This is a genomic window from Arthrobacter sp. NPDC093128 (assembly GCF_040683875.1).
In the GTDB taxonomy this organism is placed as follows: Bacteria; Actinomycetota; Actinomycetes; order Actinomycetales; family Micrococcaceae; genus Arthrobacter.
The window spans coordinates 173,015-230,213 of sequence record NZ_JBFBEY010000006.1 but is presented as its reverse complement, the minus strand read 5'-3'; the positions used below and the strand labels follow the sequence as shown (position 1 = coordinate 230,213).

The 57,199-nt window shown below is 66.0% G+C and carries 51 protein-coding genes, 1 tRNA gene, 1 other RNA gene and 1 riboswitch (1 of these 54 only partly in view); of the genes, 26 read left to right on the top strand and 27 right to left on the bottom strand.

What is annotated here, in order from left to right:
- The first annotated feature begins 181 nt into the window (after positions 1-181).
- The 5 genes from ftsE (at position 182) to ssrA (ending at position 4,446) form a co-directional block, all read left to right on the top strand.
- Positions 182-979: a cell division ATP-binding protein FtsE gene (gene ftsE / locus AB0N24_RS09615; RefSeq protein ID WP_364123180.1), complete on the top strand. Its 798-nt coding sequence runs from the start codon at positions 182-184 to the stop codon at positions 977-979.
- The gene (ftsX, locus tag AB0N24_RS09610) at positions 976-1,890 is read left to right on the top strand and encodes a permease-like cell division protein FtsX (protein WP_104172294.1); all 915 of its coding nucleotides are present in this window, start codon (positions 976-978) and stop codon (positions 1,888-1,890) included. The genes ftsE and ftsX overlap by 4 nt, the downstream gene beginning before the upstream one ends.
- Before the next feature lie 27 nt (positions 1,891-1,917).
- Positions 1,918-3,306: a peptidoglycan DD-metalloendopeptidase family protein gene (locus AB0N24_RS09605; RefSeq protein ID WP_364123177.1), complete on the top strand. Its 1,389-nt coding sequence runs from the start codon at positions 1,918-1,920 to the stop codon at positions 3,304-3,306.
- Positions 3,307-3,444: 138 nt separating this feature from the next.
- Complete coding sequence (gene smpB / locus AB0N24_RS09600) at positions 3,445-3,915, top strand: SsrA-binding protein SmpB (RefSeq protein WP_214842159.1); 471 nt, start codon at positions 3,445-3,447, stop codon at positions 3,913-3,915.
- A 162-nt stretch (positions 3,916-4,077) separates the two neighbouring features.
- Positions 4,078-4,446: a transfer-messenger RNA gene (gene ssrA, locus AB0N24_RS09595) on the top strand.
- Between the two features lie 119 nt (positions 4,447-4,565).
- Here ssrA and AB0N24_RS09590 read toward each other — a convergent pair.
- The 11 genes from AB0N24_RS09590 to AB0N24_RS09540 form a co-directional block, all read right to left on the bottom strand.
- Positions 4,566-4,700, bottom strand: a complete 135-nt coding sequence (locus AB0N24_RS09590) for a hypothetical protein (RefSeq protein ID WP_258073794.1) — start codon at positions 4,698-4,700, stop codon at positions 4,566-4,568.
- A 145-nt stretch (positions 4,701-4,845) separates the two neighbouring features.
- On the bottom strand, positions 4,846-5,217 hold the full coding sequence (locus AB0N24_RS09585) for a hypothetical protein (protein ID WP_364123175.1): 372 nt from the start codon (positions 5,215-5,217) through the stop codon (positions 4,846-4,848).
- 91 nt (positions 5,218-5,308) lie between these two features.
- The gene (locus tag AB0N24_RS09580) at positions 5,309-5,677 is read right to left on the bottom strand and encodes a CrcB family protein (protein ID WP_364123173.1); all 369 of its coding nucleotides are present in this window, start codon (positions 5,675-5,677) and stop codon (positions 5,309-5,311) included.
- Positions 5,674-6,093: a CrcB family protein gene (locus tag AB0N24_RS09575; RefSeq protein ID WP_364123171.1), complete on the bottom strand. Its 420-nt coding sequence runs from the start codon at positions 6,091-6,093 to the stop codon at positions 5,674-5,676. The genes AB0N24_RS09580 and AB0N24_RS09575 overlap by 4 nt, the downstream gene beginning before the upstream one ends.
- Before the next feature lie 45 nt (positions 6,094-6,138).
- Positions 6,139-6,852, bottom strand: a complete 714-nt coding sequence (locus tag AB0N24_RS09570) for a metal-dependent transcriptional regulator (protein WP_364123169.1) — start codon at positions 6,850-6,852, stop codon at positions 6,139-6,141.
- Positions 6,853-6,883: 31 nt separating this feature from the next.
- Positions 6,884-7,657 (bottom strand): methyltransferase domain-containing protein, encoded by a 774-nt coding sequence (locus tag AB0N24_RS09565; protein ID WP_364123167.1) that lies wholly within the window; start codon positions 7,655-7,657, stop codon positions 6,884-6,886.
- A 63-nt stretch (positions 7,658-7,720) separates the two neighbouring features.
- Positions 7,721-9,148, bottom strand: a complete 1,428-nt coding sequence (locus tag AB0N24_RS09560; RefSeq protein ID WP_364123165.1) for an aminotransferase class V-fold PLP-dependent enzyme — start codon at positions 9,146-9,148, stop codon at positions 7,721-7,723.
- A gap of 34 nt (positions 9,149-9,182) precedes the next feature.
- Positions 9,183-9,296: riboswitch (SAM riboswitch) on the bottom strand.
- Positions 9,297-9,489: 193 nt separating this feature from the next.
- Positions 9,490-10,302 carry a histidinol-phosphatase gene (gene hisN, locus AB0N24_RS09555; protein ID WP_104172301.1) on the bottom strand — a complete coding sequence of 271 codons (813 nt, stop codon included), beginning with the start codon at positions 10,300-10,302 and terminating at the stop codon, positions 9,490-9,492.
- 111 nt (positions 10,303-10,413) lie between these two features.
- Positions 10,414-11,529 carry a ribosome small subunit-dependent GTPase A gene (locus AB0N24_RS09550; RefSeq protein ID WP_364123163.1) on the bottom strand — a complete coding sequence of 372 codons (1,116 nt, stop codon included), beginning with the start codon at positions 11,527-11,529 and terminating at the stop codon, positions 10,414-10,416.
- Positions 11,519-12,895 carry a 3-phosphoshikimate 1-carboxyvinyltransferase gene (aroA, locus tag AB0N24_RS09545; protein ID WP_364123161.1) on the bottom strand — a complete coding sequence of 459 codons (1,377 nt, stop codon included), beginning with the start codon at positions 12,893-12,895 and terminating at the stop codon, positions 11,519-11,521. The genes AB0N24_RS09550 and aroA overlap by 11 nt, the downstream gene beginning before the upstream one ends.
- A 6-nt stretch (positions 12,896-12,901) precedes the next feature.
- A complete protein-coding gene (locus AB0N24_RS09540; RefSeq protein WP_104172304.1) occupies positions 12,902-13,450 on the bottom strand; it encodes a DoxX family protein in 549 nt (182 codons plus the stop codon).
- A 319-nt stretch (positions 13,451-13,769) separates the two neighbouring features.
- Here AB0N24_RS09540 and AB0N24_RS09535 point away from each other — a divergent pair, with 319 nt between their 5' ends.
- A complete protein-coding gene (locus AB0N24_RS09535; protein ID WP_364123235.1) occupies positions 13,770-14,603 on the top strand; it encodes a sigma-70 family RNA polymerase sigma factor in 834 nt (277 codons plus the stop codon).
- Positions 14,600-14,860, top strand: coding sequence for a mycothiol system anti-sigma-R factor (rsrA, locus tag AB0N24_RS09530; protein ID WP_028270137.1), 261 nt, complete (start codon positions 14,600-14,602; stop codon positions 14,858-14,860). The genes AB0N24_RS09535 and rsrA overlap by 4 nt, the downstream gene beginning before the upstream one ends.
- 259 nt (positions 14,861-15,119) lie before the next feature.
- Here rsrA and AB0N24_RS09525 read toward each other — a convergent pair whose 3' ends face one another.
- The 5 genes from AB0N24_RS09525 to AB0N24_RS09505 all read right to left on the bottom strand — a co-directional run bounded on the left by AB0N24_RS09525 (position 15,120) and on the right by AB0N24_RS09505 (position 22,633).
- Complete coding sequence (locus tag AB0N24_RS09525) at positions 15,120-15,743, bottom strand: PadR family transcriptional regulator (RefSeq protein WP_364123158.1); 624 nt, start codon at positions 15,741-15,743, stop codon at positions 15,120-15,122.
- Positions 15,744-16,571 (bottom strand): DUF4097 family beta strand repeat-containing protein, encoded by an 828-nt coding sequence (locus AB0N24_RS09520; protein ID WP_364123156.1) that lies wholly within the window; start codon positions 16,569-16,571, stop codon positions 15,744-15,746.
- 80 nt (positions 16,572-16,651) lie between these two features.
- Entirely contained in the window at positions 16,652-17,938 is a 1,287-nt protein-coding gene (locus AB0N24_RS09515; RefSeq protein WP_364123154.1) for a serine hydrolase domain-containing protein, read from the bottom strand.
- Positions 17,939-18,060: 122 nt separating this feature from the next.
- Complete coding sequence (locus AB0N24_RS09510; protein ID WP_364123152.1) at positions 18,061-18,660, bottom strand: GDSL-type esterase/lipase family protein; 600 nt, start codon at positions 18,658-18,660, stop codon at positions 18,061-18,063.
- Between the two features lie 163 nt (positions 18,661-18,823).
- Positions 18,824-22,633 (bottom strand): multifunctional oxoglutarate decarboxylase/oxoglutarate dehydrogenase thiamine pyrophosphate-binding subunit/dihydrolipoyllysine-residue succinyltransferase subunit, encoded by a 3,810-nt coding sequence (locus AB0N24_RS09505; RefSeq protein ID WP_364123150.1) that lies wholly within the window; start codon positions 22,631-22,633, stop codon positions 18,824-18,826.
- A 283-nt stretch (positions 22,634-22,916) separates the two neighbouring features.
- On the opposite strand from AB0N24_RS09505, the gene AB0N24_RS09500 reads away from it, so the two are divergent.
- The 6 genes from AB0N24_RS09500 to AB0N24_RS09475 all read left to right on the top strand — a co-directional run bounded on the left by AB0N24_RS09500 (position 22,917) and on the right by AB0N24_RS09475 (position 30,135).
- Positions 22,917-24,410, top strand: coding sequence for a GuaB1 family IMP dehydrogenase-related protein (locus AB0N24_RS09500; RefSeq protein ID WP_364123148.1), 1,494 nt, complete (start codon positions 22,917-22,919; stop codon positions 24,408-24,410).
- A gap of 361 nt (positions 24,411-24,771) precedes the next feature.
- Positions 24,772-26,109, top strand: coding sequence for a hemolysin family protein (locus AB0N24_RS09495; protein ID WP_364123146.1), 1,338 nt, complete (start codon positions 24,772-24,774; stop codon positions 26,107-26,109).
- Positions 26,106-27,176, top strand: a complete 1,071-nt coding sequence (locus AB0N24_RS09490; RefSeq protein ID WP_364123144.1) for a hemolysin family protein — start codon at positions 26,106-26,108, stop codon at positions 27,174-27,176. Before AB0N24_RS09495 ends, AB0N24_RS09490 begins: the two co-directional genes overlap by 4 nt.
- Before the next feature lie 135 nt (positions 27,177-27,311).
- A complete protein-coding gene (locus AB0N24_RS09485; RefSeq protein WP_364123142.1) occupies positions 27,312-28,277 on the top strand; it encodes a zinc ABC transporter substrate-binding protein in 966 nt (321 codons plus the stop codon).
- A 163-nt stretch (positions 28,278-28,440) separates the two neighbouring features.
- Positions 28,441-29,256, top strand: coding sequence for a metal ABC transporter ATP-binding protein (locus tag AB0N24_RS09480; protein WP_364123140.1), 816 nt, complete (start codon positions 28,441-28,443; stop codon positions 29,254-29,256).
- On the top strand, positions 29,257-30,135 hold the full coding sequence (locus tag AB0N24_RS09475; RefSeq protein ID WP_364123138.1) for a metal ABC transporter permease: 879 nt from the start codon (positions 29,257-29,259) through the stop codon (positions 30,133-30,135).
- Positions 30,136-30,152: 17 nt separating this feature from the next.
- On the opposite strand, the gene AB0N24_RS09470 is transcribed toward AB0N24_RS09475, so the two are convergent.
- Positions 30,153-30,617: a Fur family transcriptional regulator gene (locus tag AB0N24_RS09470; protein WP_364123233.1), complete on the bottom strand. Its 465-nt coding sequence runs from the start codon at positions 30,615-30,617 to the stop codon at positions 30,153-30,155.
- Between the two features lie 125 nt (positions 30,618-30,742).
- Between AB0N24_RS09470 and AB0N24_RS09465 the strand changes: the two genes are divergently transcribed.
- Both AB0N24_RS09465 and AB0N24_RS09460 read left to right on the top strand, forming a co-directional pair.
- Positions 30,743-31,399, top strand: a complete 657-nt coding sequence (locus tag AB0N24_RS09465) for an MBL fold metallo-hydrolase (protein WP_364123136.1) — start codon at positions 30,743-30,745, stop codon at positions 31,397-31,399.
- 100 nt (positions 31,400-31,499) lie between these two features.
- A complete protein-coding gene (locus AB0N24_RS09460; RefSeq protein ID WP_364123134.1) occupies positions 31,500-32,459 on the top strand; it encodes an IS481 family transposase in 960 nt (319 codons plus the stop codon).
- A gap of 13 nt (positions 32,460-32,472) precedes the next feature.
- Here AB0N24_RS09460 and AB0N24_RS09455 read toward each other — a convergent pair whose 3' ends face one another.
- Complete coding sequence (locus AB0N24_RS09455; protein ID WP_364123132.1) at positions 32,473-33,573, bottom strand: PLP-dependent cysteine synthase family protein; 1,101 nt, start codon at positions 33,571-33,573, stop codon at positions 32,473-32,475.
- 136 nt (positions 33,574-33,709) lie between these two features.
- Between AB0N24_RS09455 and AB0N24_RS09450 the strand changes: the two genes are divergently transcribed.
- The 3 genes from AB0N24_RS09450 to AB0N24_RS09440 all read left to right on the top strand — a co-directional run bounded on the left by AB0N24_RS09450 (position 33,710) and on the right by AB0N24_RS09440 (position 36,215).
- Positions 33,710-34,546, top strand: coding sequence for a sulfurtransferase (locus tag AB0N24_RS09450; protein ID WP_364123130.1), 837 nt, complete (start codon positions 33,710-33,712; stop codon positions 34,544-34,546).
- 62 nt (positions 34,547-34,608) lie between these two features.
- The gene (locus AB0N24_RS09445; protein ID WP_364123128.1) at positions 34,609-35,790 is read left to right on the top strand and encodes an NAD(P)-dependent alcohol dehydrogenase; all 1,182 of its coding nucleotides are present in this window, start codon (positions 34,609-34,611) and stop codon (positions 35,788-35,790) included.
- The gene (locus AB0N24_RS09440) at positions 35,787-36,215 is read left to right on the top strand and encodes an HIT family protein (RefSeq protein WP_214953002.1); all 429 of its coding nucleotides are present in this window, start codon (positions 35,787-35,789) and stop codon (positions 36,213-36,215) included. Before AB0N24_RS09445 ends, AB0N24_RS09440 begins: the two co-directional genes overlap by 4 nt.
- A gap of 83 nt (positions 36,216-36,298) precedes the next feature.
- Here AB0N24_RS09440 and hrpA read toward each other — a convergent pair whose 3' ends face one another.
- From hrpA to AB0N24_RS09425, 3 genes are all read right to left on the bottom strand, one after another.
- Positions 36,299-40,324, bottom strand: a complete 4,026-nt coding sequence (gene hrpA, locus AB0N24_RS09435) for an ATP-dependent RNA helicase HrpA (RefSeq protein ID WP_364123126.1) — start codon at positions 40,322-40,324, stop codon at positions 36,299-36,301.
- Between the two features lie 13 nt (positions 40,325-40,337).
- Positions 40,338-41,354: a YafY family protein gene (locus AB0N24_RS09430; protein ID WP_364123124.1), complete on the bottom strand. Its 1,017-nt coding sequence runs from the start codon at positions 41,352-41,354 to the stop codon at positions 40,338-40,340.
- Between the two features lie 126 nt (positions 41,355-41,480).
- Positions 41,481-41,648 (bottom strand): hypothetical protein, encoded by a 168-nt coding sequence (locus tag AB0N24_RS09425; protein WP_214952996.1) that lies wholly within the window; start codon positions 41,646-41,648, stop codon positions 41,481-41,483.
- An 81-nt stretch (positions 41,649-41,729) separates the two neighbouring features.
- Between AB0N24_RS09425 and AB0N24_RS09420 the strand changes: the two genes are divergently transcribed.
- Positions 41,730-42,698, top strand: coding sequence for a helix-turn-helix domain-containing protein (locus AB0N24_RS09420; RefSeq protein ID WP_214952994.1), 969 nt, complete (start codon positions 41,730-41,732; stop codon positions 42,696-42,698).
- Here AB0N24_RS09420 and AB0N24_RS09415 read toward each other — a convergent pair.
- From AB0N24_RS09415 to AB0N24_RS09390, 6 genes are all read right to left on the bottom strand, one after another.
- The gene (locus AB0N24_RS09415; protein ID WP_214952992.1) at positions 42,695-42,997 is read right to left on the bottom strand and encodes a protealysin inhibitor emfourin; all 303 of its coding nucleotides are present in this window, start codon (positions 42,995-42,997) and stop codon (positions 42,695-42,697) included. The genes AB0N24_RS09420 and AB0N24_RS09415 overlap by 4 nt on opposite strands.
- Before the next feature lie 62 nt (positions 42,998-43,059).
- Positions 43,060-44,103: a M4 family metallopeptidase gene (locus AB0N24_RS09410; protein WP_364123122.1), complete on the bottom strand. Its 1,044-nt coding sequence runs from the start codon at positions 44,101-44,103 to the stop codon at positions 43,060-43,062.
- Between the two features lie 136 nt (positions 44,104-44,239).
- Positions 44,240-44,312 (bottom strand) — tRNA-Arg (locus AB0N24_RS09405).
- 76 nt (positions 44,313-44,388) lie between these two features.
- Positions 44,389-45,900 (bottom strand): oxidoreductase, encoded by a 1,512-nt coding sequence (locus AB0N24_RS09400; RefSeq protein WP_364123231.1) that lies wholly within the window; start codon positions 45,898-45,900, stop codon positions 44,389-44,391.
- A 5-nt stretch (positions 45,901-45,905) separates the two neighbouring features.
- Positions 45,906-46,778 (bottom strand): FAD:protein FMN transferase, encoded by an 873-nt coding sequence (locus AB0N24_RS09395; protein WP_364123120.1) that lies wholly within the window; start codon positions 46,776-46,778, stop codon positions 45,906-45,908.
- Positions 46,779-46,819: 41 nt separating this feature from the next.
- A complete protein-coding gene (locus AB0N24_RS09390; protein WP_364123118.1) occupies positions 46,820-47,296 on the bottom strand; it encodes an FMN-binding protein in 477 nt (158 codons plus the stop codon).
- A gap of 233 nt (positions 47,297-47,529) precedes the next feature.
- On the opposite strand from AB0N24_RS09390, the gene argS reads away from it, so the two are divergent.
- From argS to prfA, 7 genes are all read left to right on the top strand, one after another.
- Positions 47,530-49,194, top strand: coding sequence for an arginine--tRNA ligase (gene argS, locus AB0N24_RS09385; protein WP_364123116.1), 1,665 nt, complete (start codon positions 47,530-47,532; stop codon positions 49,192-49,194).
- Between the two features lie 4 nt (positions 49,195-49,198).
- Positions 49,199-50,692, top strand: a complete 1,494-nt coding sequence (gene lysA, locus AB0N24_RS09380) for a diaminopimelate decarboxylase (RefSeq protein ID WP_364123114.1) — start codon at positions 49,199-49,201, stop codon at positions 50,690-50,692.
- The gene (locus AB0N24_RS09375) at positions 50,693-52,009 is read left to right on the top strand and encodes a homoserine dehydrogenase (protein WP_214952981.1); all 1,317 of its coding nucleotides are present in this window, start codon (positions 50,693-50,695) and stop codon (positions 52,007-52,009) included.
- Entirely contained in the window at positions 52,010-53,116 is a 1,107-nt protein-coding gene (thrC, locus tag AB0N24_RS09370) for a threonine synthase (RefSeq protein WP_364123111.1), read from the top strand.
- Between the two features lie 2 nt (positions 53,117-53,118).
- Positions 53,119-54,105 carry a homoserine kinase gene (thrB, locus tag AB0N24_RS09365; RefSeq protein WP_214952977.1) on the top strand — a complete coding sequence of 329 codons (987 nt, stop codon included), beginning with the start codon at positions 53,119-53,121 and terminating at the stop codon, positions 54,103-54,105.
- Positions 54,106-54,452: 347 nt separating this feature from the next.
- Positions 54,453-56,609, top strand: coding sequence for a transcription termination factor Rho (gene rho / locus AB0N24_RS09360; protein ID WP_364123109.1), 2,157 nt, complete (start codon positions 54,453-54,455; stop codon positions 56,607-56,609).
- A 107-nt stretch (positions 56,610-56,716) separates the two neighbouring features.
- Positions 56,717-57,199: the 5' end (the start) of a peptide chain release factor 1 gene (gene prfA, locus AB0N24_RS09355; protein WP_364123107.1), read on the top strand. It continues 591 nt past the right edge of the window; 483 of the gene's 1,074 nt are visible here — the first part of the coding sequence; it begins with the start codon at positions 56,717-56,719; its stop codon lies off the right edge, out of view.

Sequence of the window (57,199 nt, the reverse complement as noted above, 5' to 3'; positions counted from 1 at the left end):
CAGTGACGGGGCATTCCATTCGGTGGCTGAAAACCTGCGACACGCGCAGGAACTCAAGCTTTTCTGCAGGTACCCGTGCGTATAGTCGAGGGGCCGGAGCTCTACTTCCCCCAAAAGAAAGCCCGTGCGCCGGCTGCAGTACGGGGCTCCATCAGCCGTGTCCTGCAGGGTACTTAGGGCAATGATCCGTTTCGAAAATGTCACCAAGGTCTACGACCAGACGGCCCGGCCGGCGCTGGACTCTGTCAACCTTGAAATTGACCGTGGCGAGTTCGCGTTCCTCGTGGGCGCTTCCGGTTCCGGCAAATCCACCTTCCTCCGCCTGGTGCTCAAGGAAGACCGGGCCACTTCCGGCGCCGTCTACGTGGCCGGCCAGAACGTAGCGAACATTTCAAGCTGGCGCGTGCCGCGGCTGCGCCGGGGGATCGGCGTCGTATTCCAGGACTTCCGGCTCCTCCCGCAGAAGAATGTCTTCGCGAACGTCGCCTTCGCCATGCAGGTCATTGGCAAGAGCCGCAGCATCATCCGGGACACGGTCCCCGAGGTCCTCAAAACGGTGGGCCTGGAGGGCAAGGAACACCGGATGCCGCACGAGCTCTCCGGCGGCGAGCAGCAGCGCGTGGCGATCGCCCGCGCCGTGGTCAACCGTCCGGGGATCCTCCTGGCCGACGAACCCACCGGAAACCTCGATCCCACCACTTCCATGGGCATCATGGGCGTCCTGGACAAGATTAACCAGAACGGCACCACTGTAGTGATGGCAACGCACGACGACGACATTGTCAACGAGATGCGTAAACGCGTGGTTGAGCTCCGGAACGGCGTTGTCATCCGTGACGAGGCCCGTGCCCTCTACACCTCGATGATCCCGGTCGTAGGGCAGTCCCGGCGCCTCAAGGATGCCAGCGGACGCCCGGATGAGTCCGCAACCGAACCCGGTGACGGGTCCGTCCCCTCGTCCGCAGGGGAGGCCAAATGAGGCTCGCATTCATCCTCGGCGAAATTGGCAGCGGGCTGAGGCGCAACCTGTCCATGGTGGTGTCGGTGATCCTGGTGACTTTTGTGTCGCTGACGTTCGTTGGCGCGGCGGGTATGCTCCAGCTGCAGATCAACCAGATGAAGGGCTACTGGTACGACAAGGTCCAGGTGGCAATCTTCCTTTGCGGGGACGGCTCGACGGCGGCCGGCTGCGCCACCGGGACGGCCACCCCGGAACAGCAGGAGAACCTGCGCACGCTCCTGGAATCGCCTGCCGTGTCCCAGTACATCAACGACTTCCAGTTCGAATCCAAGGACGACGCGTACAAGCACTTCAAGGAGCAGTTCTCCAATTCACCGATCGTTGACTCGGTGACCCCGGACCAGCTGCCCGCCTCCTTCCGGATCAACATGAAGGATCCGGAAAAATACCAGATCATCAGCGAGACGTTTGCGTCACAGCCCGGCGTTGAAACCGTGATCGACCAGCGCCAGGTCCTGGAACGGCTCTTTTCGGTGATGAACGCCGCCTCGCTGGTGGCTGTCATCATCGCCGGCGTGATGATCGTCTGCGCAATCCTGCTGATTGCCACCACCATCCGGTTGTCCGCGTTCAGCAGGCGGCGGGAAACCGGAATCATGAGGCTGGTCGGCGCCTCCAAGATCGTCATCCAGCTGCCGTTCATTCTCGAAGGCGTCATCGCCGCCGTGATTGGAGCGGCGCTGGCTTCCGGCACCCTCTGGGCCGTGGCCCACTTCTTCCTTGGGGAGTACATGTCCAAGCAGTATCCGGACACGGCATTTATCTCTCCGGCGCAGACGCTGCTCCTGGCCCCGGCGCTGCTCGCCCTTGGCGCAACCTTGGCTGGAATTTCGTCTCTCTTGACCTTACGTAGATATTTGCGGGTCTAGGCTGTGGCTACCAACGAAGGAATGATGATGACAGCTATGGACCGCAAGGCCCGCCGGTTCCGGACCGCGGGACGGGGCAGCCGCATGATCAGTGCCGTCCTGGCGCTAATTCTGGCCGCGAGCCTGGGTGCCTCGACACCCGTGGCCTTCGCAGACGAGCTTGAGGACAAGCAGGCCGCCCTCGAAGCCGAGGCCGCCCGAGTGCAGCAGTCCCTTGAGTTCGTGGACGCCAAGATTGCCAAGGCTGCCGGCGACCTGGTGATCTACCAAGGCCAGCTCCCGGCCGCGCAGCAGGCGCTGCTCGAGGCGCAGGGCCGGGTTGCGAGTGCAGTCAAGGAAGTCGAGGCCCTCGCCGCCCGTGTTGATCTTGCACAGCAGAACAAAGCCAAGATCACCCAGCAGCTTGAAACCGACAAGCAGAAGATCGCCGACACCAAGAAACTCATCGGGCAGATTGCCACCCAGGCCTACAAATCCGGCGGCGTTCCTTCGAACCTCACGCTCTTCTTTGGATCCAAGAGCGGCGGTAGCCTGACGGACACCATCGACCTCGCGGACCAGGCCATGCGCAGCCAGAACTCCGCCATGGACAAGCTGTCCCAGCAGAACGCCACCAACGTCAATTCGCAGGCCCGCCTGCAAGCGGTTGAGGCGGAGATCAAGGACCTCAAGGCCAAGGCGGACGCCGCCCTGGCCCGGGAGAAGGCAGCCCGCGACGAGGCTGCCGCCAAGAAGGAACAGGTGGACAAGCTCATCGCGGATACCACCCGCCTCAACAACGAGCTCCAGGCAGCCAAGCCCGGCATCCAGAGCCAGCTCTCCAAGGTCCAGGCGGCGCAGGATGCAGTAGCCTCCGAGATCGTCGAGCGCGACCGGAAACTCCGGGAAGCATGGGAAGCGGAACAGCGCCGCATTGCCGAGGCCGCCGCCGCCGCGGCAAGGGCAGCCGGCCAGGCAGCCCAGCCGTATGTCCCGCAGATCGGACCGCCCTCAGCCTTCGGGCTGCGGCACCCCTTCTCGTCCGACGTCCCCATCACCTCGGGATTCGGCTGGCGCGCGACGCCCCCAGGTACCGTGGACTTCTACGGCTCCGGCGGATACATGCACACCGGCATCGACTTCGGCGCCAGCTGCGGCACCCCTGTCTACGCCCCGGCGGCCGGCACCATCGTCTCAGCGGGGTGGAGCAACGACGGCGGCGGCAACAACGTCAAGATTTCGCACGGCGTTGTCCAGGGCAACTCGTTGACCACCATCTACTACCACAACAGCAGCGTGGTGGTCTCGATAGGCCAGCAGGTCAGCCAGGGACAGCTCATCGCCTATTCCGGAACGACCGGCAACTCAACGGGCTGCCATTCGCACTTCGAGACCTGGCTCAACGGCAAGGCCGTAGATCCCATGATCCTGCTCTGACAGACCCTCAGCGCCGGCCGCTGATTGCAGCGCGGTGACCGGTACAAACGGCTTGCCCCGCGCCTGCCGTAGACTTAAGTAGCTTCGAGCCGCCGCGGCCGGGGCATCCATCAAGACCAAGAGCTGAGGAGTTCCACCGTGCCGAAAGAAAGTGGCCGTAAGGTAGTGGCCACCAACCGGAAGGCCCGGCATGACTACCATGTCCTCGACACCTACGAGGCCGGCATCGCGCTGATGGGGACGGAAGTCAAGTCCCTCCGCGAGGGCCACGCCTCCATGGTTGACGGGTTTTGCACGTTCTACAATGACGAGCTTTGGATGGAGGGCATCCACATCCCCGAATACAACCAGGGAAGCTGGACGAACCACTCCGCCCGCAGGCGGCGCAAACTGCTGCTCCACCGCGAGGAGCTGACCAAGATCTCGCACAAGATCCGTGAATCCGGCTTCACCATCGTCCCCCTCCAGCTGTATTTCCTGGACGGGCGGGCGAAGGTGGAGATCGGCGTCGCACGCGGTAAAAAGGAATACGACAAGCGGCAGACGCTCCGCGAACAGCAGGACAAGCGCGAGGCGCTGCGGGTCATGCGCGAACGCAACCGCGGCTGACCTTCCGGCCAGCGGCGCGAAAGCAGCCGCCGTCCGCAACACGCGGGTTGCTGCCGGGAATGATTCCGCCCGGCAGTGCGTTATGATTGGTAGTCCGGGAAGGAACGGCGCGGAACCATGAAGGGTTCTGCAAGGGTCCTGACCGGTTTGATAACAAAATACGGGGATGATCGGTTTCGACGATGTTAGTCGCGACAGGTGAAGCGGGCCGAGGATGCAGAATTATCTCGTAAACGCTGTCTGCAAAACAATAAGTGCCAAACAAACGCGCACTGACTTCGCTCTCGCTGCCTAAGCAGTAAGACAGTCCGTCAGCCCGGGAACGCTATCGTCCCGGATCCTGGCGTCATTAAGATAGCCACTGCTGTTTACCTTCGTCATTGGGGTGAACGGGACTCTTAAATGACTGGGCCCGGATCAGCTACCTGTTTGCAGGATAGCTGGGGCCGAGAAAATCCGACGCGAACTGCGCCCGGAGAAGCCCTGACAACACGACATCGGACGGGGGTTCAATTCCCCCCATCTCCACCATCGGGACAGCGGCAACGCCGTTCCACCCCGTGCAAAAGGCCGGAAGCGAAAGCTTCCGGCCTTTTGTGTTTTCAGCACCGTTCCTGCATCCGCCAGCGGCCAGCCATGGCCGCGGCGCGTCAGCGCTTCTTGATGTGCGCTACAGGGTCCACGTGGGCGTCCACCTCATGCTTGGACTTCTTTTCGGCCCTTTTTTGCTTGATGGTCTTGTCCGACTTCTTGGTGACCTGCCGGTGCGGCGATTTGTCAGGCATGTCGCCCTCCCTAACGTCGGGGCCCTGAATAGGCCCCGTGTTTGTAAGGTACGCCTGTTTTCTCGTGAATGAAACTGGCACCAACGCCGGCTTCCGGCACCGCCCGATTCACGCGTCGAACCGGACCCCGCCCGGGCGCCGGCCGTCAGGAAGCGGGTACTTCAACGTCAACAATGCCGACGAACCGGCTGCCGATCCCCTCATACTCGCTGCGAACCAGGCCCGGCAGGACCGGCGGGAGGTCATCGAGGGCGTGATGGGCGCAGCACACGTACGTGAACGGCGGCCACCATTTCTTGGGCCGGGCGGCTTCCGAGAAGCCGCAGACGGCACAGGTCAGCTGGACCCAGACAGGGCGCTTGCCGGTCCGGTTGGCCTTGGACTGGACGAGCCAGGCCGGGGGATTGTCCAGGAGCTCGGACAGCTCGGCATCCGACAGCCTGGCAGGGATACCGTGACGGTGTGCCATTTCCAGTGGAATATCAAGGATCTGAGCTGCTTCACGTCGCGTAACCATCGTTTAACTTTACGGGATGCAGGACCCCTCGGGATTCACACATTCAGACCGCGGGGCGCTGGCCTGCGTCGGTTGGAAAGCCGCGGGCCTGTCAGCCGGCAAGGGCTATGCCTGCCGCCGCCGCCGAGAGCCCTGCGACGAGATTGACAGCCACGTTCAGCGCCGCCGCCGGGTACCGCCCTTCACTGACAAGCCGGATGGTTGCAGTGGTCCAGGAACTGAACGTCGTCAGGCCGCCCGCGAGGCCCGTGGCGACCGAGGCATGCCATTCCTCGCCGAGCCCCAGCCGTCCGCTGACGCCCACTGAAAGGCCGATGATGAGTGACCCGGTGACGTTTACCAGCAGCGTTGCCCAGGGCCAGTGCCGGCGCGTGCCGGTGCGGTGCGCGAACCAGGTGTCGATGGAAAACCTGAGCAAGCCCCCGGCAACGCCAAAAATACCGACCAACACAGCTGTCATGAGGCTCCTCCGGTCCGGTCACTCAAGGCCTTGCCGGCCTTCCAGCCCGCGGCGGCCGCACCAAGCCCCAGGACCAGAGAGAGTCCGAGATAGATCAGCCATGTCGCGTGTAGGCCGGAACGTGCCTGTTGGTCAACTGAGAACACCACTGCCGAGAAGGTGGTGAAGGATCCCAGGAGCCCCGGCCCGATTCCTGCCCTCAGCCAGAACGCCGTCGTCGGCCGGGCCATCCAGACCGTGGTGAGGGCCGCCAGGACGAAGCTGCCGCTGACGTTGATGGCCAGGGTGGTCCAGGGGATCGTTCCGGCGGCTTCCGGGAAGACCAAGCCCAGGCCGTAGCGGAGCTCCGTCCCAACGAGTGCCCCGACGGCCACCGCCGTCCAGGCGCGCCAGCCCGGGCCCGCGACACCCTTCATTCAGGCAGCACCGTTACAGGCGTCACCGATACGGTGGGCACGGGTTCAGGCGTCCGCAAGCCGGCATCCGGCATGGCCCGTGTCGCTGTGCACCCACAGCGCTGACGAAACCTCATCGGCAAGGTCGAATTCGCGGTCGGCGCCCGCCGGGCCGATCCGGACCACGAGGGCACCGCCGAAGGGTTTCCGGCCGAGTACTTCAATGTCTGCATCGAGGTCGATCTTCTCGGCGGACAGATAGCGCAGGAGGTCGGGGTTTTCGTCGCTGATCCTGGTGATCCGGCCCGTGTGGCCCTCGTCGAGTTCGCTCATACGGTGGGCGCGGGGCATGCGGACGGTGCCGTCCGCTGCGGGGATGGGATCGCCGTGCGGGTCGCGGAGCGGATTGCCGAGCTTGCGGGCCATCCGCTCGATGAAGGTGTCGGAGACGGCGTGTTCCAGGAGCTCGGCTTCGTCGTGGACCTCGTCCCAGCTGTAGCCGAGTTCCTGGACAAGGTAGGTCTCGATGAGCCGGTGACGCCGGACCATGGACAGCGCCAGCCGGATGCCGTCGGCCGTGAGCGTGATGGCGCTGTAGGGCTTGTGGTCAACCAGGCCCTGGTCTTTCAGCTTTCGGACCATTTCCGAGACCGAGGAGTTCGCGACCCCGAGCCGTTGTGCCAGCTGCGAGGAGGTGATGGGTTTGTCCTGCCACTCCGTGAAGGAGTAGATGACCTTGACGTAGTCCTCGATGGAGGAGGAGGGCGCGCTGGTCTTCACGGGTCCAAGCCTACCGCTTTGTCTGCACGACTCATGCTTTGAACGCCCGCCAGGTCTGGGTCAGGTAGGGGAGTCCGACGACGTCCCCGCGCGAGTGGGTCAGATGCTCGTGGAGGTACCAGTCCAGGTTGTCCCGGACTTTGGCCCGGGTGCCCTCACCGGCGGCAAGGTAATAGCTGCGGGACTTCGCCAATTCCACAATGTCCTCGGTGGTCACCGGATCTTCCCAGCGTGTCAGGTGGCTCTCAAGCCCGGTGAACTCCGGCCCGATCGCGGGACGGAAGTCCGGCTTGTGCACATCGCCGGCATGCATGATCCGGGAGAGCCGGTGAACCCACGGGACCGACGTGTCCAACTGGTTCCAGACCAGCCCCAGCACGCCGCCGGGGCGGAGGATGCGGGAAATTTCCGTGCTCGCAAGGAGCGGATCGCACCAGTGCCACGCCTGGGCAACGCTGACGACGTCGAACGCGCTGTCCGCGAGTCCGGTCGCCTCTGCGGTGCCCTCTGCCGCGGGAACTCCCGGCAGGGCAAGCCGCAGCTGGGCGAGCATGTCCGGCGAGGGGTCCACTGCGGAGACCGTGAGACCACGCTGCACCAGCAAGACAGTGAATTTGCCCGTCCCGGCTCCGATGTCAGCGGCATTGGCGGCCCCGGCTGTCCCGCCGGCGCTTCGGATCAGCCAGTCCGCCGAATCGGCAGGATAGCCCGGGCGGACACGGTCATAATGCTCACCGCCGTCCTGGAAGCTCTGTCCGAGTTCATACCGGCGCTGGTGGTGCAGTTTGGGGCCTCCCCGTGCCACGTGCAGTCTCCTTCGGGCAGGCTGGATTACTTACCCCTCGAATTTACCGCAAACGCCGGGCCCTTAGTCTTCGGTGCAGGGCGCTGCTCCCGCGGTGCCGGGGGTGTTGGGTGCCCAGTCCGGGTAGCTGCGGGTGTCGTTGGCCGGTACCCAGCGGCCGGAGTCCACCACGTAGTCCCAGCCGAGACCGGTCCTGCGGAGTTCCTCGATGCCGGCCAGCAGGCGCTGGGCGTCCTCCAGCCTGGACCCGACGCCGAAGCTTGCACGCAGCGAACCGGACGGAAGGCCCAAGCGCTTGAGCAGCGGGTGGGCGCAGAAGCGGCCGTCGCGGAGGCCAACACCGTGTTCCGCGGAAAGGTAGGCGGCCACGAGGCCTGCGTCGTAGCCCTCGACCGAGAAGTTGACCACGCCAATGGTGTCCGCTGCCTGGTCGGTGTCGCTGAAGATCTGGTGGACCGTAACGCCGTCGATCTTCCGCAGGCCTTCAACGAGGAAGGATCTGATGGCTGTCTCGTGGGCGTGCCACAGCTCCTGGTCCAGCGCACCGATAACCTGCGTGGCGCGGGCCAGCGTGGCTGCACCAAGAACGTTGGGCGACCCGCCCTCATGCCGCGCCGGTCCGGTAGCCCAGCTGACGGAGTCCAGCCGGGCCTCACGGACGGCTCCGCCGCCTGCCAGGTGGGGTGTGCCGGCGTCGAGCCAGTCCGGCCGGCCCACGAGGACACCCGAGCCGAACGGCGCGTACAGCTTGTGGCCCGAGAAGGCGAGGTAGTCGACGTCGTCCGCCGCGATATCGATGCGGCGGTGCGGGGCCAGCTGTGCCGCGTCCACAACGATCCTTGCGCCGTGTTCGTGGGCCAGTGCGGCCAGCTCGCGGATGGGGAGGATTTCACCGGTGACGTTGGAGGCTCCCGTTACGGCCAGCAGGCTGATGTCGCCCTGGCTGAGCTCGGAGCGCAGGTTCTCGAGCGTGGCGCTCAGCGTGGGAGCGGCAACAACGCTGCGGTGCGGCACACCCTGCCAGGGAAGCAGGTTGGCGTGGTGCTCGATGTCGAGATACAGCACCTCACCGGTGTGGCGGCCGTCCGCCACGGGCAGGCAGCCCGCCAGCAGGTTCAGGGAGTCCGTGGTGTTCCTGGTGAAGATCACGGAATCGTCGGTCCTGCCGCCGACGAATGCGCGGACGATGCTCCGGGAGTTTTCGTACACCGAGGTGCTGATCTGCGAGGCGTAGCCGGCGCCGCGGTGGACACTGGCGTAGTACGGCAGGATTTCGTTCAGGTAGGCCGACACGACGGAAAGGGCCGGAGCGGACGCTCCATAGTCCAGGTTTGCGTAGCGGACGTGGCCACCCTGGATCAGCGGAGCCTGGATCTCGGCGCCGGTGACGGCCGAGAGCGGCCGCTTGGCAATGGTGAAGCGTTCGTCCAGGAGGCCTGCGGCCGTCGAGGACGCGGTTCCGGGGTTTGCGGGGAAAGTGGCAGTAGTCATGGGGACCTCACTGTAAAGGACCCCTCACTCCGGGGATCCGCGCTTGCCGGGTCCGTTCCGGACCGGCCTGGTCGTCACCCGGGGCACCCCACCGCGAATGGAGGGTTGCCGGCCAGCAAACCGGGGTTTCGCGCTGGCACTCGTGACCTGTTTCGAGATTAGGACATTCGCGGCGCCGCGGGAAAGCCACGCCAATTATTAAGCCGTTTGTTACGCATGCCCGGAGAAGCGGGTTCCGTCCGAATAAACGACGGCGGACACCCCCTTGGGAGGGGCATCCGCCGTCGTTTATTCTGCAGTCCGTCCATGCGTCCGCACCGGGTTCCGGTGCGGGCCACCCCTCAGAGGAGGTCGTCGAGGTCCGGGTTCAGCCGCTTGAGGACTTCGGAGTGGAGGATCGAGTTGGTGGCCAGGGCGTTTCCGCCGAAGGGGCCGTCCACTCCCTCCAAGGATGTGAAGCGGCCGCCCGCTTCAGTGACAATCGGCACCAGCGCGGCCATGTCGTAGAGGTTCAGCTCCGGCTCGCAGGCGATGTCCACGCATCCCTCGGCCACCATGCAATAGGACCAGAAGTCGCCGTAGGCGCGGGTCCGCCAAACCTCCTCGGTGAGGCCGAGGAACTCGTCCAGGTTGCCGCGTTCCTTCCAGCCGCCCAGGCTCGAGTAGGAGAGTGAAGCGTCCGAAAGCTCGGACACGTTCGAGACCTTCAGCCGCGTGGCCGCAGCAAGGGACCGCCCCATGTAGGCGCCGGCGCCCTTCGCGGCCCACCAGCGCTTGCCCAGTGCCGGCGCGCTGACCAGGCCAACCACGGGTTCGCCCTCATCCACGAGGGCAATCAGGGTGGCCCAGACAGGCACACCACGGACGAAGTTTTTGGTGCCGTCGATCGGATCGATGATCCAGCGGCGGGAACCATGCCCGGAACTGCCGAACTCTTCGCCGAGGACGGCGTCGCGCGGGCGGGAGCGCGAGAGCTGTCCGCGGATGGATTCTTCAGCTGCCTTGTCAGCATCCGTGACCGGGGTAAGGTCCGGTTTGGTTTCAATCTGAAGGTCCAGCGCCTTGAAACGGCTCATGGTCTGGGAGTCAACAGAGTCGGCCAGGACATGGGCGAGGCGCAGGTCATCGTTGTAGCTCGAAGCGGGTTGGGTCATGCTTCCAAACTACCGTCTCTGCGGCCGGCCGGCTGGGAGGCCACGTCCTGCACCGTGCTGCCCGTGAATCCGCCCCGTGGCAGGGCCCCGGGCACAGGCGGCGAAACGGCGCTACGAAACAATGCCGAGTTCCTTGGCTTCCTGCGCTTCCATCCGGGGATCGGTGCCGAGCAGACGGCGCAGTGACGCCAGCCGCGCTGCGCCGGACGGCCCTGCGTGCCCTTCGGACACCCAGGCGTCCACTCCGCAGTTGACGGCGGAGGAATCATGCTTGCAGCCGCGTTCGCAGGCATCCGTGCCGGGTTCGAGATCGGGAAAGGACCGGAGGATCCGGTCCGGGTCCACGTGCGCGAGGCCGAATGACCGGATGCCCGGGGTGTCGATAATCCAGCTCCCGGCGGGCGCGTCACTGATCCGCAGGGCCAGCGCCGACGACGACGTGTGCCGTCCCCGCCCGGTGACGGCGTTGACGCCTCCGGTAGCGCGCTCTGCGCCGGTCAGGGCGTTGACCATGGTGGACTTGCCCACCCCGGAATGGCCAAGCATGACCGTCACCTTGCCGTCGAGGTGGGCACGCAGCTGCGACACGGCGTCGCCGTCGAGCCGGGCGGACAGCCCGTCATCGGAGCGCGCATCGATTCCCGAGGCGGCCGCATCGGCGGTCCTGCTGATGATCACGGGGAAGTCCAGGTGCCGGTAGTTGGACAGGAGTTCGGTGGGGTCCTTGACGTCCGCCTTGGTGACGAGGAGCAGCGGCTCGATCCCGGCGTCGTAGGCCGCCACCAGGGCGCGGTCAATAAAACCGGTGCGCGGTTCGGGATTGGCGGCGGCCACGACCACCACGAGCTGGTCGGCATTCGCGACCACCGCCCGTTCGATCGGGTCGGTGTCGTCGGCGCTGCGCCGCAGGAGCGTGCGGCGGTCCTGGATCTTCACGAGCCTGGCTAGGGTGTCCGGCTCGCCGGAGACATCGCCGACGAGGGACACGAAGTCACCGGCCACCACCGGCGAACGGCGCAGTTCGCGCGCCCGCGCCGCGATGACAATGCGTTCGTTGCCGGTATCCTCGCCCACCACAGCCGTGTAGCGGCCGCGGTCCACGGTGATGATGCGCCCGGTTACGGCGTCGTCATAGCTGGGCCGGTCCTTGGTCCGGGGACGGGTCCCTTTCTTGTTGGGGCGGATCCGGATATCGGACTCGTCCCAGGAGCCGGTGCTACGCCCCACTGGCCTGTTCCGTCTGCCGGCCAAGCTGCGTCAGCATGGCTTCCCACAATTGCGGGAAGTCCGGCATGGTCTTGGATGTGGTGCCGATGTCGTCGACTTCGACTCCGTGGACGGCGAGGCCCAGGATTGCCCCCGCCGTGGCCATGCGGTGGTCAGCGTAGCTGTGGACGACGCCGCCGTGGAGCTTCGCGGGCCGGATCACCAGGCCATCGGCTGTTTCTTCGGCATCCCCGCCCAGGCGGTTGATTTCAGTGACGAGGGCGGCAAGCCTGTCCGTCTCATGGCCTCGGAGGTGCGCAATGCCGCTGAGCCGTGAGGGGCCGGTGGCCAGCGCGCACAAGGCGGCCACAGTGGGCGCCAGTTCACTGGTGTCGGCGAAGTCTGCGCCCTTGATTTCGGGGCCGCCTGTGACGGTGAGTGTCCCGTTCTCCAGCGTGACAGTGGCACCCATCTCTGCCAGGATGCTGCGCCAAAGATCGCCCACCTGTGTGGTGGGCGCCGGCCAGTTGGGAATGCGGACCGTGCCGCCGGTTGCCAGCGCCGCGGCGAGGAAGGGACCGGCGTTGGACAGGTCTTGCTCAATCCGGCGGTCGAACGCCCGGATGGAGCCGGGTGCCACGATCCAGTGGTTCGGGACGGAATCGTCGACGGACACGCCGACTTCGCGCAGAACGGCCACGGTCATGTTGATGTGGTCCAGGCTCGGCACGGGCTTGCCGACGTGCTCCAGGTGCAGGCCCTCGCTGAAACGCGCGCCCACGAGGAGCAGTGCCGACACGAACTGCGATGATGCGCTCGCGTCAATCACAAGGTGGCCGCCGCGGACTTCGCCCGTGCCTTCCACTACGAAGGGAAGCGATGTCGGGCTCGTCCCGTCGGCGGCACTGACCTCAACGCCGAGGGCAGCCAGTGCCTCGATGATGGTGTTCATGGGCCGCTTGCGGGCGTGCGGATCGCCGTCGAAAACGGTGGCGCCGTTGCGGAGCGCAGCCACCGGGGGGACAAAGCGCATCACGGTTCCGGCGAGGCCACAGTCGATCGCGGTACCGGCCGCCGCCGGGTCCGGGCTGAGCGGCGTGATCTCGAGGTCGGGCCCGAACGAGCCGTCTCCCGGGACCTCACGGATACCGGCTCCCAGCTGGCGCAGGGCCCGGATCATCAGCGCGGAGTCGCGCGAATGCAGGGGTGCACGGAGGCGGGACGGGCCGTCGGCCAGGGCGGCAAGGACCAGGTACCTGTTGGTCAGCGACTTGGAGCCCGGGACGGTGACCGTCGCGTTGACCGGTGTCTCAGCGAACGGTGCGGGCCAGTGGGTTCCATCCGCGGGTGTTGAGGGAGCCGGGGTGGTGGGGGCGGTGCCTGTCATTCGTGCCTATGCTTTCACTGCGTGGTCCACGGCTTTGCGGACGGCCTTGTCGGCCTTCTTAAGCTGCTTGCCGGTGGTCTTGCGAACGTCCGACGTCAGGTGGCTGGCACCCTTGCGGGCATCAGCGGCCAGGTGCTCGGCCCGCCAGGCCAGGCTCGGCTTGCCGGCGGTGTCCACGGAGGCCAGCAGCACGCCGCCAGTGAGCGTGACGTTCTTGAGAAGCTGGGTGCGGCGGGCGTCCCGTGCTTCCTTGGACGTGATATCCGCGCTGCGCCACTCGACGTAGGCATTCAGAACTGAAATAACCGCGAGCACGGAGGCGGCGAGCCGGGCTGACTTGCCCAGGGCGAACAGCACGCCGGCGCCCACCTGGGTGCCACCGATGACCCGGGCCAGCACCTTTTCGTTCGTGGCGAACGGGAGGGAGTCCGCCGCACGCCGCAGCAGGGGGGACAACTGCGTCGCAGTGTCATCCGCGTTCTTTAGCTTGTCCAGGCCGGCGAGGACGAAACTGGAAGCCAGCATGGGCCGGGCGAGAAAACGGACTAAGGACATGAATTTCCTCCTGGGTGGACGAGCCGCGGAACTTCTGCGGGGGAACCGGTTCTAGTCTTGCACTTTTGCGGAATATTTGCCCGCCGGACGTGGTTGTGAAAAGCAGGTCCCAATGAGTCAGGGGCCGTGCATGGGCACGGCCTTGGGACGTTTGCGGACACCGGGCGGTTGCACGCTCAGGGCGTCAGCGCGGGGCGTTAACAGCAAGGGCCCCAACAGTAAGGACACAGAGCGGAGATGAAGCTTGACATTGGTTAGGGACAGCGTGGAACTCCTCGCTCCGTTGGAGTTCCCCGGACGCGATGGCGAAGCCGGCGGACTGCCGCCGGGCGTTGGCGGGCGCGTCACAGTAGACTTGAAGGCAATGAGCACCATTGACCCGGCCGTTGCGGCCATATATGAGGCTGCCGGAAACGACGCCAAGACCATCAGTGAGTCCCCGAAGGACGCTGCGGCCCGCCCTGGCGGCGCGCCGCAAGCTGTGGAGACGGACTCTGGGGAGACGGACGCTGCGGAGGCGGAAGTCGACGTGGTGTCCGAGACCACGGAGCAGCGCAGGCAGCGGTTTGAACGCGACGCCATGCAGTACGTCGACCAGCTCTATTCCGCTGCCATGAGGATGGCGCGGAACCCCGCTGACGCAGAAGACCTGGTCCAGGAGGCGTACACCAAAGCTTTCTCCGCATTCCACCAGTACAAGCCCGGCACGAACCTCAAGGCATGGCTCTACCGGATCCTCACGAACACGTACATCAACCTGTACCGCAAGAGGCAGCGCGAGCCGCTGCAGTCGAACTCGGACACGATTGAGGACTGGCAGTTGGCACGGGCAGAGTCGCACACCTCAACGGGTCTGCGCTCCGCGGAAGCCGAAGCGCTGGACCACCTTCCCGATTCCGATGTGAAGCGCGCCCTGCAGGCGATCCCGGAAGAATTCCGGCTCGCGGTGTACTTTGCTGACGTGGAGGGGTTCGCCTACAAGGAAATCTCGGACATCATGAACACCCCGATCGGCACCGTGATGTCCCGGCTCCACCGCGGCCGGAAAATGCTGCGGGACATGCTCGCGGACTATGCCGCAGAGCGGGGTTTCAAAGCCGCAACCGATTCAGGCGCAGCGGCCGAAAGCACAAAACAGGAGAACAGGAAATGAGCGACTGCCAGGGACTGGGCGATTGCGACGACGCCCGGATGCAACGTATTTATGAATACCTGGACGGTGCGCTGACACACAGCGACATCGCCGAGATCAAGGATCACCTGGACGGTTGCCCGGAGTGCCTTGAGGAGTACGATCTCGAGTGCGTCATCCGCAAGGTGGTCAAGCGGTCCTGTACGGAAGCCGCTCCGGAGAACCTGAAAAACGCGATCCTGGACCGGATCCACTCGATTCGTCCCGTGGAGGCCTAGCCCCCCGTCGGCAGCCCGCCCCGGATGTTAAAGCGAAGGGCCCCGGAAACCATGTGGTTTCCGGGGCCCTTCGCTTTAAAGCTCATGTTCCAAACCGTAGTTTAGGCGTTGGGGCGCTTCCCGTGGTTCGCGCCGCCACGCTTACGGTCACGACGTTTACGTGCTCGCTTGCTCATAGCTGGCCTCCTTAATCTTGGTACTCAAAAGAGCTGCCCTCAAGTCTCCCACATCACGCGACGGCCCGCGAACCGAGTCAGGCTCAGTGACTGTCTGCCTTCAGCGAGTTGCGGATGGATATCCGGGCCTGATCCAGTACCGTCCGGATCGTTTCCAGCGTGACGCCGCTGATGGGGGCGGAGCCGGCCCGAACCCGAAGCTCAACCCGGAGGCTGTCCCTGAATGCCTGGAGCAGCATTTCCGCTTCCTTCAGCGTTCGGTCGCTTTCGGGGCCATGCCGGGTGCCGCGGTCGGGAAATGCCGCGGAACGTGCTGATGACCTCGCAGCTTCCGCGGTGGCGGCAAGGTCGGCCCGGAGTCCGCGCATATTGGCGCGGATGTCCTCGCGCAGGTTGTCGGCAAGCCTGCGGACGGAGTCCGAAATATCATTTTCGACTCCGGCGAGTTCGTCCCTGCGCCGGTTGAGCTCCACCAGCCCGGCCGGGGTGATGCGGTAGTTGGTGCGGCGCCCCTCGGACTCCGTGGCCACGAGCCCCTCTTCCTCCAGCTTGCCGAGCCGCGGGTAGATGGTGCCGGCGCTGGGGGAGTAGGTTCCCCCGAACCGCTCGCTGAGGGCCTTGATGAGTTCGTAGCCGTGTTTGGGGCCGGACTCCAGCAGGGAGAGGAGATAGAGGCGCAGCGCGCCGTGGGCGAAGACCGGAGGCATCTAGGCCCCCGGTTCGGCTTCTGCGGGCGACCCGCTGTGGATGATGGACGTCTTTCCGGAGATGGAGTTGGTCCGGACCAACATAAGCTGCGTATCCGGGCCGGCGATGGTTTGGACCTTGCCGCCGGGCTGGACGTACTTATGGTCGTCAATGACCACAGCGCCGCTGGCGGACTGTGCCACGATGTCCACGCCCACGTCCTGGGGCACCCGGACCGTGAGGTCACCTGACACTGAATTCGCCCCGAAGTCGTGGGTGAAGCCGTGCAGGTCAAAGCTCATGTCGCCGCTCACGGTGTGGGCGCGGATGTTGCTGAACCGGCCGGAGGCGGTGACTTCGCCGGAGACGCTCTTGGCGGTGAGGACGCCGTCGTGGTTCCGGGCGATGACTTCGCCGCTGACCGTGTTGACGTGGAGCTCGCCGGCCGTGCCGTCCGCCATGACTGATCCTGAGACGGTATTCAGCCTTGTGTGCCCGCTGATCCCGGAGACGAGGCCGTCTCCGCTGACGGTTCCTGCTTCGACTTCGACTCCGGCCGGGAGCGCAATGCTGATCACGATGGAGTTGGTGCTGTTGTTGTGGACTGTTCCCATCAGGTTCTTGAACCAGCCCTGGGCGCCCTGAAGTTGGTGGCGCACCTCGAGCCTTCCGTTGGCCAGGGTCACGGTCAGCGGGTCGCCGTGGATTTCGGAGACTTCGATCCGCGTGACATCCTCGGCGTGGGTGACCACATCGAACCGGCCCCGGATAATTCCGAGTTTCAGTGACCTGACGCCGTCGACGTCGATGGTCTGCGGACCGGTGACGGTCCAGGTGTTGTCGTCCACAGTTCCTCCAAGTTGCGATATATCGTGAATATGAATTGACGATATATCGCGTCTTGGCGAAAAGCAAGAGTCGACAGCCGTTAGCGGTAGATCTTCCCGATGACGGTGCGGGCGATGGCCGTCGCCGGGTCCCGGCCGTCCGGCGTCGGGGCCAGGTTGGTCCAGACAACGAGGGTGACCTTGTTCCCGGGGTCATAGCCGGCAAAGCTGTTGAACCCGGGCAGTTCGCCGGTGTGCCCGAAGAGGTTGCCGAATTTTGCGATGCCCAGCCCGTAGAGGGCGCCGCCCGGATCGTCGGCCTTAACCGGCTGGAGGCTGTCCAAACGCAATTTCTGCAAATCCGGCCCCAGCACCTTCCCGCCGCCGAGCGCCTCGGCCCAGGTGGCCAGGTCCTCCGCCGTCGAGATTCCCGCACCGGCCGCCCAGCCCCATGACGGGTTCATGGCTGTCTGGTCCGTAGGCTGGAGCGTCCCGTCCGCGGCAGCCTTTTGCATGTCCTCGGGGAGGGCCGGATCGTCGAGGGTCAACACATTGTTCCCGAACATGTACCCGTGCGGATGCGGTGCGGGAATGGCGTTGGACGTCACTTCGGGAAACACGGATTGGGTCAGGCCAAGCGGCGTGAACAGCCTGTCGCGGAAGGACTCGGCGAGCGGTTTGCCGTCCAGGGCTTCCGCGATCAGGCCCAGCAGCACCGTATTCGTATTGGAATAGTGGAAGCCCTCGCCGGGAGCGAAGTAGGGCGGATTACGGAAGGCGACGGCGAGGAGTTCTTCGGGGGTCCACGCCTTTCCGGGATCGGCGTCGAGGACCTGGTTTACTTCGAGGGCCTCGGTGTAGTTGTAGAGCCCGCTGCGCATCGTCAGCAGCTGCTCGATGGTGATGTTGGCGCCGTTCGGTACATCCGGGCGGTAGTCCGCCACCGGGTCGTCGAGCTTGATCCTGCCTTCCTGGACCAACTGCAGGATGACCGTGCCGGTCCACGTCTTGGTGATGGAGCCGATCCGGACGTGGTCTTCCGGCGTCACCGGATCGGATCCGCCTATGCTTCGCACGCCGTAGGTGCGCGTGAGGTTGCCGCCAGGGGTCCGCAGCAACATCACTGCCCCGGGGACGCGCAGTTCGCGGGCAGCTTCGCTGAAGGTCTGCTCAAGCGCGGCCTGGTCAAATGGGTGCAGCGCGCTGTCTCCCGACGAAGGTGTCGGTGTACCGCTGGTGGCGTTGGACGGCGACGTTGAGGCTGAGTTCGACCCCGGGCTGGACGGAGCGGGAGACTGGCCCGGACTGCACCCTGCCAGGGCAAGCATCAGTGCCGCGGCCAGGGCTGCCGGGGCAAAGGAGGCCTTGGAATTTCCCGGAGCGGTCATGACCCACAACCTTCTGTCGACGGCGCTATGGGGCCATTGGGTCACGGGCACGACTCAGGTGTCAAGCCTTACCGGGTACGGTGCAGCAAATTGCCCACGGTGCCGCGGCGGGGATTTGGTTCTTACTCCGGAGCGGCGATGCCGAGCCACTGGAACCAGCCGCGGTGCAGCACCAGCCAGGCCATCAGTCCGTAGCCGGCCTGTCCCGGTGTGCCGCTGTTGGCGGCGAGGTCCTGACGCCACTGCTCGTGGTTGAGCAACGGCGAAAACGTGTCAACGTAGAGGTGCTTGCGCCGCGTGGTGACGTCCGCGAACGCCGTGTTCAGTTCACCCAACCGCCGGTTTTGCGCCGGATCGAGCGACGGCGGCGGGCCCACCACAAAGACCTCGATTTTGTTCTGCGATGCGGAGTCCAGGATGTTGGCGAGGTTCAGCCGGCTGCGGGCCGTGGACAGCCCGAACTCGACGTCGCGCCCGCTGAGTCCGATCACGAGCCGGTTTTCGTGGTTGTTGCCGAAGCGGCGCCCCGCCTCGTCAAGCCACCGGGAGGCCAGGCCTTCGGTGCCTTCCTGCGGACAGGGGAGGGCATAGCACTCGACGGTGATGCCGTCCTGCGGAGTGCGGGCCAGCACGCGGCCCAGCCAGCCCAGCGCCCGGGGATCGCCCAAGCCGGCCAACAGTTCATCTCCAACAGCCGCAATCCGCAGCTTCCTGTCTTCCACGACTACCTCTTTACCTCAATATGCAACTAAATTCAGCGTTCCATGGAAGCGGGCTCCCGGCCAACTCCGGCGGCGGACGGTCTGTTGGCGGCAGCCCCTTCCATTAAGCAGCGCTGCCCGGCCGGAGTCGTGAATTTCGAGCTCCGACCGGGCAGCGTTCAAGCTACTTCCGTGCGAACGCCTGCTTAAGGAGGGCATCCTGCTCCGCGGCGTGCCGCTTCATGGAACCGGCGGCCGTGGAGGCCGAGGCCGGACGGGAAACCAGCCTGACCCTGCGGTCCAGTGCCTCGGGCAGGTTCAGGCCCATGAACGGCCACGGACCCTGGTTGGCGGGTTCGTCCTGTGCCCACACCACTTCGGCGTTCGGGTACTTGGCGAGCTCGGCAGCGATTTCAGCGGCGGGCAGCGGGTAGAGCTGCTCGACGCGGACGATCGCGGTGGTCTTGTCGCCGGTCTTCTGCCGGGTGGACAGGAGATCGTAGTACAGCCGGCCGGAGACCAGCAGCACACGCTCGACAGCATCTGCCTGCAGGTGCTCGTGCTCACCGATGACGGGCTGGAAGGCGCCCGTGGTGAAGTCTTCCACCGACGAGGCTGCGGCCTTCAGGCGGAGCAGCTGCTTGGGTGTGAAGATGATGAGCGGCTTCCGCGGCCGGCTGTACGCCTGGCGGCGCAGCAGGTGGAAGTGGGAGGCCGACGTCGTGGGGTTGGCCACGATCATGTTCTCTTCGGCGCACATCTGCAGGAAGCGCTCGATCCGTGCGGACGAGTGGTCCGGACCCTGGCCTTCGTAGCCGTGGGGCAGCATGAGCACCAGCGAGGAGCGTTGTCCCCACTTCTGCTCGGCCGAGGAGATGAACTCATCGATGATGGTCTGGGCACCATTGACGAAGTCACCGAACTGCGCTTCCCACAGGACCAGCGCGTCAGGGCGCTCAACCGAGTAGCCGTACTCGAAGCCCATGGCGGCGTATTCGGACAGCAGGGAGTCGTAGATCCAGAGCTTGGCCTGGTCATCGGAGAGGTTGCCGAGAGGCAGCCACTCGTTGCCGTTGGCGCGGTCGTGGAAAACAGCGTGGCGCTGCACGAAGGTGCCGCGGCGTGAGTCCTGGCCGGCGAGCCGGACAGGGACGCCTTCCATGATGAGCGAGCCGAAGGCGGCGATCTCGCCGAAGCCCCAGTCGATGCCGCCTTCGCGTGACATCTGCTCACGCTTCTCCAGCAGTTGCTTGAGCTTGGCGTGGACAGTGAAGCCCTCGGGGATTTCAACGTGGGCCTTGCCGATGCGCGCCAGGGTTTCGGCGGAAATCGCGGTGGACGCCGGTGCGTTGACGCCGAAGTCGGCCTGCTGGGCGATGGGCCGTTCGATGTCCGACACGGCGGCGGAATCCGCAGTGATGATCGGGATCGGCGAGGTCTGGGCCGCGTGGGTCTCAGCGAAAACGCGTTCCAGCCGCTCCTGGTAGTCGCGGAGCAGCTGCTCGGCTTCTTCCTCGGTGATGTCGCCTCGGCCGATCAGCGATTCGGTGTACAGCTTGCGCACCGAACGCTTGGCTTCGATCAGGTTGTACATCAGCGGCTGGGTCATCGAGGGGTCATCGCCCTCGTTGTGCCCGCGGCGCCGGTAGCAGACCATGTCGATGACGACATCCTTGTGGAAACGCTGGCGGAACTCGTAGGCGAGCTGGCCGATGCGGACCACTGCCTCCGGGTCGTCGCCGTTCACGTGGAACACCGGCGCCTGGATCATCTTGGCGACGTCCGTGGAGTAGGTGGAGGAACGTGACGAGGACGGCGCGGTGGTGAAGCCGACCTGGTTGTTGACGACCACGTGGATGGTACCGCCGGTGCGGTAGCCGCGCAGCTGGGAGAGGTTGAGCGTTTCCGCCACCACACCCTGGCCTGCGAAGGCGGCGTCACCGTGCACCATGATGGGCAGCACAGGGAAGGCCTCGCCCTGGTCCAGGCGGTCCTGCTTGGCGCGGACGATGCCTTCGAGGACCGAGTCCACGGCCTCGAGGTGCGAGGGGTTGGCGGCGAGGTAGACCTTGGTTTCCTTGCCGTTATCCGACGTGAACGTGCCCTCGGTGCCGAGGTGGTACTTGACGTCGCCGGAACCCTGCACGGAGCGCGGGTCCTGGGTGCCTTCGAATTCGCGGAAGACCTGTGCGTAGGTCTTGCCGGCGATGTTGGTGAGCACGTTCAGGCGGCCGCGGTGGGCCATGCCGATGGCGACTTCGTCGAGGTTGTCGTCAGCCGCATCGGAGATGATGGCGTCCAGCAGCGGGATCAGCGATTCGCCGCCTTCCAGCGAGAACCGCTTCTGGCCCACGAACTTGGTCTGCAGGAAGGTTTCGAAGGCTTCCGCGGCATTGAGCTTGGATACGATGCGCAGCTGCTCTTCGCGGCTCGGCTTGGAGTACGGGTGCTCCAGCTGGTCCTGGAACCACTTGCGTTCGGCCGGGTCCTGGATGTGCATGTATTCGATGCCGGTGGTGCGGCAGTAGGCGTCGCGGAGCACGCCCAGGATGTCGCGGAACGCGAGCATGGGCTTGCCGCCGAAGCCGCCGGTGGGCCACTCGCGGTCAAGGTCCCACAGGGTCAGTCCGTAGGTGAGGACGTCCAGGTCAGGGTGCTTGCGCTGGACATACTCCAGGGGATCCGTGTCCGCCATGAGGTGGCCGCGGACACGGTAGGAGTGGATGAGCTGCTGGATCCGGGCGACCTTGTTGATCTGGTCGGCGGGGTCAACCTGCAGGTCCGGGCTCCAGCGCACGGGTTCGTACGGGATGCGCAGGGACTCGAAGATCTCGTCATAGAAGTTCTGTGCGCCCAGCAGGAGCTGGTGCACCAGCTTCAGGAATTCGCCGCTGCCGGCACCCTGGATGACGCGGTGGTCGTAGGTGGAGGTCAGCGTGAGGACCTTGCTGATGGCGTTGTGCGCGATGATCTTCTCGCTGGCGCCCTGGAACTCGGCCGGGTAATCGAGTGCGCCGACGCCGATGATGGCCGCCTGGCCCTTGGAGAGGCGCGGCACGGAGTGCACAGTGCCGATGCCGCCCGGGTTGGTCAGGGACACGGTGGTGCCCGAGTGGTCATCCGCCGTCAGCTTGCCGTTGCGGGCGCGCTTGATCAGGTCCTCGTAGGTGTGCCAGAACTCGGAGAAGTTGAGGGTCTCCGCCTTCTTGATGTTCGGCACCATCAGCAGGCGGGTGCCGTCCGGCTTGGGCATGTCGATGGCGATGCCGAAGTTCACGTGTGCCGGCTGGACCGCTACGGGCTTGCCGTCCACTTCGTCGTAGTAGACGTTCATGGAGGGGAACTGGGACAGCGCGCGGATGACGGCATAGCCGATCAGGTGCGTGAAGGAGACCTTGCCGCCGCGGGCGCGGGCCAGGTTGGAGTTGATGACCACGCGGTTGTCGATCAGCAGCTTGGCAGGGATGGCCCGGACGCTGGTGGCGGTGGGAACTTCCAGGCTGGTGACCATGTTTGAGGCGATGGCCTTCGCCGGTCCGCGAAGGACGGAGACGACGTCCTCTTCGGGTGCCGTGGGGGCCTTGATGTTCTTGGGCAGCTGCGCCGGGATCGGCGGGGTGCCGGCGGACTCGGGCTTCTTTGCGCCGTCGCGGGCAATAGTGGCAGGAGCTTTCTTTGCCGGGGCTGCCTGCGGCTGGGCAGCGGCGGGCTGGGCGGGAGCAGCCGGCTTGGCAGGGGCTGCCGGCGACGCTGCCGGTGCTGCCGCAGCGGGAGCTACAACTGGAAGTTCGCGAGTTGCGGGGTTGGCGGGCGCCGGTGCCCCCGAGGTCCCGTTGGAAGACGAGCTGTCACCGGCGTCGAAAGATTCGAACAGCGGCCACCACTTGGCATCAACCGTGTTCTTGTCCTGCTGGTAACGCTCGTACAGTTCGTCAACGAGCCACTCGTTTCCGCCAAATTCCTCTGGTAGACGGTGGCTAGGCTGCTCTGGCACTTGAAATACGCCTCTTCCATGAGTTTGATTTCCCTCTGGTCGCCTTCGGTGCCTCAGCACAACAATCGAACCAGTTTCTGCGTCCTGTGAACCCAGACCTTTGCCAGTCTAGTGACGATTCTTGGTTAACTGCCAATAAGGGTGACCCAAATCATGTAGCGGCGAAACTATTGCGGGAATAAGCCTCCGGAGCCGTCCCCGGAGCCGTCCCCGTCGTCATCCCTCTGGGGGCGCGCCCTCGCCTAGACTCGCAGTGAGAACCCCTTTTCGACGAGGAGCAGCCGTGCGTTTTCTGAGTGAACCGTCCACCGACCTGACTTATTCGGATGCCTTCCTGGTGCCCTCGCGTTCAGACGTGACGTCACGGCTGGATGTGGACCTTGCAGCCGATGACGGCACGGGCTCGTCCATCCCTCTGGTGGTGGCCAACATGACGGCCGTGACCGGAAAGCGGATGGCCGAGACGATGGCCCGCCGCGGCGGGCTGGCGGTCCTGCCGCAGGACGTTCCGCTGGAGGTGCTCCGGGACGTCACAGCCTGGATCAAGTCCCGCCACATGGTATTCGAAACTCCGGTGAGCCTGCTGGCCTCGGAAACTGTCATCGACGCCCTCCACCTGATGGGCAAGCGGCCGCACGGGGCAGTAGTGGTGGTGGACGACGCCGGCAAGGTTGCCGGAGTGGTCCGGGCGGCGGACTGCGAGGGGCAGGACCGTTTTGCCTCCCTCGCGTCCGTGATGCGGCAGGCCCTGGTGCTCGACGCCGCCGATTTCGGCGCCGGTTTCGGCGCCGGTGCCGCGGACGGGGCAGGAACAGGCCCGGCCGCCCGTGATGCCTCGCTCCGGGCTGCTTTTACGGCTATGGACTCCGCGGGTACGGACTTCGCGCCCGTTCAGCTGGGCGGTTCCCTCGCCGGCGTCCTCACCCGCAAGGGCGCCCTTCGTTCCACCATCTACCGGCCGCTGCTGGATGCGGAGGGGAAGCTCAAGGTGGCTGCCGCCGTCGGAATCAACGGTGACGTGGCGGGCCGGGCCGCGGAACTCCTGGCCGCCGGAGTGGACGTACTCGTCATCGATACGGCCCACGGGCACCAGCAGAAGATGTTCGACGCCCTGGCGGCCGTCCGCAGCCTGGACCCCTCCGTTCCCCTCGTGGCCGGCAACGTCGTGACCGCGGATGCCACGCGCGAACTGATCCACGCCGGCGCGAACATCGTCAAGGTGGGCGTTGGACCGGGCGCCATGTGCACCACCCGCATGATGACCGCGGTGGGCCGCCCCCAACTGTCCGCCGTGCTTGAGTGCGCGGCTGCGGCGCGCGCCGCGGGAGGGCGGATCTGGGCTGACGGCGGCGTGCGGTACCCGCGTGATGTTGCCCTGGCGCTGGCGGCCGGGGCAAGCCAGGTGATGATCGGCTCGTGGTTCGCAGGTACACACGAAAGCCCGGGGGATCTGCAGCCGGATGTGAACGGCCGCCTATATAAGGAGAGCTTCGGCATGGCGTCGGCCAGGGCGGTGCAGAACCGCAACCAGCGTGAAGGCGCCTTCGAAAAGGATCGGAAGGCGCTATTCGAAGAAGGCATATCCACGTCGCGCATGTATCTGGACCCCGCCCGGCCGGGTGTGGAGGACCTCGTGGACATGATCACCGCCGGACTTCGCAGTTCCATGAGCTATGCCGGCGCCGCCGACCTCGCCGGTTTCCGCGAGCGTGCCGTTGCCGGAATCCAGTCTGCGGCCGGTTACGAGGAAGGCCGGCCCGTTCCGCAAAGCTGGTGAGGGACGCGGGCATCGGAGCGGCTGCCGCCGCCCGCCGCTCCGGTACGCCGTGGCTGCTCCTGTAGACTGAAACTCTTATGGACAGTAAATCTAGGTGCCGGCCTGGGGGCTGTCAGCGGAGCAGGAACACCAGCTCCCCGCAGCACACCCACAGAGCCGGCAAACCCCGTTCACGCGCCCATCACTCTGCAGCAGTTCACTCTGCCGCAGCCTTTCAGGAAACAGGGTCGGCACCGGCCGACCATCCTCCGCCGGCCAGTTTCCCCGGCAACACCTTCCACTCTTTGCCCTGTGGATCCCCGGCGCCCAGTGATCCCGGTGAGGGACATCTGCTCGCCGGATATCCGGAGGCCAGCCGCTGATGGAATGGTTATTGCTTGGAGCAGGCCTCCTGCTCATCCTTGGCACGGGCTTCTTCGTCGCCGTCGAGTTTTCCCTCGTCGCCCTTGACCAGGCCACGGTCCAGCGGGCCGTGGACAACGGCGACGCCGCGGCCGTGCCGCTGCTCAAGTGCCTCAAATCGCTATCTACCCAGCTTTCCAGCTGCCAACTGGGCATTACCCTGACCACCCTGCTGACCGGCTACGTCATGGAGCCATCCGTCGGACAGCTGCTGGAAGGTCCGCTGGCCGCGGCCGGCGTTCCCGAGGCCGCAGCGGCGTCAGTATCCCTGGTGCTCGCCATGACCATCGCCACCCTGCTGTCGATGCTGATCGGCGAACTGGTCCCCAAGAACATGGCCATTGCGCTCTCGCTGCCCATCGGCAAGGCAGTGGCCCGCCCGCAGCTGGTGTTCACCGCGATCTTCAAACCGGCCATCATCGTGCTCAACGGATTCTCCAACAAGGTGCTGAACGTCTTCGGACTGGAAGCCAAGGAAGAGATTTCCGGGGCGCGGACACCGGCCGAACTGGCCTCCCTGGTGCGGCGCTCCGCCGCCATGGGAACGCTCGACGCCGGCACGGCCAACTTCATCGACCGGACGCTCAAGTTCTCCGGCCGCACGGCCGCGGACGTTATGACGCCCAGGATCAGGGTGGAGACCATCGCAGCCGAACAGCCGGTGTCGGACATTGTGGACGCCGCGAAGCGCACGGGGTATTCGCGTTTCCCGATCATCGGCGAGTCCGCGGACGACATCCGCGGCCTGGTTCACGTCAAGAAGGCAATCGCCGTGCCCTGGGACCGGCGCATCAACCTCGAAGCCGGCGCCATCATGACGGACGTGCTGCGGGTGCCCGAAACCATCCACCTGGATGCACTCCTGGCTGAACTGCGGGAAGGAAACCTGCAGCTCGCCGTCGTGCTGGACGAATACGGCGGCACGGCCGGCATTGCCACGCTGGAAGACCTCGTCGAGGAAATCGTCGGCGAAGTCGCGGATGAACACGACAAAGTCAGGCCCGGGCTCCTCCAGAGCGCTTCGGGCGACTGGTACTTCCCGGGGCTGCTGCGCCCGGACGAGCTCTCCGAACAGATTCCCGGCCTGACAGTTCCCGATGAGTCCGCCTACGAGACGGTCGGCGGCTATGTCATGAGCCAGCTCGGCCGGATTGCGGTGGTGGGGGACAGGGTCGACGTCGGAGGCGGAACACTGAGCGTGACCCGCATGGAGGGCCGCCGGATCGACCGGATCTGCTTCAAGCCCTCTCCTGTCCACGGCGAAGAGCATGTTGCCGGCAAAGGAGGCACCGCATGAGCGACTGGGTAGGAATCCTGTGGCTCGTCATCCTCCTGATCGGCAACGCCTTCTTCGTGGCCGCAGAGTTCGCCGTGATGTCGGCACGCCGGAGCCAGATCGAGCCGCTGGCGGAAGCCGGGTCCATGCGGGCCCAGACCACGCTGCGGGCCATGGAAAATGTCTCGCTGATGCTGGCCTGTGCGCAGCTGGGCATCACGGTCTGTTCCCTGCTGATCCTGCAGGTGGCCGAACCCGCGATCCACCACCTGATGGCGGTGCCCCTGGAAACAGTGGGCCTGCCGATGGAAATCGCCGATGTCGTGGCGTTCACCGTGGCGCTCCTCGTGGTGACCTTCCTGCATGTGACCTTCGGCGAGATGGTGCCGAAGAACATTTCGGTTTCCGTCGCGGACAAGGCGGCCTTGTTGCTGGCGCCGCCGCTCATGTTCATTGCGCGGCTCGTGAATCCGGCCATTGCGGCCCTCAACTGGTCCGCAAACCACATCCTCCGCGCCATGCGGATCGAACCCAAGGATGAGGTCAACTCCTCGTTCACGCTGGAGGAAGTCCAGTCGATCGTGCAGGAATCCACCCGGCACGGGCTGGTGGACGATGATGCCGGACTGATCACGGGTGCATTGGAATTCTCGGAACATACGGCATCCCACATCATGGTCCCGCTGGACAAGCTGGTCATGATGAAAGCGGCCACCACGCCGGTTGAGTTCGAAAAGGCAGTGAGCCGCACCGGGTTCTCCCGCTTCCCGATGATGGACGAGGACGGCATGTTGTCGGGCTACCTCCACATCAAGGATGTGCTGTCCATCCCGGAAGGCGACTACGAGCATCCGATTGCGGAAAGCCGGATCAGGTCCCTGGCGAACCTGTCCATGGACGACGAGATCGAGAAAGCGATGTCCGTGATGCAGCGCACCGGTTCGCACCTGGCCCGCGTCATGGGACCCGAGGGGAACACCCGGGGCGTGCTGTTCCTGGAAGACGTGATCGAGCAGCTGGTCGGCGAGATCCGCGATGCGACCCAGGCGAAGGGTATCCGCCGGCTGGGTCAGCCGGACGGAGAGTAGCCGCCGGCAGCGCACCGTGCCTGACCGGCGTAGCCCTAAATAGGAATCATTCCCATTTAGGGCTACACTCGTCTTGTTGCTAATGCTCCTGATTCTCATGTAGCAAGTCCGAACAACCAGATCCGAGGTCCTTCCGTGCGCCGTTCAGCCGTCCTTTCCGTCACCGCCCTTGCCGGCCTGAGCATGCTGCTGTCAGCCTGCAGTACGACGGCGGGCAGCCAGCAGGCGGGTTCCGGCGCCATCGAGGTGGTCACCTCCACGAACGTCTACGGGGACATCGTCCGCGAAATCGGCGGGGACAAGGTCAATGTCAAGGCACTCATCACCAAGGCCAGCCAGGATCCGCATTCCTACGAGGCCACCACCCAGGACAAACTGGCGGTCTCCAAAGCCAGGCTGGTCGTTGAAAACGGCGGCGGCTATGACGACTTCATCCACAAGCTTGCCGATGACGGCAACCTGGGCCATGACAACATCATCAGCGCCGTTGAGGTGTCCGGGCTTGCCCCCGAGAAGGAGCCGGCTGCCGGTTCCACAGCCGAGGCCGACGACCACGGTCACTCCCATGACCACGGAGCCTTCAACGAACATGTCTGGTACAACCTCGGCGCCATGACCAAGCTGGCCGATGCCGTTGAAGCCAAACTCGCAGCGCTGGAGCCGGCCTCGGCACCGACCTTCCAGGCCAATGCCGCCGCGTTCAAGCAGGAGATTTCCGGGCTCAACGCGCAGGTCACCGGCCTCACGGCGACGGCCGCGCAGGCGCCCGTGGCCGTCACTGAACCTGTACCCCTTTACCTGCTCGAAGCCGCCGGCTTGGTGAACAAAACGCCGGCGGACTATACGGCCGCAATCGAGGAAGGCTCCGATGTGCCGCCCGCGGCGCTCAAGGAAGCCACGGAACTGGCCGGTTCAAAGGACATCAAGTTCCTGGCGTACAACACACAGACCGAAGGCCCGCAGACGCAGGCCCTGAAGAAGGCGGCCGAGGGAGCGGGGGTTCCGGTGCTTGACTTCAGCGAAACCCTGCCCGACGGGAAGACGTACGTTCAGTGGATGACCGCCAACGTGGACAGCATCAAGCACGCGCTGGGCAAGTAGCCCGCCGCAACGGGACCGCCGGCAGGACGCCGTAACTGGACCGCCGGCAGCGGACCGTAACTGGACCGCCGGCAGCGGACCGTGCCTGATTGAACCATCCTTGGACGGGCCGTCCTAAGATGGTGGGGGCGCTTCGCCCCGCATGAATCGAGGATAAAGAACGTTGAAACCGGTAGTGAGCCTCCGCGGAGCCACCCTGAAGTTCGGCAAACGGACGCTCTGGGAGGACCTGGACCTCGACATCAATCCCGGCGAGTTCTTTGCCGTCCTCGGCCCGAACGGCAGCGGAAAGACCACGTTCCTGAAGGTCCTGCTGGGACTCCAGGAGCTCCATTCCGGGTCGGCGACCTTGGGTGGCCGCCCGGTGGAACGGGGAAGCAACCTGATCGGCTACATTCCGCAGCAGAAATCATTCGCACCGGACACGCCCCTGCGCGCCCGGGACCTTGTGGGCCTGGGCGTTGACGGCCACCGCTGGGGCCTGCGGGTGGGTGCCGCCAAAACCAACCGCCGGATCGATGAACTGCTGGACCTTGTCGGCGCCACGGAGTACGCCAAGGTGCCGGTGGGTCAGCTCTCCGGCGGTGAACAACAGCGGCTCAGGGTGGCCCAGTCGCTGGCCGCGGATCCGCAGGTCCTCCTGTGCGACGAGCCGCTGCTCTCTTTGGACCTTCAGCATCAGCAGGCTGTCAGCGCACTGATCAACAAGCAGTGCCGCAGCCAGGACAGCGCCGTGGTCTTCGTAACGCACGAGATCAACCCGATCATCGATTACGTGGACCGCGTCCTCTACCTTGCCGGCGGACGGTTCCGGGTGGGCAAGCCGTCCGAAGTGATGACTACCGAGGTGCTCTCCGGCCTCTACGGCAGCCGGGTGGAAGTGATCCACGCCAACGGCCGGATGATCGTGGTGGGGCTGCCCGAGGCCGCAACCCACCACCACGAGGACGCACACTCCGTGGCAGGGGAGGTGGGCTAAATGGATTTCGACAGCATCCTGCGTGCCATTTTCAATTTCGAGAACTACGGCGAGCTCCTGGCCCTGGTGCAGAACTCCATCTGGGCCGGCGCGCTGCTCGGCCTGCTGGGCGGCCTCATGGGCACCTTCGTGATGAAGCGTGACCTCGCCTTCGCGGTCCACGGCATCTCCGAGCTGTCCTTCGCCGGCGCAGCGTTTGCGCTGCTGATCGGGGCAGACATCGTTTTCGGATCCCTCATCGGTTCGGTGCTCGCGGCGCTGCTCCTGGGAGTGATGGGCGTCCGCGCCCGGGACAAGAATTCCATTATTGGCGTCATCATGCCGTTCGGCCTTGGCCTGGGCATCCTGTTCCTCTCGCTTTACGAGGGGCGGGCTTCAAACAAGTTCGGCCTCCTGACGGGGCAGATCGTGTCCGTGGACACCGTCCAGCTCCAGGTGCTGGCCACGGCCGCCCTGGTGGTGATGATTGCCCTGGTGGCGATCTGGCGTCCGCTCACTTTTGCCAGCGTGGACCCGGAGGTGGCGGAAGCGCGCGGTGTGCCTGTCCGGACGCTGGGCATCGGCTTTATGGTGCTGCTGGGAATCAGCGTGGCGCTGTCCATCCAGATAGTGGGGGCACTGCTGGTGCTCGCTTTGCTGATCACCCCTGCGGCTGCGGCGCTGCGCGTGACGTCCTCACCCCGTCTGGTGGTGACGCTCAGTGTTGCCTTCGCGGTGACTGCCACGGTGGGCGGGATCATGCTAGCCCTTGGGGGCCGGATTCCGATCAGCCCGTACGTGACCACGCTGTCGTTCCTGATCTACGTTGTGTGCCGCATCGTCGGCGGTGTACGGGCCGGGCGCGGCCTGAACGGGCGCGTGCTCCCGGCGGAGGCCTGAGCGGCTTAGGCGTACGCCTAGCCTCCCGCGGCCTTCCGTGCCGTGCAGTCCGGGCACAGGCCGTAGATCTCAACGGTGTGGGCCACTTCGGTGTAGCCGTGCTCCGCTGCAGTCCGTGCGGCCCAGGTCTCTACCGCGGGAGCCTCGACTTCCACAGCCTTGCCGCAGTTGCGGCACAGCAGATGATGGTGGTGGCCGGTGACGGCGCACCTCCGGTACACGGCCTCGCCCTCGCCGTTGCGCAGGACATCCACCAGCCCGTCGTCGGCGAGCGACTGCAGGATCCGGTAGGCAGTGGCCAGCGACACGGAGGTGCCCTGGTTCTGCAGGATCCGGTAGAGCTCCTGGGTGCTGACGAAGTCGTCAAGCTCATCCAGGGCGGCGCTCACCGCCAGTCGCTGCTTGGTGACACGCTGCTCCCTGCCGCCGGTGGTAGCCGGTGCGGCTAGCTTCGTGCCGTCGGCTTTGGCGCCGTGGGCCATGGATGGACTCGCTTCCCTGAGGGGTGTTGGCAATGTCCAAGATTACCAGCCGGGGTTCATGGGCATTGCCGTCCATGCATGGCCGTTCATGGACACTGCCGTGCGGGCCACCCTAGGCTGGCTCCATGAAGTTGACCAAATACACCCACGCCTGTATCCGGCTCGAGAAGGACGGCCAGGCGCTCGTGCTGGATCCCGGCACGTTCTCCGAAACCGGCCCTGCCCTCGACTCCGCCGGGGCCGTCCTGATCACGCACGAACACGGCGACCACGTTGATGTCCCGGCTGTTGTCGGGGCCCTGCAGGGCAATGATGCGCTGCAGGTCTTTGCACCCGCTGGTGTAGCAGCGAAGCTTCGGTCCGAAGCGCCGTCAGCGGCCCCGCGGATCCATGCCGTGGACCCGGGCTCGACGTTCACGGCTGCCGGATTCGACGTGCGGACTTTTGGCGGGCAACACGCGCTGATTCATCCGCAGATACCCGTGGTGGCCAACATCGGATACCTCATCGACTCCAATGTGTACCACCCGGGGGACTCCTTCGTTATTCCGGACGGCATCGCGGTCCGGACGCTCCTGGTGCCGGTCCACGCGCCCTGGAACAAAGTGGGCGAGGTGGTGGACTTCGTCATCGGGGTCCGCGCCGCCAAGGCGTTCCCCATCCACGACGCCCTGCTGAACGAAACCGGACTCGGCCTCATTGAAGGGCACGTGAAGCGGTTGGGGGCCAAGTACGGCACCGAATATGCGCACCTTTCCAGCGGCGATTCGGTGGAGGTCTAGCTGTACTTGGCCATGACGTTGGTGACATCAGTCTTGAAGTGAGGAGGACCCCCGGGGCTTAGTGGAGGTATCTGACATCTTCACGGCCACGGAGGTCCTCATGTCCCACGCTAATGCCCGTCTGACCTTTCATGGGAGATTTCTTCTCGTTGAAAGAGTGATTGGTGATCATCGGCCTGTCGCCCACGTGGCGAAGGAATTGGGTGTCTCCCGGCAGTGCGCTCACCGCTGGGTGAAGCGGTTCCGTGCGGAGGCTGAGGCGGGTCTTCTCGACAGGTCCAGCCGTCCGCACCGGACCCCGTCCAAGACCAGCGCCGAGCGGGAGGACGCGGTCATCACGGCCAGGACGGAGTTCCGGTGCGGGCCGGCGCGGTTGAGCCGTGCCACCGGGGTTCCCGAACGAACCATCTCGCGGATCCTCGCCCGACGCGGCCTTCCACCTCTTGCTGCCTGCGACCCCGTCACCGGTGCCCTCATCCGGGCCACACGGTCAACGGCGGTCCGTTACGAACGCCAGCGCCCGGGAGAGCTGATCCACGTGGACGTCAAGAAACTCGGAAGGATCCCTGACGGCGGGGGCTGGCGCGCCCATGGCCGCTCGGAGAAGGTCCGCGGGCGCGGCATTGGATTCGACTACATCCACGCCGCCATCGATGACCACAGCCGCTTGGCCTACGCCGAAATCCACCCCGACGAGAAAGGCCCGACCGCGGCGGCATTCCTCCTCCGAGCCGCCGCGTACTTCAAAGCGCAGGGCATCAGGACAATCGAACGCATCATCACCGACAACGCCTTCGCCTACCGGAAGTCCGCCGCTTTCAAAGCCGCCGCCGCACAGCTCGGCGCCGAACAGCGGTTCATAAAACCTCACTGCCCGTGGACCAATGGAAAGATCGAGCGTTTCAACCGGACCCTGGCAACCGAATGGGCCTACGCCAAGCCATTTACCAGCAACACCGAACGAGCAAAGGCACTTGACCCGTGGCTGAACTACTACAACACTGAACGCATCCACGCCGCCATCAAAGGCACCCCGATCATGCGAGTGTCACTAACCTGATGGCCGAGTACATCTAGCTCCCTCCGGGCCAGGTTCCTTTATCGAAGAAATCCCTGATGGTGGCCTCGTGCGGCCGAGGGTCCAGGCCGCGCGCCTGAAGCCACGCGTCGTTGTAGTAACTCCCCGCGTACCGGTCTCCGGCGTCGCACATCAGCGAGACCACGCTGCCCTGCGTCCCGTCCGCGACCATCTTCGCGATCAGCTGCCACACGCCCCAGAGGTTGGTCCCGGTGGAAGGTCCGGCGTGCAGTCCTGCGAGGCCGCGCAGGTGCCGCATCGCGGCCACCGACGCGGCATCGGGCACCTGGATCATGTGGTCGATCACCGCGGGCACGAAGCTCGGCTCCATCCGCGGCCGGCCGATTCCCTCGATGCGGGAAGGCAGCCCCGTGCTGAAGTCGGCCACACCGTCCCGCCAGCCGGGGTAGAAGGCGGAGTTCTCCGGGTCCACGACGGCGAGCTCCGTGTCGTGGCGGTGGTAGCGCAGGTACCTGCCGATGGTGGCGCTGGTGCCGCCGGTGCCCGCGCCCACCACGATCCACCGGGGGATGGGGTGCTCTTCGAGGGCCAGCTGCCCGAAGATGGACTCGGCGATGTTGTTGTTCCCCCTCCAGTCGGTGGCACGCTCGGCGTAGGTGAACTGGTCCATGTAGTGCCCGCGGGCTGTCGCGGCGACTTCCTCCGCGGCGGCGTAGACCTCCGAGGCGTGGTCCACCAGGAGGCAGGAGCCGCCGAACTGCTCGATCAGGTCGATCTTCTCCGGACTGGTGGTGCGGGTCATGACGGCGATGAACGGCAGGCCAAGGAGCTGGGCGAAGTAGGCCTCGGAGACGGCCGTGCTGCCGCTCGAGGCCTCCACGATGGTGGTGCCTTCCCGGATCCAGCCGTTGACCAGGCCGAAGAGGAACAGCGAGCGTGCCAGCCTGTGCTTGAGGCTGCCCGAGCGGTGCGTGGATTCGTCCTTCAGGTACAGCTGGACGCCCCAGTGTTCCGGCAGCGCGACGGAGTACAGATGCGTGTCCGCCGACCTGTTGTTTTCAGCGTTGATCCTGCGGACGGCTTCATCGGCCCAGGCGCGGTCCTGGCTGCTCACACGGTTACCTGCTCTGCTCACCGATTCAGCCTACCCGGGACAGCGGGCCTCCACGGCTACAGTTGGAGTCGGCTGGCCGCCGGCAGCAAAGCCTTGCGCATAGGCGCGTTTCCTGCACCGGACCTGACAGCCTGTCATCCGAACCAAAGGAGATTTGATGAACCCCCTGATGGACGTGTCCGCGCTGAACCACCGGATGACCTCCGGTGAGCGCACCGTTCTGCTGGACGTGCGCTGGGCGCTGGGCGATCCCCACGGCCGCGAGCACTACCTGGCGGCCCACATTCCCGGCGCGGTCTACGTTGACCTGCCCACCAAGCTGGCAGCGCCGGCGGATCCGGGCCAGGGCAGGCATCCCTTGCCGCCGCTGCAGCAGTTCCAGGAATCGGCGCGGTGCTGGGGCATCCGGGACAACGACGTCGTGGTTGCGTACGACGACACGGGCAGCACTGCTGCGGCGAGGCTCTGGTGGATGCTCCGCAACGCCGGTCTTTCCACCGTCTTCCTGCTAGACGGCGGCCTGTCCGCCTGGCGGGCGGCCGGATACCCCGTCGAAGGCGGCCTCGAACAGGCCTCGCTGGGCGATGTCACGCTGACCGAGGGTGCGATGCCGGTGATCGGTGCAGCCCAGGCCGCGGAGTGGCCCGGGCGCGGCGTGCTGCTGGACGCGCGGGCGGGGGAGCGCTACCGCGGTGAGATCGAACCGGTCGATCCGCGGGCAGGGCACATTCCCGGCGCTGTGAGTGCCCCCACGACCGGAAACATCGGAACCGACGGAAGGTTCCTGCCCCCTGAGGAGCTGCGGGACCGTTTCACTGCCCTGGGGGTGCGTCCGGACGTGCCCACCGCCGTCTACTGCGGCTCGGGCGTAACGGCAGCGCACGAGATCGCTGCCCTGGAAATCGCCGGCTTCCCGGCGGCGCTGTATCCCGGATCGTTTTCCCAATGGTCCAACGACCCTGCGAACGAGGTGGCGACGGGGGCAGCTCCCTAAGGCTGGCACCGTTGGCCCGGCTCCGATTGGAACAGCGGACGGGGCGGGGGTAGCGTCGGAGCATGACTCCCGGACGACCCGTACCGCCACCCCTTGCCAAGCCCATCCCGGGCACTCCGATCCCTGAGGCCGCACCCCATGCCCTTGGATCCCCACCTGTTTCCAGCCCGCGGCTGGCCGCGGCGTACGGCGCCACGGCCAGCGACAGTGGCCTTGTGCCGCTGACCGTCGCCCGCCGGGCTCCGAAGGACGACGACGTCGAGATCGCCATCGAATTCTGCGGGCTCTGCCACTCGGACGTGCACGCAACACGCGGCGAGTGGGGCGCGCAGAAATACCCGCTGGTGCCCGGCCACGAAATCGTCGGCCGTGTCAGCCGGGTAGGTGCCGCCGTCGGGGATTTCGCTCCGGGTGACCTGGTCGGCGTGGGCTGCATGGTGGATTCCTGCCGGGAATGCGACAGTTGCCTGGACGGACTGGAGCAATACTGCGAAAACGGCATGACCGGCACGTACGGGGCAACGGATGCCCGCAACGGAAACTCCGTTACCCAGGGCGGCTACGCGACTTCGGTGGTGGTGGACCGCCGCTACGTGCTGCGGGTTCCGGAAAACCTTGACCCCGCCGCCGTTGCGCCGCTGCTCTGCGCCGGCATCACCACCTACTCACCGCTGCGGCATTTCGACGTCGAGGCCGGGGACGTCGTGGGAGTGGTGGGCCTGGGCGGACTGGGCCACATGGCCGTGAAGCTCGCCAAGGCCATGGGCGCCGAGGTGAAGGTGTTCACCACCTCCGAATCGAAGTTTGCGGCGGCCCGCGAACTTGGCGCCGACGATGTCATCCTGTCCCGTGACGAAGCGTCCATGGCAGCTGCAAACCGGAGCATTGACGTCATCATCGACACAGTCGCGGCACCGCATGACCTCAACCCCTACTTCCGGACCCTGCGCCTGGACGGAGCGCTGTTCCAGCTGGGCCTGCCGTCCGAAGCAATGCCGCCGGTCAATCCGGGGACCCTGATCCGGCGCCGGATCGCCTACGCGGGCTCCCTGATCGGCGGCATCGCCGAGACCCAGGAGATGCTGGAATTTTGTGCCGAACACGGCGTGGTGTCCGACGTCGAGGTGGTGCGCGCCGACCAGCTGAACGAGGCGTACGACCGCATGGTCGCAGGCGACGTCAAGTATCGTTTTGTCCTGGACACCAGTACCCTCGGGACCCCATCGGAAAAGGCAGACGCATGAGCACCGTTTTCACCAAGATCATCAACGGCGAGATCCCCGGACGGTTCGTCTGGCGCGACCAGGACGTTGTGGCGTTCCTGACCATGGGCCCCCTCGCTGACGGCCACACCCTGGTGGTTCCCACCGAGGAAGTGGACCGCTGGACGGACGCCCCGCCCGCGCTCCTGGCCCGGGTGATGGAGGTTGCCCGGAAGATCGGCGCGGTCCAGGTCGATGTTTTTGATGCCGCACGGGCCGGACTGATCGTGGCCGGGTACGAGGTCAACCACCTCCACGTCCACGTGTGGCCGTCCAACTCCATGGCCGACTACGACTTCGGTTCGGCGGACCAGAATCCCGATCCCGCAGAGCTGGACGCCAACGCCGAGAAACTCCGCGAAGGGCTCCGCCAGGCCGGTCACGGAGAGCACGTTCCCGCATCCTGACACCCTGGTGCCCTGCCGGGCAGGATTCGGGCCGGGCGGGAATGTGGAGGCCGTTGCCCTGGCGCAGTTCCCCTTCCGGGGGACTACGCCGGGGCCAGAGCCTTGTTCAGCACCGCTCGGATCCGCTTCTCCGAGACGGAATAGGCTGTTCCGAGCTCGACGGCGAAGAGGCTCACCCGCAGCTCTTCGATCATCCAGCGCACCTGGGTTAACTCTGAGCCCGCGCGGCGGCCGGGCAGCAGTGCGGAGACGGCGTCGTCGTAGTCGTCTTCCAGCCCCTGGACCGCTGCCATGCCCAGGGCGTCCCTCTGGACGTTGCCGGGCAGTTTCTCGAGGCGCTTCTCGATGGCGGCCAGATAGCGCGGCAGCTGGCTGAGCTGGGCGTAGCCCGTGCGTGCTACGAAGCCTGGAAAGACGAGCTGTTCGAGCTGGCTTTTCACATCGTTGAGCGCGCTGATCAGGGCCAGGCTGGTGGTCCCCCTGAGCTGCTTTTCGATCCGGCGCGTACTGGCCAGGATCCGTTCGACGACGGCGGTGACCGTGAAGACCGTGTCGATCAGCTCCGCCCGGACCTGCTCGTACAGTGCCTTGAAGGAGGCCTCGTCCCAGGGCAGTTCGGCCGGTGTGAGCTTGTCGATGGCTGCCAGTGCGCAGTCTGCGATCAGCGCGGACACGGAGCCGTGCGGGTTCTGGCTGAACGTCAGCTTCTCAGTGTTGTTCAGATGCTCCAGGACATACCGGTCCGGCGGCGGCACTTTCAGCGCCAGCAGGCGTATGACGCCGCCGCGCATGGCCTGTTCCTGTTCGGACGAGGTCTGGAACAGCCGAAGCGCAACGGAGGAGCCCTCATCGACCAAGGCGGGGTAGCCGGTGACAGTGTGCCCCTTCACTACACCCTGGACCTGGCGCTGCACAGTGCCAAAGCCCCAGTCGGTCAGCCCGGTCTTCTCAGCGAAGCCCGGGGTGCCTGCCCCGTCCGGGGACGCCGCAAAGCCGCCTGCCGCCTGCGGGGACCGCGTGGACTGCCCGCCCCTCGGCCCCTTGGGGGCCGTCGTCACCGGGGTTGCACCAAGGGATTCGGCGATGGCCCGTCTCGTGGCCGGTGCGAGCCGTTCCTGCAGTTCCGCGAGGTCCTTGCCTTCATCCAGGGTCCTGCCCTTGGAATCGACCACCCGGAAACTCACGCGAAGGTGGGACGGCACGGCATCCCAGTTCCAGGAACCCGGCGGGATGACCTGTCCGCGGATCCGGCGCAGGACCAGCTCCAGGGAGGGCTCCAGTTCGTCGGCGGCGGGATCGAAGTCGGCCTCCAGTGCGGCCACCGCCTGTCGCGCGACATCCGGGGCGGGAACGAAGTTCTTGCGCACCTGCTTGGGCAGCGACTTGATCAGGGCCGTGACGAGCTCCACCCGCTGGCCCGGAATGAGCCAGCGGAACGCGGCGTCGTCCAGCTGGTTCAGGAAGAGCACGGGCACCTCAGCCGTGACGCCGTCGGACGGGTTGGGCGGGGAGCCCGGCGCAACGGGGTGGAACTCGTAGCTCAGGGGCAGTTCGAAGCCCTTGTGCAGCAAGGTCTTCGGGTAGGCCGAATCGTCGAGGGCGTCGGCGTCCTCGCTGATCAGGAGCGCCTGGTCGAAGTCGAGCAGCGCGGGATCCTTCTGCCGGGCTTCCTTCCACCACTTGTCGAAGTGGCGCTCGGACACCACGTCCTTGCCGATCCGGGCGTCATAGAACCCGAACAGTGTTTCGTCGTCCACCAGGATGTCCCGGCGCCGCATCCGGGCCTCGAGCTCCTCGACTTCGTGGAGCAGGGCCCGGTTGCGGTGGAAGAACTTGTGGTGGGTCTGCCAGTCGCCCTCGACGAGGGCATGCCGGATGAACAGCTCCCGGCACAGTTCCGGGTCCACCTTGCCGTAGTTGATCCGCCGGCTGGCAATGATGGGCACCCCGTAGAGCGTGACCTTCTCGTGGGCCATCACCGAGCCCATCTTCTTGGACCAGTGCGGTTCGCTGTAGCTGCGTTTGACGAGGTCCGGCGCCACCTGTTCGGCCCAGAGCGGATCGAACTTCGCCGCCACGCGGGCCCACAGCCGGCTCGTCTCGACGAGTTCCGCGGCCATCACGAAGGTGGGCGACTTCTTGAACAGTGCCGAGCCGGGGAAGACCGCGAACCGGCTGCCGCGGGCGCCCGCGTATTCGCGCTTGCGCTCGTCGAGGATGCCGATATGGCTCAGCAGGCCCGAGAGCAGGCTGATGTGGATGCCCTCGTGGTTGCCCACCGGATCGGCCAGACGCTTGTTGTCGAGGCTGATGCCCAGCGGCCTGGCAAGCTGGCGGAGCTGGGCGAACAGGTCCTGCCATTCCCGGACGCGGAGGTAGTTGATGAACTCGGCGCGGCAAAGCCTGCGGAACTGGGTGGAGGAAAGCTCCTGCTGCTTCTCCTGGAGATAATTCCAGAGATTCAGGAAGCCGGTGAAGTCCGAGTTCTCATCCCGGAACCGCGCATGCTTCTCGGCGGCGAGCTGCTGCTTGTCGGTAGGGCGCTCGCGCGGGTCCTGGATGGTCAGGGCCGCGGCGAGGATCATGACTTCCCGGACGCAGCCGCGCTTGCCGGACTCCACGATCATCCGGCCGAGCCTCGGGTCCACGGGCAGCTGGGCAAGCTGCTGCCCGACGGCGGTCAGCCCGCCGCTGTTCCTCCCGCCCGCAGCACCTGCCGGGCGGCCGCCGCGGGGGCGCGCGTCGGCCGGGTGTCCGCCGTCGGCCGCCTGTTCCTGCGGGCGCGCCGCAGTCAAGGCGCCGAGTTCCCGGAGGAGGGTGACGCCGTCGTTGATGGCGCGGGAGTCCGGCGGCTCCACGAACGGGAAGTTCTCCACGTCCTTGGGGCCGCGGGCCACGCCCATGGCCGTCATCTGCAGGATGACGGCTGCGAGGTTGGTGCGCAGGATCTCGGGATCCGTGAACTGCGGCCTGGACTCGTAGTCCTCTTCCGAATACAACCGGATGGCGATGCCGTCGGAGACACGGCCGCAGCGCCCGGAACGCTGGTTGGCCGAGGCCTGGGAGACACGCTCGATGGGCAGCCGCTGCACCTTGGTCCGGTGCGAGTACCGCGAAATGCGCGCTGTGCCCGTGTCCACGACGTACTTGATGCCGGGCACGGTGAGGGAGGTTTCCGCGACGTTGGTGGCCAGCACAATCCGTCGATTGCGGCCGGGGTGGAAGACCTTGTGCTGCTCCTGCAGGCTCAGCCGGGCAAAGAGCGGCAGCACCTCGGTGCCGGCCAGCCGCCGGTTGGACTGGATCCGGGCGTTGAGGGCCTCGGCGGCGTCGCGGATTTCGCGCTCGCCGGAGAAGAAGATGAGGATGTCGCCCGGCGCTTCGAGGGCCAGTTCGTCGACGGCGTCGCAGACGGCGTCGAGCGGGTCGCGGTCCTCCTCGAGTTCGTCGTCGGAGGAGTTGTCTTCATCGTCGCCGGCAGATGCGGCCCCGCCAGCCGGCTGGGAGAGCGGCCGGTACCGGATTTCCACCGGGAACGTCCGGCCGGAAACCTCGATGATGGGGGAGGGATCCTCCTCCGTGCCGAAGTGCTTGGCGAACCGCTCGGGGTCGATGGTGGCGGACGTAATGATGATCTTCAGGTCGGGGCGCTGCGGCAGGATGCGCTTGAGGTACCCGAGGATGAAGTCGATGTTGAGGCTGCGCTCGTGGGCTTCATCGATGATGATGGCGTTGTACTTGCGCAGCAGCTTGTCGCGCTGGATCTCCGCCAGCAGGATGCCGTCAGTCATGAGTTTGACCTTGGTGGACCGGCTGACCTCGCCGGTGAAGCGGACCTGGAAGCCCACCTCCTGGCCGATCTCCACGCCTAGTTCTTCGGCGATGCGTTCGGCCACCGTGCGGGCAGCGAGCCGGCGCGGCTGGGTGTGGCCGATCAGTCCGTTCTCACCCAGGCCCAGTTCCAAGCACATCTTCGGAATCTGCGTGGTCTTACCGGAACCGGTCTCGCCGGCAATGATGGTCACCTGGTTGGCCGCTATGGCGACCATCAGGTCCTCGCGGCGCTCGGAGACCGGCAGCTCGGCGGGGTACGAAATATGAAAAGTCATGGCTGGAACCAGTCTACTGTGGCGCAGCCGGTGAGCCTGGTACATCGTCAGGGATACCGTCCGACGCCGGCCCGCCGCCGCCCGCCGCCTTCCCCAGCCGCTCGGCCAGCCTGCTGACATGCTGCGCGAACTCCGCCGGGGCGAGGATCTCGAAGTCCATGTCCAGCCCTGCCAAGTGTGCGGCGGGGGCCTCGAGCCGGTCCCAGCCCGCCCGCAGGATGGTCCGGTCCGGTCCTTCGGCGGTCAGGGTGGCCACATGCGGACCCACCAGGGCTGCCACGTCGTGCAGCGGCGCGTGCAGCCGCACCACCACCTCGTACCTGTACGGGGACCGCGTCACCGAGCGCTGCACATAGGCTGCCAGGTCCGGTGCGGGCAGGGGACGCGGCACATACTTCTTCCGTTCGGCCGGCATGGAGGCGAGGCGGTCTGCCCGGAACGTGCGCCAGTCCGCCCGGTCGCAGTCCCAGGCGACCAGATACCAGCGGCGCCCCGTGTCCACGAGACGGTACGGCTCCACCAGGCGGCGGCCCGCGCCGCCGTCGGCCTTCGTGTAGTCGAAGCTCACCTGGCGGCGGTCGGCAATGGCCGTCGACACCGCCGTCAGAAATAGCGGATCAACCGGCGCGGCGTCGCTGGCCAGCGTGGTCACTGCGTTTCGCAGTGTGGAGAACCGGGTGCGCAGCCGGGACGGCAGCACCTGTTCGAGTTTGGCAAGGGCCCGCACGGAGGCCTCGCCGATCCCTGCAACCGGGCCTGCCGCCACCGAGCTGAGGCCCAGGGCCACGGCCAGGGCCTCGTTATCGTCAAGCAGGAGTGGCGGAAGCTGGGCTCCCGACCCCAACTGGTAGCCGCCGGCAACACCGGGGGAAGCCTGGATGGGATACCCCAGGCTGCGGAGCTTGCCGATGTCGCGGCGGACGGTCCGTTCCGTCACCTGCATGCGTTCGGCCAGGGCCGGTCCCGTCCATTCACGGCGCACTTGCAGCAGGCTCAACAACTGGAGCAGGCGGGCGGACGTCTGGATCATAGGAACGAATGTACGCCCCTATGCGGACCATAACTGTCCGGATAGGGGCGTAGGTTGCTGTGATGGGTGGAGATGTCGGGCCGTTGGCCGGGCTTGCCCTGCGGCAGCCGGCCACGACGGCGGTGGTCAGTAGTTCCTGAGGGTGTAGCTGACGCTCGGCAGTTCCAGTGCGGACCAATCCTTCTCCGAGCGTTCGGGCGGCGTATGGCCCCGTCCGTCCTTGAGGAGTGCGGCGATGGTGGCTGACAGGATGACGAGCAACAGGACGATGAGTGCAACTCCGATGGTTTCCATGCCTCTATGTTTCTACCGTTCCCGGCCACAAAACAGTGGCAGAAATGACCAAAAAGCTATAATTTCTGCCATAATGGAAGCATGCTCAAATCAGTGGCAGTGATTGTTGTTCCCAACTTTTCCATCTTCGAGTTCGGGACCGCGTTCGAGGTGTTCGGCATTGACAGATCGGCCCGGGGGACCGGGGTTCCGGCCTTCGATTTCCGTGTCTGCACGCCGGAACCGGGGGATATCCGGCTCAAGTCCGGCCTGTCCCTGCACGTGGAGCTGGGGCTGGAAGCGGCCGCCGATGCGGACCTCGTGATCATGGCCCCCTACGGCCACGACCAGGACGTCCCGGAATCCGTTTTGGACGCCCTGCGGGCCGCCCATGCCCGTGGCGCCTGGGTGATGTCCATCTGTTCCGGCGCCTTCGCACTGGCGCGGGCCGGCCTGCTGGACGGGCGCAGATGCACTACGCACTGGCACTATTCGCAGGTGCTGGCCAGCCGTTACCCGGCGGCCCTGGTGGACGAAAATGTCCTGTACGTCCAGGACGGCCGGATCATCAGCAGTGCAGGCACCGCGGCCGGCATTGATGCCTGCCTCCACCTGGTGAGGGTGGAACTCGGCGCCAACGTGGCGGCGAGCATTGCCCGCGACATGGTGGTCCCGCCCCACCGCGACGGCGGGCAGGCGCAGTTCATCGACCGTCCCATTCCTGCCTGCGGTTCACAGCCCATGGAAGAGCTGCTCCGGTGGATGGTCCGCAACCTCGAAAACGAGCACACCGTGAACGAACTCGCGGCCCGGGTCCACATGTCGCCGCGGACGTTCGCGCGCCGCTTCCGGTCCGAAACGGGGGCCACTCCCGCCGCCTGGCTGAACTCCCAGCGCGTGCTGCGGGCGCAGGAGCTCCTCGAATCCACGGAGCTGAACATCGACGAGATTGCCCGCGAGTCCGGGTTCGGCCATTCCGTCCTGCTCCGGCACCATTTCGGCAAGGTGCTGTCCACCAGCCCCCAGTCCTACCGGAGGGCGTTCCGCGGGCAGCTGGAGCCGGCGGTCTAGCCGGACTGGCGTCCGCTGTTTCGGGCGGCTTCGGCGGCCGCCCGGGTGTTGTCCACGAGGACCCGCCACGGCCCCGTGACAGCCTGCTCAGGGAGCGTGGCGCGGTGCTGGCCGGCCTTGATCGAATACATGAACCTGTCCGGCTGGCCCCCGGCCTCAGCGGACCGCGGGACGGCGTCCCAGGGGCAGGCCTCAACGAGCGGCTCCCAGCGGCTCTTGTCCGTGGGCGTCGTGGCCTGGACACTCCACACCCGCTTGAGCGCAGCAATCCCGCCGCTGCGCTGGACAGTGATCTTCATGGCCTGGTTCCTGTGCTTCCGGTACTGCTGGCCGCCGGCTGACCGCTCCGGCGGTGATCCAGTTACAGCTTTACCTTCACAGTTTCCCACGCCTTCCGGACGGCGTCATGTTCGGGGGAGTCTCCACCGAACAGTTCCTTCGCGGATGCGGCGGTGGCTTTGGCGAACCTGGTGAACGTGGCATTGGCCGGCAGGGATCCTCCGGTGAGTGTGTCGTACCAGATCCGGCCCGGAGTTTCCCAGGCGTTGCCGCCAAGTGCCGACGCCACCAGGTAGAACGCGCGGTTGGGGATGCCTGAGTTGATGTGCACGCCGCCGTTGTCCGCACCGGTCCGCACATAGGAATCCATCGAGTCCGGCTGGGGATCCTTGCCCAGCACGTCGTCGTCGTAGGCGGTGCCGGGAGCCTTCAGCGACCGCAGGGCCGCACCTTCCACCTGGTCGGTGAACAGGCCTTCGCCGATCAGCCAGCTGGCCTCCGACGCCGGCTGCTGGCCGACGTACTGTTCCACCAGGGCGCCGAACACATCCGAAAGCGACTCGTTGAGGGCCCCGGCCTGGTTCCGGTAGACGAGGCCGGCGGAGTGTTGCGTGACGCCGTGGGCCAGTTCGTGCCCGATGACGCTCAGGGACCGGGTGAAGCGCTGGAAGATTTCGCCGTCGCCGTCGCCGAATACCATCTGGGTTCCGTCCCAGAAGGCGTTGTCGTACAGCTTTCCGAAGTGGACGGTGGCATCGAGCGGAAGGCCCTGGCCGTCGATCGAGTTCCTGCCAAACGCCTCGGCGTACAGACGGTGGGTGTGCCCCAGGCCGTCGTAAGCCTCGTCTGCCGAGGCGTCTCCCGTGGCGGGTTCGCCCTCCTTCCGGAGCAGCTGGCCGGGCAGGGATTCGGAGCCCTTTGCGTCGTAGACCGTGCGGCTGGGCGGACCGGGCTTGAGCTGCCGGATTCCGGACGGGACGGCCGGCAGTGGAAGCGCACGGGTGGCCTGGATGGACCTGACATGGAGCAGCGCTTCCTTGGCTGCCCGCGCAACTGCGTGGAGGCGCGGTTCGTCCCGGGCCGCAAGGCGACGCAGCAGGTAGGGCGGGATGATGGAGCAGTACATGAATTTCCCCTTTGCTCGTCGGCGATGGAACCAGCCTACGAGGGGGTGCCGACATTGCCGCGGGCGGGACACGCCTGAAGGGCCACACAGGCCTTAAGCAGGAAACCCCGCCAGCTGGGCTGGCGGGGTTTGTCTGTGCCCTCGATAGGATTCGAACCTACGACCTTCTGCTCCGGAGGCAGACGCTCTATCCCCTGAGCTACGAGGGCAGTCAGGGTTCCTGCCGTTGCCGGCGGGACGTCCTAGAGCTTAGCAGGAAGGTGGCCTCCAATGGAAAATCGGCGGTCAGTAGCCTGCAAACGAGTCGGTGCGGATGCGCCGCGCACCGGCGCCGCGGGCGGCGGCCCGCAGCGATCGGACGCTGGCAGGAGAGCCGGAAACGAACACTTCGCGGCCGGCGATGTCCGGAACAAGCTCCTTGAGCGCAGCACCGTCGAGCCGTGCCGGCGGCCGCGATACTTTGCACGCGTCTTCCATGAACGACGGCGGCGCGGAGCCGTCGGACAGGCGCGCAATGACGCGGGCACCGGACTGCTCAAGCGCATCCGCGTAGGCGAGTTCAGGGGCAGACTTCGCCAGGTACAGCAGGACAACGTCGCGGTTCTTCGCAGTACCCGCGGCGAGCTGGGCAAGGTAGGGCGTAATGCCGATGCCGGCCGCAACCAGCAGGACGGGGCCGGCAGGCCTGCGGGGGAGGACGAAGTCTCCGCCCACCGCTGTTGCCGTCACGGAATCTCCGGGCTGCAGCGCAAGCAGGGCACGCTTGGCGGCGGACACGGGTTCGGCAGTTCCCACACCGATCGTGACGTCCCGGGCATCCGGTGCACTGGTCAGGCTGAACACGCGCCGCCGGCCTTTCCCGTCGGACTTGGCGTGGGGCAGATGCAGCTCCATGTACTGTCCCGGCGCGAACCGGACCGCGCGTTCGGGCCGGAAGCTGAATTCCGTCGTCGTGGGTGTCAGGGGCCGCGATTCCTGGAAGTTCAGGCGGATGCCGCCGCGCTGCCCGGCAAGGAAGGCAAGCAGGTTTCCCACGAGCAGCGCCAGTTCGGGCGAGTTTGCCACGAACCCCAGGTTGTAGGGCACCGCGAACACCACCCCGACGACGGCGGCGAGCGCCAGCTGCTGCCAGCGCCGCGGCGGAAGGGTCAGCGGTTCGGTCAGCATGAAGCCCACGAAGAACAGCACCGGGCGCTGCGCGAGCGGCTGCCAGAGTGCCGCGCCCAGGGTCATCCCGGCCCGGAGGAGTTCCGTGGCAACAATGGATACGGAAACGGCCGTGAACACGGTGCCCATGAGGACTTTCCGTGTGCGGTAGAGCACCAGCAGGATGCCGGGAACCAGGAGGAAGAGCATCGCCGGTGTGGCCGCCCACCACGTGGCGATGTTCAGTCCCGTCAGGCCTGCCGTGAAGGCGCCTGCTGCAGCGGGGTTGAAGATGTGCCGGCCACGCCAGGCCAGGGCGTATTTCGAGGCCGACGCCAGGACACAGGCGAGCGCGACGCCCGCGACGTCCAGGGCCTTGAAGCTGGGCCAGAACAGGAAATACAGCAGCAGCCCCGTGATGAGCGATGATTCGGAGTGCGGCCGGACGTGGAACAGCGCGGCCAGCCCGCGGTTCGAGACGTAGGTCAGTCCCAGGCAGAGCGCCAGGTGGGCCAGCATTTCGGGGATGCCGAACGTCAGCCAGCCAAGGACGTTGAGCAGCAGGCTGTATGCGGCCAGGACGGCAAGCACCCACAGCACCAGGCGGTACATGGTCAGGCGGTTCAGGGACGTGTCCACCTGCTGGATCATGGAACTCATTCGAACAGCACTCCTTCGAAACCTGCTGAGTAGGCGGCGCTTCCGTCCGAGAAAACCGTAAGCCAGGAAAACTCAAAATCCTGTTCAAGCTCCTTGCCGGAAACGAAGAACAACGCCGTGGCCAGCGCGTCGGCCGTCATGGCATTCCCCGCCAGCGCCCACGTGGCAATGACGGTCCGCACCGGTGTCCCCGTGGTGCCGTCCAGCACATGGTGCAGCCCGTCGCCCCAGGCCCGCCGGTTGGCGGCGGAGGCGCAGAGCGCGCCCGCGCCCAGGCTGATGGTGCCAATGGCCCGGCCGGGATCGTACGGATGCTCCAGGCCGACGGCCACCGGAGCGGGGCCGGAATTGAGGAGGTCGCCGCTGGCGTCGATGAAGTGTTCGCTGACACCCTGGGACCGGAGTTCCGCTGCCAGCAAATCGGCCAGCTGCCCCTTGCCGGCGGCTCCGACGTCCAGGACCACGGGAGCCGTGGTGGTCAGCACAGTGTCCTGCCAGTCCAGTACGTCGTCCCACGGCGGGGCGGGCAGCGGGGTTCCGCGGGACCGGAGCGAATAGTCCGCGTCGTAGCCCAGCTGTTCCAGGCTGCCGCCGATCAGCGGAGTCATGGCACCTGCGCTCAGCCGGTAAAGGCTCCGGTACAGGCTGCCCAGCGCGCCTGCACCGTCCGGCATCTGGTACCGCCCCGCTTCCCTGGCCGCCCGCGCCACGAGGGAGTCCGTCCGGAAACGGGACCACGCGGCGTCGTAATCCTCCACCACGTCCAAGAGCCGGCGGCGGTGGCCCGTGTCCAGGGGGCCGGGCGTGGAAATCTCCCAGGCGGTCCCGATTCCCTCGAAACTAAAGGCTGCCCAGCCCGGGTGCGGCACGTGATCTCCTCTTGACGCGGTGAACGGGTTCAGAGCCGTACTTACTGAGCCTCGGACTTGATCTTCTCCACGGCTTCATTGAAGCCGCCGCTGGTCAGCGAAGAGCCGGCAACCTTGGAGACGTTCAGCTCATCCAGGTTCTTGCCCACGATCTGCGCCTTGATCCCGCCGGCGAACTCGCCCTGGAACTTGCGCGTGTTGGGATTGGAGGGATGCTGGGTGATGTTGACGTCGGACACCGTTCCGCCGGAAAGCGTCAGCTCAACGCCCACGGTTTCCGTGCCGTTGGGGGAGACATAATTTCCGTCGGCGCTGTAGGTGCCGTCCTTGTAGCCGGACGCGGCCGATGTCGAGGCGCCAGTACTCGCAATGGGCGCACCGCTGGTTGCCGAACCGGTTGAGGCGGCAGTGGACTGTGCCGCCGGTGCCTGGGCGGACGGCGCACAGCCCGCTACGGTTCCGATCAGGGACATGCCGGCGAGGCCGACGAAAACGCTCTTGCGTACCGGGAAGCTCATGCAGGGACTCGATTCGTGTAGTTGCGTATGGATGCGTCTTTTGGGACCCGGGTCCGGGGTGGCCGGGTTCAGCCAGGCCGTTACAGGATGGACAACGTTGGAATCAGCGTAATGGTTCAGGCTGTGACGAACCCGATTCAATTCTGTGAGGCTTCTTATTCCTGTGCGCCTTCACAGCGTCATGGCATTGGCCCGATTCCGCCGCTATCGCGGGCCACCGGTAGGCTAGAAGTGTGACTCCCGAAGAACTCTCCCTCGCCATATCCGCCTGCCTGAAAGACGCCGTCGCCGCCGGTGATATTGCACTTCCCGCATCAGCCGTGCCGGACGAGGTGCGGGTGGAGCGGCCCAAGAACCGGGACCATGGCGATTGGGCCACCAACATTGCCCTCCAGCTGGCAAAGCAGGCGGGCACCAACCCGCGGGAGTTCGCCACCATCCTCAGCGCACGGCTCAAGACCATCGACGGCGTATCGGCCGTGGACATCGCCGGGCCCGGCTTCCTGAACATCACCGTCGACGCCGCGGCAGCCGGAGCGCTTGCCAGGGCCATCGTCGAAGCCGGCCCGCAGTACGGCACCAACTCGGCGCTCGCCGGCCACGTGGTCAACATGGAATTCGTCTCGGCCAACCCCACCGGCCCGCTGCACATCGGCCACACCCGCTGGGCTGCGCTGGGCGACTCCATCGCCCGCGTGCTCCGGGCCTCCGGCGCAAAAGTCACCGCCGAGTACTACATCAACGACGCCGGCTCCCAGATGAACGTCTTCGCCCATTCCGTGCTGTCCCGCCTGCACGGCCGCGGCGTCCCGGAAGGCGGCTACCCGGGCCAGTACATTTCCGACCTGGGCCACCACGTCCTGGCGGAACACCCGGACATCCGCGAGCTGACCGACGTGGCGGCGCTGCCGGTCATCCGCAGCGCGGCGTACAAGGCCCAGATGAAGGACATCAAGGACACCCTCGCCGACTTCGGCGTTGCCTTCGATGTGTACTTCTCCGAGCAGGAACTGCACGACGCCGGCGCCATCGAAAGTGCCGTGGCGCGCCTTCGGGAACAGGGCCACGTGTTCGACGACGGCGGTGCCGTCTGGCTGCGCACCACGGACTTCGGCGACGACAAGGACCGCGTGATGATCCGCGCGAACGGCGAACCGACGTACTTCGCCGCGGACGCCGCCTACTACCTCTCCAAGAAGGACCGCGGCTTCGACCAGAAGATCTACCTGCTGGGAGCGGACCACCACGGCTACATCCACCGGCTGAAGGCGATCGCCGCCGCCGCCGGCGACGATCCCGAGGCCAACATCGAGGTGCTGATCGGCCAGCTCGTGTCAGTGAACGGCGCCAAGCTGTCTAAGCGGGCCGGCAACATCATCGAGCTCAAGGACCTCATCTCCTGGCTGGGCAAGGACGCCGTGCGCTACTCGCTGGCACGGTTCCCCGCTGACTCCCCGCTCACCCTGGATCCCGACCTGCTCAAGAAGCACAGCAACGAGAACCCGGTCTTCTACGTCCAGTACGCCCACGCACGCTCCCGCGGCACGGCCCGCAATGCCGTGGCGGCCGGGGTGGAACGCCAGGTCGACGGCAACGAGGTGTTCGACGCAGCCCTCCTGGACCACGCCACCGAGAACGAACTGCTGTCCTACCTGGGCAGCTACCCGTCCATCGTTGCCAAGGCCGCCGAACTGCGCGAACCGCACCGCGTGGCCCGCCACCTGGAAGTCATTGCAGGTGCCTACCACCGCTGGTATGACGCCTGCCGCGTGGCGCCGCAGGGCGATGAGCCCATCACCGACGTCAACCGCACGAGGCTGTGGCTCAACGACGCCACCAGCCAGGTGCTGGCCAACGGACTGGAACTGCTTGGCGTTTCGGCGCCGGAACGGATGTGACGCAATGACCGGGAACTCCCTGAACCACGCATCGCCGCTGGCACCGGATTGGCTTGCCGTTCCGGCAGACCTCAATGCGCTCCATGAGCCCATGTGGGCGGCCGGCGTTGCCCGGAACGACGCCGGCGAACTCGCCATCGACGGCATTCCGGTCAGCGAGCTCCGGCGCCAGTTCGGCACGCCGCTGTTCGTGATGAGCGAGAACGACTTCCGGGCACGCGCCCGGGCCTTCAGCGACGCCTTCAATGACGCCTTCGCCGACATCTGCGGGGGAGTGGATGTCTACTACGCCGGGAAGTCCTTCCTCTGCACTGCCGTCGTCCGGTGGGTGGAGGAAGAAGGGCTGCGGCTGGACACAGCCTCCGGCGGGGAACTCGCCGTGGCCAACCGCGCCGGCATTCCGGGGGCCGACGTCGCCCTGCACGGGAACAACAAGTCCGACGCCGAGATCCACCGCGCGCTGGACATGAAGCTGGGGCGGATCGTCGTGGACAGCCTCGCGGAGTTGGAGCGCGTCGCGAAAATCGCCTCGGACCGCGGCGAAACCGCCAGGGTGATGCTGCGGCTCACCCCCGGAGTGCATGCGCACACGCACGAATTCATTGCCACGGCCCATGAGGACCAGAAGTTCGGCCTCTCCATGGCAGAGGATTCCACGGACCAGGCCGGCCTGTCCGCCGCCGAGGAAGCAGTGGCCGCAGCCACGAGCTACCACAGCATTGAACTCCTTGGCCTGCACTGCCACATAGGCTCGCAGATCTTCGAACCGGATGGCTTCGCGCTGGCCGCCGTGAAACTGCTCCATTTCCTCGCCGCCATGCAGGGGAAATACTCGATCGTCCTGCCTGAACTGGACCTCGGCGGCGGCTACGGCATTGCCTACACGCCGGTGGACACACCGCGGCCGCCGGCCGAGATCGCGCAGGCGATGGCCGCCGTCGTGCGTTCCACCTGCGCTGAACTGGGCATCACCGCACCGCGGATCTCCATTGAGCCGGGGCGCGCCATTGTGGGGAGCACCACCTTCACCCTCTACGAAGTGGGAACGCTCAAAACCGTCCGCGTGGACCCGCCCGGCGCCGGAACCGGCGACGGTGGCGAAAATGCCGCGAATGCAGAAGGAACCGTTACGCACCCCCGCCGCTATGTGTCGGTGGACGGCGGCATGAGCGACAACGCCCGTCCGGTGCTTTATGACGCGGATTATTCGGCAATTGTGGCGTCGCGGAGCTCCGACGCAGCCCCGCAGCTGTCCCGCGTAGTGGGCAAACATTGCGAGAGCGGCGACATAGTTGTTAGAGATGTATATCTGCCCGAGGACGTGGCAGCCGGTGATCTGCTCGCTGTACCGGGGACCGGCGCCTACTGCTGGGCCCTGTCAAGCAACTACAACTATCTGGCCCGGCCGGGCGTTGTCGCTGTGCGCGATGGATCAGCACGGCTGATTGTCCGCGGGGAAACCGAACAAGATCTGCTGAACCGCGACATGGGAGTCTGAATGACTGAATTGCGAACCCTGAAGGTAGCCCTGCTGGGCTGTGGCAACGTTGGGGCCCAGGTGGCGCGGATTCTGATTGAGGACGCCGAAGCGCTGGCCGCCCGCACCGGAGCCCGCCTGGAACTGACCGGCATCGCCGTGCGCACCATCGATGCGCCCCGTGACGTTGAGCTGCCGCGGGAACTCTTCACCACCGACGCCGACACCCTGGTCAAGGATGCCGACCTCGTCATCGAACTGATGGGCGGCATCGAACCTGCCCGCACCCTGATCCTCGCCGCCATCGAGAACGGCGCCAGCGTGGTCACCGGCAACAAGGCCCTGCTGGCCCAGGACGGCCCCACGCTCTACGAGGCGGCAGACAAGGCCGGCGTCCAGCTGTCTTACGAAGCAGCGGTGGCCGGCGCCATCCCCATCCTGCGCCCCATCCGCGACAGCCTCTCCGGCGACCGCATCACCCGGGTCCTCGGCATCGTCAACGGCACCACCAACTTCATCCTTGACCAGATGGATTCCACCGGTGCGCAGTTCGCCGATGCCCTCGCCGAGGCCCAGCGACTTGGCTACGCCGAGGCGGATCCCACAGCCGACGTCGGTGGCCTTGATGCCGCGGCCAAGGCGACCATCCTCGCCTCGCTGTCCTTCCACACGCGCTTCGACCTGGAGAACGTCCACTGCGAAGGCATCACCGAAGTCAGCGCGTCGGATATCGCCGCGGCCAAGGACGCCGGGTTCGTCATCAAGCTCCTCGCCATCGCGGAGAAGCTGACCGCCGCCGACGGCAGCGAGGGCGTCTCCGTCCGCGTGCACCCCACGCTGCTGCCGCGCGAACACCCGCTGGCGGCCGTCCATGGCGCGTTCAACGCAGTGTTCATCGAAGCCGAGAACGCGGGCGAGCTGATGTTCTACGGCCAGGGTGCCGGCGGAACCCCGACGGCGTCGGCCGTCCTGGGCGACCTCGTTTCCGCTGCCCGCCGGATTGTCCTGGGCGGGCCTGCGCAGACCGAGACCACCATCGGCCACGTTCCCGCGCTGCCCATCGACGCCGTGAACACGAGCTACTACATTGGCCTCGACGTTGCCGACCAGCCGGGCGTGCTGGCACGGATCGCCCAGCTGTTCGCGGAGCACGGCGTGTCCATCGAGATCATGCGCCAGACCATCCACCGCGATGCCGACTCCAACGTGGAATCGGCCGAACTGCGGATCGTCACCCACCGCGCAACCGAAGCTGCACTGGCAGCAACCGTCCAGGCCGTGAAGGGCCTCGACGTCATCAATTCCGTTACATCCGTTCTTCGGGTAGAAGGAGTCTAAGTGGCTCACCAATGGCGCGGTGTCATCCGCGAATACGCTGATCGTTTGCCCGTAACGGAGAGCACCAAGGTCATCACCCTCGGTGAGGGCGGCACTCCGCTGGTCCACGCGCAGAAGCTGTCCGAGCTGACCGGCTCCACTGTGTACCTCAAGGTCGAAGGCATGAACCCCACCGGCTCGTTCAAGGACCGTGGAATGACCATGGCCATGACGGCGGCGGTGGCCTCCGGCGCAAAGGCTGTCGTGTGCGCCTCCACCGGGAACACCTCGGCTTCCGCCGCCGCCTACGCCACGGCCGCAGGGCTGAAGTGTGCCGTGCTGGTGCCCGAAGGCAAGATCTCCATGGGCAAGCTCAGCCAGGCCATTGCGCACGGCGCGACGCTGCTGCAGGTGGACGGCAACTTCGACAACTGCCTGGACATCGCCCGCAAGCTCGGCGAGGCCTACCCCGTCTTCCTGGTGAACTCCGTGAACCCCGCCCGCATCCAGGGCCAGAAGACCGGCGCCTTCGAGGTCGTTGATGCGCTCGGCGACGCCCCGGACATCCATGTCCTGCCGGTGGGCAACGCCGGAAACATCACCGCGTACTGGAAGGGCTACAAGGAGTACGCCGCGCCGTTCGAGTCCGAAACTGCCGGCACGCTCCCTGCCGTGTCCACCCGGACCCCGCAGATGTGGGGCTTTCAGGCCGCCGGCGCAGCCCCTTTCGTGGCCGGCCACCCCATCACGGAGCCGGACACCATCGCCACGGCCATCCGGATCGGCAACCCCGCCTCCTGGGACGGCGCCATCGCCGCCCGTGACGAGTCCGGCGGTTTCATCGACGCCGTCACCGACGACGAGATCCTGGCAGCCCACCGCTGGCTGTCGGCCCGCGAAGGCGTCTTCGTCGAGCCCGGTTCCGCAGCCGGCGTCGCCGGGCTGATCAAGAAGCACGCGGCGGGCGAGGTACCCGCGGGCAAGACCATCGTGATCACCGTGACCGGCCATGGCCTGAAGGACCCGCAGTGGGCGCTGCGCACCGAGGACGGCAGCGATGTCCAGCCTGTCAAGGTGTCCAACGATGTGGTCACCGTGGCCGCCGAACTGGGCCTGGAAGAAAAATAGCCTTGGAAACCACCCTCACAGTCCCGGCCGAGTCTGCCGCCGGTACGCCGGCAGTCCCGGCCGGGCAGCTTGTGACCGTACGCGTGCCCGCCACCAGCGCCAACCTCGGCCCGGGATATGACAGCCTGGGCCTTGCCCTTTCGCTGCATGACACCCTGACCGTGGAAACCCTGGGCAGCGGCGAGCTGCAGTTCGAGCTCAGCGGCGAAGGTGCGGAGACCCTTCCGCGGGACGCCAGCCACCTCGTGGTCAGGGCTGTCACGGAGGCCCTGCACCGGCTGGGCTTCCGGCACGAGGGCCTCCGCATTACCGCCGACAACGTCAACCCGCACGGCCGCGGCCTGGGTTCCTCGGCTTCGGCCGTCGTGGCGGCGGTGACCGCCGCGAATGCACTGGTTCCGGAGGCTTCACGGCGGGGCAAGGACTGGATCCTGCAGCTCACGAGCGAAATGGAAGGCCATCCTGACAACGTCGCACCGGCCATATTCGGCGGGCTGGCGCTGTCATGGCAGGACAGTGACCAGTACAGCAGTACGTGCGCTACCGTGGCGGATTCGGTGATTCCCGTCGTCGCAGTACCGGATTACGAGCTTTCCACCGAAGCGGCCCGCGCGCTCCTGCCGGCGTCCGTGGGCCATCATGCGGCCGCCATGAACTCCGGCCGGGCGGCGCTGCTCATCCACGCCCTCACCAGCAAACCGGAATTCCTGCTCGCCGGCACGGAGGACTACCTCCACCAGAGCTACCGCGCGGAGGCCATGCGCCCCAGCGCGGAGCTGATCCGGGCCCTGCGCCGTGCTGGACACGCAGCCGTTGTTTCCGGCGCGGGACCAACCGTCCTGGTGCTGGCCAACGGCGAAGACGAGGCCGGCACGGTGGTGGATTTCATTGACGCCTATACCCGGGCCAACACGCCGGATGTTGGCTGGCGCGTGATGAAGCTGGCGGTGGACGTCGAAGGTGCTAAAGTGGGAGTGCACCGGCGGTAATCCCGCAGGCAGTTAGTCAAAGAATCAGAATCGCAGTCAAAAGAACCCGATGTTGGCCATGGCGCCTGTCTAATCGTTTGCTGCTCTGAATTTCAACTGCGCAATAGTCTCCGGTGCCGCCTGCTTTGGTCTGTCGCAGGAACCTGCAGAATCACTCTGCACCCCTGAAGCGTCAGTCCGCCATTCCGGTCTCTTGTTGGAATGTCGAGGTGTATCAGTATCCGGCCCTGCTGGCCGAATTCCATCCGGCAAGGCCGAAAGCCGGCTGTAGATCTGAACTGCAGCCCAGATCAAAATCATCGCGTCCAGCTCCCAGTCTGGACGCCGTCGAGGGGGAAGGATCCTTCGTGACCGAAACCACTGAGCTGTCTCCAGCTGTGGACATATCATCTTCTGCTACCGATTTGTCGGCAGCACCCGCCAAGAGCAGCGGCCTTGCCGGCCTCAAGCTCGCCCAGCTGCAGGCTCTCGCCAGCCAGTTGGGTATTTCCGGCGGATCCCGCATGCGCAAGGGCGATCTGGTGACCGCCATTTCCGCTCATCGTGCGGGCACTCCAGCCACCAAGGCTCCGGCCAAGGGCGCTGAGAAGACCGGCGAAACCATCTCCACCCGGGCAAAAGCGCCAGCTGCTGCGGCCCCTGCGGCTGAAGCCGCGGAGGCTCCTGCCGCGGAAGGCACCCGTGCCCGCCGTGGCCGCAGCCGCCGCGCCGGCAGCGACGGTGTTGTGACCGCTCCTGCCACCGAGGCACCCGCCCCGGAATCCGCACCCAGCGAGGCGCCCGCAGCCCCTTCGGCTCCTGAAGCCGGCCAGGCAGCTGTGTCCGAAGCTGCTGCACCTGAAGCCGCAGAGCGCCGCCAGCCCCGCACCCGGAACCGCCGCCGCGGTGAAGCGGCAGCCCAGGCTCCGGCCGCCGAAGCTGAAGCACCGGCCGAGGCCCCCGCCGAACAGCGTGGTGAGCAGCGCACCGAACAGCGCACCGAACAGCGTGAACAGCGCACCGAACAGCGTGAGCAGCGCGGAGGTGACCAGGGCGGCGAGGCTGCCGAAGCCGGTCAGCGCAACGAACGCCAGACCACCCGCACCCGAGGCGGCCGCGACGGCGGAGACACCACCGGTACGCGTGAAACGCGCCGCGACGACACCCGCGAAAGCGATGATGCAGACGGCGGAAGCCGCCGCAACCGCCGCAACCGCCGGGACCGCAACGACCGGACAGGCGGCCAGGACAGCCGGGACAACTCGCGCAACGACCGCAACGACCGCTTCCGTGACCGTAACGACCGCCGTCGTGGACGCGCCCAGGGACCGGACGTCGACGACGTCGAGGTCACCGAGGACGATGTCCTGCTGCCCGTCGCCGGCATCCTGGACGTGCTGGAGAACTACGCGTTCATCCGCACCTCCGGTTACCTGCCGGGCCCGAACGACGTCTACGTGTCCCTCGCCCAGGTCAAGAAGTACAACCTGCGCAAGGGCGACGCCGTAGTCGGCGCCATCCGGGCACCGCGTGAAGGCGAAGACCGCAGCCAGCAGACGGCCCGCCAGAAGTTCAACGCCCTTGTCCGCGTCACCTCAGTGAACGGCAAGACGCCGGAAGAGCTCAAGGACCGCGTCGAGTTCGCCAAGCTCGTTCCGCTCTACCCCTCCGAGCGCCTGCGCCTCGAGACGGACCCCAAGAAGATCGGCCCCCGCGTCATCGACCTGGTTGCCCCGATCGGCAAGGGCCAGCGCGGCCTGATCGTCTCGCCGCCGAAGGCCGGCAAGACGCTCATCCTGCAGTCCATCGCCAACGCGATCACCACCAACAATCCTGAGGTCCACCTCATGATGGTGCTCGTTGACGAACGCCCCGAAGAAGTCACGGACATGCAGCGCACCGTGAAGGGCGAGGTCATTGCCTCCACCTTCGACCGTCCCGCCGACGACCACACCACCGTGGCCGAGCTCTCCATCGAACGCGCCAAGCGCCTCGTGGAAATGGGCATGGACGTTGTGGTGCTCCTCGACTCCATGACCCGTCTGGGCCGCGCCTACAACCTGGCGGCACCGGCTTCCGGCCGTATCCTGTCCGGTGGCGTCGACTCTGCAGCGCTGTACCCGCCGAAGCGCTTCTTCGGTGCAGCCCGCAACATCGAAAACGGTGGGTCGCTCACCATCCTGGCAACCGCTCTCGTCGAGACCGGCTCCAAGATGGACGAGGTCATCTTCGAAGAGTTCAAGGGCACCGGCAACATGGAACTGCGCCTGTCCCGCCAGCTCGCGGACAAGCGCATCTTCCCGGCAGTGGACGTCAACGCGTCCGGTACCCGCCGCGAAGAGAACCTGCTTTCCCCCGAGGAAGTCAAGATCATGTGGAAGCTGCGCCGCGTCCTTTCCGGACTCGAAACGCAGCAGAGCCTTGAGCTGCTGACCAACAAGATCCGGGAGACCCAGAGCAACGTTGAGTTCCTCATGCAGGTTCAGAAGACGACGCTTGGTGCGAAGTCGGATAACGACAAGTAGCTGCGCTCACCGCTCAAAATATGCCGGCCTGATGGCCGGCATATTTTGGGCGGTTCGTCGTTAAGTCCCGTGAAACTAGACTTGTAAGAGTCGAAAGAGGTTTTGAAATGTTTGAGTCCGTACACGGCCTGCTTGATGAGCATGATGCCATTCAGGCGCAGCTGGGGGATCCTGCTGTTTATGCTGACCAGCGGCTGGCCCGTAAGCTGGGGCGGCGGTCTGCGCAGCTTAACGGCATTGTGGAGGCGTATCACAAGTGGCATGCGATCCAGGATGATCTCGCTGCTGCGAAGGAAATGGCTTCTGAGGACCCGGAGTTTGCGGCGGAGGTTCCCGAGCTGGAGGCTGCCCTGGAGACTGCTTCGGCCAAGCTGCGGCGCCTGCTGATCCCTCGCGATCCGGACGATGCCCGCAATGTGATCCTTGAGGTCAAGGGCGGTGAAGGCGGCGACGAGGCTGCCCTGTTCGCTGCAGACCTCCTGCGTATGTATAGCAGGTATGCGGAATCACGGGGCTGGAAGACGGAACTCATTTCAGCCACCGAATCGGACCTCGGCGGGTACAAGGACGTCCAGATGGCCGTCAAGGGC

Excerpts from the sequence above, each read along its gene's own strand:
- ftsE (WP_364123180.1), top strand. The coding sequence starts at position 182 with ATGATCCGTTTCGAAAATGTCACCAAGGTCTACGACCAGACGGCCCGG.
- ftsX (WP_104172294.1), top strand. The coding sequence starts at position 976 with ATGAGGCTCGCATTCATCCTCGGCGAAATTGGCAGCGGGCTGAGGCGC.
- AB0N24_RS09605 (WP_364123177.1), top strand. The coding sequence starts at position 1,918 with ATGACAGCTATGGACCGCAAGGCCCGCCGGTTCCGGACCGCGGGACGG.
- AB0N24_RS09590 (WP_258073794.1), bottom strand. The coding sequence starts at position 4,700 with ATGCCTGACAAATCGCCGCACCGGCAGGTCACCAAGAAGTCGGACAAG.
- AB0N24_RS09585 (WP_364123175.1), bottom strand. The coding sequence starts at position 5,217 with ATGGTTACGCGACGTGAAGCAGCTCAGATCCTTGATATTCCACTGGAA.
- AB0N24_RS09580 (WP_364123173.1), bottom strand. The coding sequence starts at position 5,677 with ATGACAGCTGTGTTGGTCGGTATTTTTGGCGTTGCCGGGGGCTTGCTC.
- AB0N24_RS09575 (WP_364123171.1), bottom strand. The coding sequence starts at position 6,093 with ATGAAGGGTGTCGCGGGCCCGGGCTGGCGCGCCTGGACGGCGGTGGCC.
- AB0N24_RS09560 (WP_364123165.1), bottom strand. The coding sequence starts at position 9,148 with ATGACTACTGCCACTTTCCCCGCAAACCCCGGAACCGCGTCCTCGACG.
- hisN (WP_104172301.1), bottom strand. The coding sequence starts at position 10,302 with ATGACCCAACCCGCTTCGAGCTACAACGATGACCTGCGCCTCGCCCAT.
- aroA (WP_364123161.1), bottom strand. The coding sequence starts at position 12,895 with ATGACAGGCACCGCCCCCACCACCCCGGCTCCCTCAACACCCGCGGAT.
- AB0N24_RS09540 (WP_104172304.1), bottom strand. The coding sequence starts at position 13,450 with ATGTCCTTAGTCCGTTTTCTCGCCCGGCCCATGCTGGCTTCCAGTTTC.
- rsrA (WP_028270137.1), top strand. The coding sequence starts at position 14,600 with ATGAGCGACTGCCAGGGACTGGGCGATTGCGACGACGCCCGGATGCAA.
- AB0N24_RS09525 (WP_364123158.1), bottom strand. The coding sequence starts at position 15,743 with ATGCCTCCGGTCTTCGCCCACGGCGCGCTGCGCCTCTATCTCCTCTCC.
- AB0N24_RS09515 (WP_364123154.1), bottom strand. The coding sequence starts at position 17,938 with ATGACCGCTCCGGGAAATTCCAAGGCCTCCTTTGCCCCGGCAGCCCTG.
- AB0N24_RS09495 (WP_364123146.1), top strand. The coding sequence starts at position 24,772 with ATGGAATGGTTATTGCTTGGAGCAGGCCTCCTGCTCATCCTTGGCACG.
- AB0N24_RS09490 (WP_364123144.1), top strand. The coding sequence starts at position 26,106 with ATGAGCGACTGGGTAGGAATCCTGTGGCTCGTCATCCTCCTGATCGGC.
- AB0N24_RS09475 (WP_364123138.1), top strand. The coding sequence starts at position 29,257 with ATGGATTTCGACAGCATCCTGCGTGCCATTTTCAATTTCGAGAACTAC.
- AB0N24_RS09470 (WP_364123233.1), bottom strand. The coding sequence starts at position 30,617 with ATGGCCCACGGCGCCAAAGCCGACGGCACGAAGCTAGCCGCACCGGCT.
- AB0N24_RS09465 (WP_364123136.1), top strand. The coding sequence starts at position 30,743 with ATGAAGTTGACCAAATACACCCACGCCTGTATCCGGCTCGAGAAGGAC.
- AB0N24_RS09460 (WP_364123134.1), top strand. The coding sequence starts at position 31,500 with ATGTCCCACGCTAATGCCCGTCTGACCTTTCATGGGAGATTTCTTCTC.
- AB0N24_RS09450 (WP_364123130.1), top strand. The coding sequence starts at position 33,710 with ATGAACCCCCTGATGGACGTGTCCGCGCTGAACCACCGGATGACCTCC.
- AB0N24_RS09445 (WP_364123128.1), top strand. The coding sequence starts at position 34,609 with ATGACTCCCGGACGACCCGTACCGCCACCCCTTGCCAAGCCCATCCCG.
- AB0N24_RS09440 (WP_214953002.1), top strand. The coding sequence starts at position 35,787 with ATGAGCACCGTTTTCACCAAGATCATCAACGGCGAGATCCCCGGACGG.
- hrpA (WP_364123126.1), bottom strand. The coding sequence starts at position 40,324 with ATGACTTTTCATATTTCGTACCCCGCCGAGCTGCCGGTCTCCGAGCGC.
- AB0N24_RS09430 (WP_364123124.1), bottom strand. The coding sequence starts at position 41,354 with ATGATCCAGACGTCCGCCCGCCTGCTCCAGTTGTTGAGCCTGCTGCAA.
- AB0N24_RS09425 (WP_214952996.1), bottom strand. The coding sequence starts at position 41,648 with ATGGAAACCATCGGAGTTGCACTCATCGTCCTGTTGCTCGTCATCCTG.
- AB0N24_RS09420 (WP_214952994.1), top strand. The coding sequence starts at position 41,730 with ATGCTCAAATCAGTGGCAGTGATTGTTGTTCCCAACTTTTCCATCTTC.
- AB0N24_RS09415 (WP_214952992.1), bottom strand. The coding sequence starts at position 42,997 with ATGAAGATCACTGTCCAGCGCAGCGGCGGGATTGCTGCGCTCAAGCGG.
- AB0N24_RS09410 (WP_364123122.1), bottom strand. The coding sequence starts at position 44,103 with ATGTACTGCTCCATCATCCCGCCCTACCTGCTGCGTCGCCTTGCGGCC.
- AB0N24_RS09400 (WP_364123231.1), bottom strand. The coding sequence starts at position 45,900 with ATGATCCAGCAGGTGGACACGTCCCTGAACCGCCTGACCATGTACCGC.
- AB0N24_RS09390 (WP_364123118.1), bottom strand. The coding sequence starts at position 47,296 with ATGAGCTTCCCGGTACGCAAGAGCGTTTTCGTCGGCCTCGCCGGCATG.
- lysA (WP_364123114.1), top strand. The coding sequence starts at position 49,199 with ATGACCGGGAACTCCCTGAACCACGCATCGCCGCTGGCACCGGATTGG.
- AB0N24_RS09375 (WP_214952981.1), top strand. The coding sequence starts at position 50,693 with ATGACTGAATTGCGAACCCTGAAGGTAGCCCTGCTGGGCTGTGGCAAC.